The sequence below is a fragment of the Pseudomonas rustica genome (genome assembly GCF_049959085.1).
Classification (GTDB): Bacteria; Pseudomonadota; Gammaproteobacteria; order Pseudomonadales; family Pseudomonadaceae; genus Aquipseudomonas; species Aquipseudomonas rustica.
In genome coordinates, this window is sequence record NZ_CP188200.1 from 5628295 (window position 1) to 5685965 (window position 57671).

Annotated in this window: 52 protein-coding genes (2 of these 52 only partly in view); 35 read left to right on the forward strand and 17 right to left on the reverse strand. The window is 58.0% G+C overall.

From position 1 onward, the window contains the following. The 3 genes from glyS to ACP3TY_RS25540 all read left to right on the forward strand — a co-directional run. Window positions 1-243, forward strand: partial view of a glycine--tRNA ligase subunit beta gene (glyS, locus tag ACP3TY_RS25530; protein ID WP_159813435.1) — the 3' end only. The gene continues 1812 nt to the left of window position 1, outside the view; the window shows 243 of its 2055 coding nt (coding positions 1813-2055); the start codon falls outside the window, past its left edge; the stop codon is at window positions 241-243. A gap of 4 nt (window positions 244-247) precedes the next feature. Further along, on the forward strand, window positions 248-787 hold the full coding sequence (gene gmhB, locus ACP3TY_RS25535; protein WP_426618761.1) for a D-glycero-beta-D-manno-heptose 1,7-bisphosphate 7-phosphatase: 540 nt from the start codon (window positions 248-250) through the stop codon (window positions 785-787). A gap of 83 nt (window positions 788-870) precedes the next feature. Next, on the forward strand, window positions 871-1650 hold the full coding sequence (locus tag ACP3TY_RS25540) for a lysophospholipid acyltransferase family protein (RefSeq protein ID WP_212545434.1): 780 nt from the start codon (window positions 871-873) through the stop codon (window positions 1648-1650). 168 nt (window positions 1651-1818) lie between these two features. Here the strand turns inward: ACP3TY_RS25540 and ACP3TY_RS25545 are convergent, their stop codons facing one another. Beyond that, complete coding sequence (locus ACP3TY_RS25545) at window positions 1819-3351, reverse strand: ATP-binding protein (protein ID WP_426618762.1); 1533 nt, start codon at window positions 3349-3351, stop codon at window positions 1819-1821. 169 nt (window positions 3352-3520) lie between these two features. Between ACP3TY_RS25545 and ACP3TY_RS25550 the strand changes: the two genes are divergently transcribed. Next, window positions 3521-4240 carry a response regulator transcription factor gene (locus ACP3TY_RS25550; protein ID WP_127925274.1) on the forward strand — a complete coding sequence of 240 codons (720 nt, stop codon included), beginning with the start codon at window positions 3521-3523 and terminating at the stop codon, window positions 4238-4240. A gap of 14 nt (window positions 4241-4254) precedes the next feature. Here the strand turns inward: ACP3TY_RS25550 and dinD are convergent, their stop codons facing one another. The 5 genes from dinD to dnaA all read right to left on the reverse strand — a co-directional run bounded on the left by dinD (window position 4255) and on the right by dnaA (window position 11505). Next, window positions 4255-5091, reverse strand: coding sequence for a DNA damage-inducible protein D (gene dinD / locus ACP3TY_RS25555; RefSeq protein WP_426618763.1), 837 nt, complete (start codon window positions 5089-5091; stop codon window positions 4255-4257). 203 nt (window positions 5092-5294) lie between these two features. Beyond that, entirely contained in the window at window positions 5295-7712 is a 2418-nt protein-coding gene (gene gyrB, locus ACP3TY_RS25560) for a DNA topoisomerase (ATP-hydrolyzing) subunit B (protein WP_008084382.1), read from the reverse strand. A gap of 5 nt (window positions 7713-7717) precedes the next feature. Continuing rightward, on the reverse strand, window positions 7718-8821 hold the full coding sequence (recF, locus tag ACP3TY_RS25565; RefSeq protein ID WP_053125303.1) for a DNA replication/repair protein RecF: 1104 nt from the start codon (window positions 8819-8821) through the stop codon (window positions 7718-7720). 14 nt (window positions 8822-8835) lie between these two features. Further along, window positions 8836-9939, reverse strand: coding sequence for a DNA polymerase III subunit beta (gene dnaN, locus ACP3TY_RS25570; protein ID WP_053125301.1), 1104 nt, complete (start codon window positions 9937-9939; stop codon window positions 8836-8838). A gap of 39 nt (window positions 9940-9978) precedes the next feature. Then, window positions 9979-11505 (reverse strand): chromosomal replication initiator protein DnaA, encoded by a 1527-nt coding sequence (dnaA, locus tag ACP3TY_RS25575; RefSeq protein ID WP_159813307.1) that lies wholly within the window; start codon window positions 11503-11505, stop codon window positions 9979-9981. Between the two features lie 567 nt (window positions 11506-12072). Here dnaA and rpmH point away from each other — a divergent pair. From rpmH to mnmE, 5 genes are all read left to right on the forward strand, one after another. After that, window positions 12073-12207, forward strand: a complete 135-nt coding sequence (rpmH, locus tag ACP3TY_RS25580) for a 50S ribosomal protein L34 (protein WP_003213577.1) — start codon at window positions 12073-12075, stop codon at window positions 12205-12207. A 16-nt stretch (window positions 12208-12223) separates the two neighbouring features. Beyond that, window positions 12224-12625 carry a ribonuclease P protein component gene (gene rnpA / locus ACP3TY_RS25585; protein ID WP_042704971.1) on the forward strand — a complete coding sequence of 134 codons (402 nt, stop codon included), beginning with the start codon at window positions 12224-12226 and terminating at the stop codon, window positions 12623-12625. Then, a complete protein-coding gene (gene yidD / locus ACP3TY_RS25590; protein WP_010465488.1) occupies window positions 12618-12863 on the forward strand; it encodes a membrane protein insertion efficiency factor YidD in 246 nt (81 codons plus the stop codon). Before rnpA ends, yidD begins: the two co-directional genes overlap by 8 nt. Before the next feature lie 2 nt (window positions 12864-12865). Continuing rightward, the gene (gene yidC / locus ACP3TY_RS25595; RefSeq protein WP_053125297.1) at window positions 12866-14545 is read left to right on the forward strand and encodes a membrane protein insertase YidC; all 1680 of its coding nucleotides are present in this window, start codon (window positions 12866-12868) and stop codon (window positions 14543-14545) included. A gap of 79 nt (window positions 14546-14624) precedes the next feature. Next, window positions 14625-15995 (forward strand): tRNA uridine-5-carboxymethylaminomethyl(34) synthesis GTPase MnmE, encoded by a 1371-nt coding sequence (gene mnmE / locus ACP3TY_RS25600; RefSeq protein ID WP_008084392.1) that lies wholly within the window; start codon window positions 14625-14627, stop codon window positions 15993-15995. A gap of 44 nt (window positions 15996-16039) precedes the next feature. Here mnmE and ACP3TY_RS25605 read toward each other — a convergent pair whose 3' ends face one another. The 3 genes from ACP3TY_RS25605 to ACP3TY_RS25615 form a co-directional block, all read right to left on the reverse strand. Next, complete coding sequence (locus ACP3TY_RS25605) at window positions 16040-18475, reverse strand: TonB-dependent siderophore receptor (RefSeq protein ID WP_282351261.1); 2436 nt, start codon at window positions 18473-18475, stop codon at window positions 16040-16042. Between the two features lie 119 nt (window positions 18476-18594). Further along, on the reverse strand, window positions 18595-19542 hold the full coding sequence (locus ACP3TY_RS25610) for a FecR domain-containing protein (protein ID WP_426618764.1): 948 nt from the start codon (window positions 19540-19542) through the stop codon (window positions 18595-18597). Then, entirely contained in the window at window positions 19542-20048 is a 507-nt protein-coding gene (locus ACP3TY_RS25615) for a sigma-70 family RNA polymerase sigma factor (RefSeq protein WP_426618765.1), read from the reverse strand. Before ACP3TY_RS25615 ends, ACP3TY_RS25610 begins: the two co-directional genes overlap by 1 nt. A 571-nt stretch (window positions 20049-20619) precedes the next feature. Between ACP3TY_RS25615 and mnmG the strand changes: the two genes are divergently transcribed. From mnmG to ACP3TY_RS25715, 20 genes are all read left to right on the forward strand, one after another. After that, window positions 20620-22518 carry a tRNA uridine-5-carboxymethylaminomethyl(34) synthesis enzyme MnmG gene (gene mnmG / locus ACP3TY_RS25620; RefSeq protein WP_053125290.1) on the forward strand — a complete coding sequence of 633 codons (1899 nt, stop codon included), beginning with the start codon at window positions 20620-20622 and terminating at the stop codon, window positions 22516-22518. Beyond that, entirely contained in the window at window positions 22515-23159 is a 645-nt protein-coding gene (gene rsmG / locus ACP3TY_RS25625) for a 16S rRNA (guanine(527)-N(7))-methyltransferase RsmG (RefSeq protein WP_158830523.1), read from the forward strand. The genes mnmG and rsmG overlap by 4 nt, the downstream gene beginning before the upstream one ends. 18 nt (window positions 23160-23177) lie before the next feature. After that, on the forward strand, window positions 23178-23975 hold the full coding sequence (locus ACP3TY_RS25630; protein WP_007911909.1) for a ParA family protein: 798 nt from the start codon (window positions 23178-23180) through the stop codon (window positions 23973-23975). Window positions 23976-23984: 9 nt separating this feature from the next. Next, window positions 23985-24857, forward strand: a complete 873-nt coding sequence (locus ACP3TY_RS25635) for a ParB/RepB/Spo0J family partition protein (RefSeq protein ID WP_008084408.1) — start codon at window positions 23985-23987, stop codon at window positions 24855-24857. A gap of 148 nt (window positions 24858-25005) precedes the next feature. Next, window positions 25006-25413: a F0F1 ATP synthase subunit I gene (locus tag ACP3TY_RS25640; protein WP_008084411.1), complete on the forward strand. Its 408-nt coding sequence runs from the start codon at window positions 25006-25008 to the stop codon at window positions 25411-25413. A 16-nt stretch (window positions 25414-25429) separates the two neighbouring features. After that, complete coding sequence (gene atpB / locus ACP3TY_RS25645; RefSeq protein ID WP_053125288.1) at window positions 25430-26299, forward strand: F0F1 ATP synthase subunit A; 870 nt, start codon at window positions 25430-25432, stop codon at window positions 26297-26299. A 133-nt stretch (window positions 26300-26432) separates the two neighbouring features. Continuing rightward, window positions 26433-26690 (forward strand): F0F1 ATP synthase subunit C, encoded by a 258-nt coding sequence (atpE, locus tag ACP3TY_RS25650; protein WP_003097235.1) that lies wholly within the window; start codon window positions 26433-26435, stop codon window positions 26688-26690. A gap of 58 nt (window positions 26691-26748) precedes the next feature. Further along, window positions 26749-27219 (forward strand): F0F1 ATP synthase subunit B, encoded by a 471-nt coding sequence (locus ACP3TY_RS25655; protein WP_003229781.1) that lies wholly within the window; start codon window positions 26749-26751, stop codon window positions 27217-27219. Between the two features lie 12 nt (window positions 27220-27231). Continuing rightward, window positions 27232-27768: a F0F1 ATP synthase subunit delta gene (locus ACP3TY_RS25660; protein ID WP_053125286.1), complete on the forward strand. Its 537-nt coding sequence runs from the start codon at window positions 27232-27234 to the stop codon at window positions 27766-27768. Window positions 27769-27789: 21 nt separating this feature from the next. Beyond that, entirely contained in the window at window positions 27790-29334 is a 1545-nt protein-coding gene (atpA, locus tag ACP3TY_RS25665) for a F0F1 ATP synthase subunit alpha (protein ID WP_007911958.1), read from the forward strand. Between the two features lie 50 nt (window positions 29335-29384). Then, a complete protein-coding gene (gene atpG, locus ACP3TY_RS25670; protein WP_007911960.1) occupies window positions 29385-30245 on the forward strand; it encodes a F0F1 ATP synthase subunit gamma in 861 nt (286 codons plus the stop codon). Between the two features lie 27 nt (window positions 30246-30272). Continuing rightward, on the forward strand, window positions 30273-31652 hold the full coding sequence (gene atpD / locus ACP3TY_RS25675; RefSeq protein ID WP_016984062.1) for a F0F1 ATP synthase subunit beta: 1380 nt from the start codon (window positions 30273-30275) through the stop codon (window positions 31650-31652). Window positions 31653-31697: 45 nt separating this feature from the next. Next, window positions 31698-32123 (forward strand): F0F1 ATP synthase subunit epsilon, encoded by a 426-nt coding sequence (locus tag ACP3TY_RS25680; RefSeq protein ID WP_053125284.1) that lies wholly within the window; start codon window positions 31698-31700, stop codon window positions 32121-32123. Window positions 32124-32239: 116 nt separating this feature from the next. Then, window positions 32240-33607: a bifunctional UDP-N-acetylglucosamine diphosphorylase/glucosamine-1-phosphate N-acetyltransferase GlmU gene (gene glmU, locus ACP3TY_RS25685; RefSeq protein WP_212550278.1), complete on the forward strand. Its 1368-nt coding sequence runs from the start codon at window positions 32240-32242 to the stop codon at window positions 33605-33607. Window positions 33608-33770: 163 nt separating this feature from the next. Next, the gene (locus tag ACP3TY_RS25690; protein ID WP_053125280.1) at window positions 33771-34547 is read left to right on the forward strand and encodes a DeoR/GlpR family DNA-binding transcription regulator; all 777 of its coding nucleotides are present in this window, start codon (window positions 33771-33773) and stop codon (window positions 34545-34547) included. Window positions 34548-34549: 2 nt separating this feature from the next. Next, the gene (glmS, locus tag ACP3TY_RS25695; RefSeq protein ID WP_426618766.1) at window positions 34550-36382 is read left to right on the forward strand and encodes a glutamine--fructose-6-phosphate transaminase (isomerizing); all 1833 of its coding nucleotides are present in this window, start codon (window positions 34550-34552) and stop codon (window positions 36380-36382) included. Window positions 36383-36588: 206 nt separating this feature from the next. After that, complete coding sequence (locus ACP3TY_RS25700) at window positions 36589-37788, forward strand: Fic family protein (protein ID WP_426618767.1); 1200 nt, start codon at window positions 36589-36591, stop codon at window positions 37786-37788. An 11-nt stretch (window positions 37789-37799) separates the two neighbouring features. Further along, window positions 37800-38726, forward strand: a complete 927-nt coding sequence (locus tag ACP3TY_RS25705) for a LysR family transcriptional regulator (RefSeq protein ID WP_426618768.1) — start codon at window positions 37800-37802, stop codon at window positions 38724-38726. Between the two features lie 104 nt (window positions 38727-38830). After that, a complete protein-coding gene (locus ACP3TY_RS25710) occupies window positions 38831-39457 on the forward strand; it encodes a glutathione S-transferase family protein (RefSeq protein WP_212550286.1) in 627 nt (208 codons plus the stop codon). 45 nt (window positions 39458-39502) lie between these two features. After that, complete coding sequence (locus tag ACP3TY_RS25715) at window positions 39503-41533, forward strand: pyridoxamine 5'-phosphate oxidase family protein (protein ID WP_426618769.1); 2031 nt, start codon at window positions 39503-39505, stop codon at window positions 41531-41533. Window positions 41534-41658: 125 nt separating this feature from the next. On the opposite strand, the gene ACP3TY_RS25720 is transcribed toward ACP3TY_RS25715, so the two are convergent. From ACP3TY_RS25720 to ACP3TY_RS25755, 8 genes are read right to left on the reverse strand one after another with little or no spacing between them, the layout of a single operon-like run. Further along, window positions 41659-42789, reverse strand: coding sequence for a glycosyltransferase family 4 protein (locus ACP3TY_RS25720; RefSeq protein WP_426618770.1), 1131 nt, complete (start codon window positions 42787-42789; stop codon window positions 41659-41661). Between the two features lies 1 nt (window position 42790). Further along, the gene (locus ACP3TY_RS25725; protein WP_426618771.1) at window positions 42791-43921 is read right to left on the reverse strand and encodes a glycosyltransferase family 4 protein; all 1131 of its coding nucleotides are present in this window, start codon (window positions 43919-43921) and stop codon (window positions 42791-42793) included. Beyond that, the gene (locus ACP3TY_RS25730) at window positions 43905-45281 is read right to left on the reverse strand and encodes a glycosyltransferase family 4 protein (protein ID WP_426618772.1); all 1377 of its coding nucleotides are present in this window, start codon (window positions 45279-45281) and stop codon (window positions 43905-43907) included. Before ACP3TY_RS25730 ends, ACP3TY_RS25725 begins: the two co-directional genes overlap by 17 nt. Then, entirely contained in the window at window positions 45278-46543 is a 1266-nt protein-coding gene (locus tag ACP3TY_RS25735) for an ABC transporter ATP-binding protein (RefSeq protein ID WP_053125265.1), read from the reverse strand. Before ACP3TY_RS25735 ends, ACP3TY_RS25730 begins: the two co-directional genes overlap by 4 nt. Next, window positions 46543-47340 (reverse strand): ABC transporter permease, encoded by a 798-nt coding sequence (locus ACP3TY_RS25740; RefSeq protein ID WP_053125263.1) that lies wholly within the window; start codon window positions 47338-47340, stop codon window positions 46543-46545. The genes ACP3TY_RS25735 and ACP3TY_RS25740 overlap by 1 nt, the downstream gene beginning before the upstream one ends. Then, entirely contained in the window at window positions 47341-48783 is a 1443-nt protein-coding gene (locus tag ACP3TY_RS25745) for a mannose-1-phosphate guanylyltransferase/mannose-6-phosphate isomerase (RefSeq protein WP_159813279.1), read from the reverse strand. A gap of 3 nt (window positions 48784-48786) precedes the next feature. Continuing rightward, window positions 48787-49758 carry a GDP-mannose 4,6-dehydratase gene (gene gmd, locus ACP3TY_RS25750; RefSeq protein WP_011336673.1) on the reverse strand — a complete coding sequence of 324 codons (972 nt, stop codon included), beginning with the start codon at window positions 49756-49758 and terminating at the stop codon, window positions 48787-48789. Next, window positions 49755-50669, reverse strand: coding sequence for a GDP-mannose 4,6-dehydratase (locus ACP3TY_RS25755; protein WP_426618773.1), 915 nt, complete (start codon window positions 50667-50669; stop codon window positions 49755-49757). Before ACP3TY_RS25755 ends, gmd begins: the two co-directional genes overlap by 4 nt. A 427-nt stretch (window positions 50670-51096) precedes the next feature. On the opposite strand from ACP3TY_RS25755, the gene ACP3TY_RS25760 reads away from it, so the two are divergent. The 6 genes from ACP3TY_RS25760 to ACP3TY_RS25785 all read left to right on the forward strand — a co-directional run. Then, window positions 51097-52731 carry a glycosyltransferase gene (locus tag ACP3TY_RS25760; RefSeq protein WP_426618774.1) on the forward strand — a complete coding sequence of 545 codons (1635 nt, stop codon included), beginning with the start codon at window positions 51097-51099 and terminating at the stop codon, window positions 52729-52731. Next, window positions 52725-54029: a glycosyltransferase gene (locus ACP3TY_RS25765; RefSeq protein ID WP_426618775.1), complete on the forward strand. Its 1305-nt coding sequence runs from the start codon at window positions 52725-52727 to the stop codon at window positions 54027-54029. Before ACP3TY_RS25760 ends, ACP3TY_RS25765 begins: the two co-directional genes overlap by 7 nt. Then, entirely contained in the window at window positions 54026-54901 is an 876-nt protein-coding gene (locus ACP3TY_RS25770) for a class I SAM-dependent methyltransferase (RefSeq protein ID WP_400648238.1), read from the forward strand. Before ACP3TY_RS25765 ends, ACP3TY_RS25770 begins: the two co-directional genes overlap by 4 nt. 118 nt (window positions 54902-55019) lie before the next feature. Next, window positions 55020-55859, forward strand: coding sequence for a class I SAM-dependent methyltransferase (locus ACP3TY_RS25775; RefSeq protein WP_053125253.1), 840 nt, complete (start codon window positions 55020-55022; stop codon window positions 55857-55859). 137 nt (window positions 55860-55996) lie between these two features. After that, a complete protein-coding gene (locus ACP3TY_RS25780) occupies window positions 55997-57181 on the forward strand; it encodes a DUF3142 domain-containing protein (protein ID WP_426618776.1) in 1185 nt (394 codons plus the stop codon). Beyond that, window positions 57168-57671, forward strand: partial view of a hypothetical protein gene (locus tag ACP3TY_RS25785; protein WP_426618777.1) — the beginning only. 1635 nt of this gene lie beyond the right edge of the window; the window shows 504 of its 2139 coding nt (coding positions 1-504); the start codon lies at window positions 57168-57170; its stop codon lies beyond the right edge, outside the window. The genes ACP3TY_RS25780 and ACP3TY_RS25785 overlap by 14 nt, the downstream gene beginning before the upstream one ends.

The following is a 57671-nucleotide window of genomic DNA, read 5'->3' on the forward strand; positions in this document are numbered from 1 at the left end:
AACGAGTTCTCGCTGTACTCGGCGATCCAGCAAGCGGATCAAGCGGTACAGCCGATGGCTGCGGCGCGTCAGTACAACGAATCGCTGGCACGCCTGGCGGCATTGCGTGAGCCGGTGGATGCGTTCTTCGACGCGGTGATGGTCAATGCCGACGACGCCAATGTGCGGGCCAACCGTTACGCGCTGCTGGCGCGTCTGCGTGGTCTGTTCCTCGGCGTTGCCGACATTTCGCTGCTGGGTTGAGGGATTGCTGTTGAAACTGCTGATTCTCGATCGGGACGGAGTGATCAATTACGACTCCGACGCTTATATCAAGTCGGTGGAGGAGTGGATTCCGTTGCCCGGCTCGATCGAAGCAATTGCGCAGTTGAGCAAGGCCGGCTGGACGGTGGCGGTGGCCACCAACCAGTCGGGCATTGCTCGCGGCTATTACGACCTCGCCACCCTCGATGCCATGCACGCGCGCTTGCGTGAGCTGGTCGCGGAGCAGGGCGGTGAAGTCGGGCTGATCGTGTACTGCCCGCATGGGCCGGACGAAGGCTGCGATTGCCGCAAGCCGAAACCGGGGATGTTGAAAACCATCGCGGCGCACTACGACGTCGAGCTGAGCAATGTCTGGTTCGTCGGCGACAGCCTTGGTGACCTGGAGGCTGCCAAAGCCGTCGATTCACAGCCAGTTTTGGTAAAGACCGGAAAAGGCGAAAAGACTCAGGGCAAAACCCTGCCGGTTGGCACTCTGATTTTTGACGATCTGGCGGCGATTGCCGCAGAACTTATCCACAACTAGAGTACTTCTGAAGTTCCTGACCAGGGATTGATCGGGAGTGCGCTTGAACACTCGGGCATTGCCCCGTCACGGTAAACGTCACTATGTCGATACTGCGGGCCATCAGGATTTTTCTCTTTTACCTGCTGCTGGGCACCACCTCCCTGCTGTGGTGCAGCTTGAGTTTTTTCATCGCGCCGTTTCTGCCGTTCAAGGCGCGTTATCGTTTTATCAACGTGTACTGGTGCCGTTGCGCCTTGTGGTTGACCAAGGTGTTTCTCGGTATCCGTTACGAAATCAAGGGCGCGGAAAACGTGCCTGACCGGCCCTGCGTGATTCAATCGAACCACCAGAGCACCTGGGAGACGTTCTTTCTCTCCGCTTATTTCTCGCCGTTGAGCCAAGTGCTCAAACGCGAACTGCTTTACGTGCCGTTCTTCGGCTGGGCCATGGCCATGTTGCGGCCGATCGCGATTGACCGTGACAACCCGAAAGCTGCACTGAAACAAGTCGCCGCCAAAGGTGACGAGCTGCTCAAGGACAACGTTTGGGTGCTGATCTTTCCGGAAGGCACACGCGTGCCGTTTGGCACTGTCGGCAAGTTCTCCCGCAGTGGCAGCGCTTTGGCAGTGAATGCGGCGCTTCCGGTACTGCCGATTGCACACAATGCCGGCAAATTCTGGCCGAAAGTCGGCTGGGGTAAAAAGTCCGGCGTGATCACTGTGGTCATCGGCGAACCGATGTACGCCGAAGGCACAGGCCCGCGCGCCATTGCCGAGTTGAACGACCGGGTGCAAGCCTGGAACGAGAAGACTCAACGCGAAATGGGCTCTCTGCCACCGGCCCCGCAGGCACCAGTCGCCAATGATCAGATCGCTGTCTGAGATTTTGTGGATAACCTGTGTACGGTTTGTTTGAAAAGGCTTGAATATTGAGATTAAGTTATTGATTTACTTATATATTTCTCAAGCTCATAAAAGACCGTAAAAGGTGCATAAGTTTTTTTCCGATGTAAAAAAACCGGCTGATATAGCCGGTTTTTTTGTGCCTGATTATTCGTGAATCAGCGGTAACTCCAGCAGGAACGTAGTGCCTTGATCCACCACGCTGCGGCATTCGATTTTACCGCCATGGTGATCAACCACCGCTTTGACCATCGACAGGCCCAGCCCCACACCATCGATGCCTTGGGCGGAGGAAAAACGGCGGTACTGACTGAACAGATCCGGCAATTCATCGGCGGCGATGCCTTTGCCTTGATCGATCAATTCACAGTGCAACCATTCCTCACGGCAACGGACCCGCAGGGTGATCGTGGTGCCGGCCGGGCTGTACTTGATCGCGTTTTCCAGCAGGTTGAACAGCGCGCGGGTCAGCAAGCCTTGATCGGCATTGATCAGACGTTCCTGCGACTCTTCATCCATGTCATGCAGCAACTCGATGCGTTTCTGCTGGGCAATGGGCAACGCTTGATCCAGCACGTCGAGCACCAGCATCGCGAACAACGTCGGTTGAAATTGGTAAGTCTCAGACTCGGCTCGCGCCAGCAGAACAAAACCGTCGGTCAGATCCAGCGCGCGGCGCACCTGACGTTCGATCTGTTCGAACAACGGCGCATCAGCCCCGGCCTGATGGCGATGCACATCCAGCAAAGCGAGGATCGCCGAGTGCGGCGCGCGCAGGTCGTGGGACAGAAAGCGCAGCAACACGCTGCGTTGTTCTTCCGCCGCGCGTTCCGCGCTGAGGTCGGTGAGGCTCAGCAGCCAGCCGATCGGCGTGTCACCGTCCACCGGCAGCAGGGCGGCACGTTCCAGGCGCAGGCTGCGTTCCTTGTGGTCACGGAATTCCAGCAGCGGAAGGGCGGATAACGCTGGACGTGGCTCTGTGGATAATTCCGGATAGCCGAGGCGGCCGAGTTGATCGAGGACGTCGTCGCCCACCAATGAGGTATCGAACAACGCGCGGGCCTTGCGATTGCCCAGCAGGATCTGCCCCTTGGGATCGCTGATCAGTGTGGCGACCGGCAAGTATTCCAAACCGTCTGCGATGAAGCGTCGAGTATCGCGGGTGCGGCTCATGGCTTGCTCGAGGGCCATGATCTGCCCCTGCAAACGATCGGCGCCAGTGAATTGCGTACGACGGCGTTCGGGGAAAACCTTCGGCTCTCCATCCAGCCGCGTCAGCTCCCAGCCGAAATAAGTCAGCACCACACTCAGGCGCCGCCAGTTCCAGATCAGATAGCCAAACAACATACCCAACACCGCCGGCGTCGGTGACCACCAGCGACGCATCTCCGCCAGCCCGGCGCTGGTCAGCAGCACGCCGGCCATGCCAACCAACGTTATCCACAACGCCCAGCGCGGACGCCACAACAGCAAACCAAGTACGCACGCCACCAGCCCAACCGAAAGCATCGCCCCCATGACGGGAGCCGCACCGTGCAGGTTGATCTGCGCGCGATACGACAACAGCGCAGTCAGCGGCAACAGCACTAGACTTATCCACAACCACTCACGCACCAGCTGTCGGAACAGGCGCTGCACCTGGCTGGGCTCGCGGCTTTCGCGCCGGCGATTAGTGTTCATTTGGAAAAACGGCAGGGCAGGGTGAATGGTTTCATGGGCCACAGGTCTGAGACGTAGACCCGAAGAATCATAGCGGACGTCGACCAACGGCGGGCTGCTTACTTTCACTGCGAGGGCCGAGCGACTATGGTTGTCCGCCAACTGCCCAAGCAACAAGGAATAACCGCGAATGCGCGTTGCGATTCTGGACGACGAACCCGCCGAACTGCGCCGGGTCGAGCAAACCCTGCAGCAAATGGCCGATGCCGGCGAACAGCCGTGGTCACTGCACAGCTTCGAACGCGGTGAAGACCTGCTGCGCCAACTGCGCCGGGAAACCTTCGACCTGCTGATCCTCGACTGGCAACTGCCCGACCTCACCGGCCTGGCCCTGCTGCGCTGGACCCGCGAACACATGGAAGCGCCACCGGCAGCGATCATGCTCACCAGCCGTGATGGCGAGAGCGATATCGTTCAGGCGTTGAATGCGGGGGCGGATGATTATGTGAGCAAGCCGTTTCGGCCGAATGAATTGAAGGCGCGGGTCGCTGCAGTATTGCGTCGGCACAGCCAGCAACGTGCGGCGGCGACAGAAGTGCTGAGCTTTAATGATCTGACGTTTGATGACGCTGAACTCACCGTCACTCGCGAGGGAAAGCCGATTGTCATGACCGAGCGCGAGTATCGACTGGCGCGGTGTCTGTTCAGCAACCTGGGGAGGCCGTTATCGCGGGATTATCTGTATGAACGATTTTGGCCGCATGAGGAGATGGCTTCGTCGCGGCCGCTGGATACGCATATCTATCGCCTGCGGAACAAGCTCGGGCTGACGGCGGATCGAGGTTGGCAGTTGTTGACGATTTATGGGTATGGGTATCGGTTGGAGAGTGTGGTGTCGAACTCGCACTAATGGTTCTGGTTGTTTCACTCTTCTCCGGCGCGACCCTTCAATTTTTTGATCGCAGATTCCAACTGCTTGATGCTGGTAGCCGGCATTGGAAGATCCTCTGGCATGGTGCCGCCAAGTTCGGAAATGGTCTCTCTGACTTTTCGACCAACCTGCAGGTGAACGTCGTTAGCTTGTTGCTTGCCCTGAACATTGTCGCGACGCAATTTATCTTCAGCCTGAGTCGCTCGAAATAAATTAGCGGCCAGTTCAGTCGAGCCCATGTGATCAAGAATTTTTTGGCTTTTTTTGAGGCCTTTGCGCTGGTGGATCGCTTTCTGATCAAGTCCTCCGTAGAGCCCTTGATATCCATGATTCTGGAAAACGGCGAAATCCAATTCTGTCTCAACGCCTGCCTGCTGTGCCGTTTCAACCAGAAGTTTGTTGTGCTCGCGTAACTCATTGCGCAGCAGCAAACGCTTCTGATCGTCCCTTAGACTCTGAAATTCGGAATCGTCTGTCAGCTCCTGACGTCGGGTCTGAATCGCAAAGTAGGTTTGCCCTGCGGCGATGACGGGCTTGGATGGATCTCCGTTCTGGACAACCAGATAGCAGGCATAGCGGGAGAGGTGGATATCCTTCAGTTCTCGCAGAGAACCAGACCCCAAGGAGACCATTTTGCTGGCTTCAACAAAATGGTCGGATGCCGAATGATCACCGTGTTCACAAGCTTGTATAGCCTTGGCGATAACGTTCTCGAAGTTACGCCACGTTCTGTATTCCAGCAGCGGAGCAAGGTCTCGGGCAGACCAATACTCCACTCCACTGTCGGTTCGGTATTTGAGGCCTTCAAACGTCTGATGCTGTTCGCTCAACGGTAAATCCTCTGCTGAATGAATAAGTCGAAAGTAGCCAGACAGAGCGTTGCACTGACGCGAGGAGTTATCAATCCGGAAAACATGTACATACAAATCATGACGCAGACTTGTATGCATGGAGGGATGCTTGAAACGTATAAACCCCGATGAGCCAAAACTCACCGGGGTTTATTTTTTACTTCAAGTCCGAACAGAATTCGTTAGAAATCCAGGTTCGAAACCGCCAACGCATTGCTCTCGATGAAGTCACGGCGAGGTTCGACCGCATCACCCATCAGGGTGTTGAAGATCTGGTCTGCGCCGATGGCGTCTTCGATGGTGACTTTCAGCATGCGGCGCACGCTTGGGTCCATGGTGGTTTCCCACAGCTGATCCGGGTTCATTTCGCCCAGACCTTTGTATCGCTGAATGGTGTGGCGCTTGGTGCTTTCAGCCATCAGCCAGTCCAGTGCTTCCTTGAACTCGGTGACTGCTTTCTTGCGCTCGCCGCGCTGGATGTACGCGCCTTCGTCGAGCAGGGTGCTCAACTGAGCGCCGAGGGTGACGACGGTTTTGTAGTCATTGCTGCCGAAGAAGTCGCGGTTGAAGGTGACGTAGTTCGACAGGCCGTGGGAGATCAGTTCGACCTCTGGCAGCCACACGCCACGTTCACGGTCTTCACGCAGACTGGCCTTGTAGACCAGACCGGATTTTTCCACGGTACGCAGACGCGCTTCGTACTGGGCCAGCCACTCTTGCATCGCTGCGTGGTCGCCGAGCTTTTCCAGGCTCACGGCCGGCAGGTAGATGAAGTGCTCGGTCAGTTCCTGCGGGTACAGGCGCGACAGACGCTTGAGGGTCTTCATTACCATGCGGAAGTCATTTACCAGACGCTCGAGCGCTTCCCCGGAAATGCCCGGGGCTTCTTCGTTCAGGTGCAGGCTCGCATCTTCCAGGGCCGACTGCGTCATGTACTCTTCCATGGCGTCGTCGTCTTTGATGTATTGCTCTTGCTTGCCTTTCTTGACCTTGTACAACGGCGGCTGAGCGATGTAGATGTAGCCACGCTCGATCAGCTCCGGCAACTGACGGAAGAAGAAGGTCAGCAGCAGGGTACGGATGTGCGAACCGTCGACGTCAGCATCGGTCATGATGATGATGTTGTGATAACGCAGCTTGTCGATGTTGTACTCGTCGCGACCGATGCCGCAGCCCAGTGCGGTGATCAAGGTGCCCACTTCCTGGGAAGAGATCATCTTGTCGAAACGGGCTTTCTCGACGTTGAGGATCTTGCCCTTCAACGGCAGGATCGCCTGGGTCTTGCGGTTACGGCCCTGCTTGGCAGAGCCGCCCGCGGAGTCACCTTCCACGAGGTACAGTTCGGAGAGCGCCGGGTCTTTTTCCTGGCAGTCAGCGAGCTTGCCCGGCAGACCGGCGATGTCCAGCGCGCCTTTGCGGCGGGTCATCTCACGGGCTTTACGCGCGGCTTCACGGGCACGCGCGGCGTCGATCATCTTGCCGACGACCAGCTTGGCTTCGTTCGGGTTTTCCAGGAGGAAGTCGGAGAAGTACTTGCCCATTTCCTGTTCGACCGCGGTCTTCACTTCGGAAGAGACCAGCTTGTCTTTGGTCTGCGAGCTGAACTTCGGATCCGGCACCTTCACCGAAATGATCGCGGTCAGGCCTTCGCGGGCATCGTCACCGGTGGTGGCGACTTTGTGCTTCTTCGCCAGGCCTTCGGCTTCGATGTAGGTGTTCAGGTTACGCGTCAGTGCCGAACGGAAGCCCACCAGGTGGGTGCCGCCGTCGCGCTGCGGAATGTTGTTGGTGAAGCACAACAGGTTCTCGTTGAAGCTGTCGTTCCACTGCAGGGCGATTTCCACGCCGATGCCGTCTTCACGCTGGATGTTGAAGTGGAACACCTGGTTGACCGCAGTCTTGTTGGTGTTCAGGTATTCAACGAACGCACGCAGGCCGCCTTCGTATTTGAACAGCTCTTCCTTGCCGCTGCGCTCGTCCTTGAGGACGATGCCGACACCGGAGTTGAGGAAGGACAGCTCACGAATACGCTTCGCCAGGATGTCCCAGCTGAAGTGGATATTCTTGAAGGTGTCAGCCGACGGCTTGAAGTGAATCTGGGTGCCGGTGGTTTCGCTGTCACCAACAATGGCCATCGGTGCCTGAGGCACGCCGTGGACGTAGGTCTGTTCCCAGATCTTGCCGCTGCGGCGAACGGTCAGAACCAGTTCTTCGGACAGCGCGTTCACTACCGAAACACCTACACCGTGCAGACCGCCGGATACTTTGTAGGAGTTGTCGTCGAACTTACCGCCAGCGTGGAGGACGGTCATGATGACCTCGGCGGCGGAAACGCCTTCCTCTTTGTGCACGTCTACCGGGATGCCACGGCCGTTGTCTTTAACGGTGATGGACTCATCCGGGTGGATGATGATGCTGATGTCGTCGCAGTGGCCGGCGAGGGCTTCGTCGATCGAGTTGTCGACCACCTCGAACACCATGTGGTGCAGACCGCTGCCATCGTCGGTGTCACCAATGTACATACCGGGACGTTTGCGTACGGCATCCAGGCCTTTCAGCACTTTAATGCTCGTTGAGTCGTACGTATTTTCTTCGCTCAATGCCTTCACTCCCGATGGTCGTGGGTCTGGGTGATACGGCCCTGTTCCACGTGGAACAAAGCGACTGGCGTTTCCGTCTGCCAGCCTTCCCTCAATAATTCGTGATCTACACAGGTGATAAACACCTGGCAGCGTAAGTCTTCCAGCAAACGGCACAGCGCGCGGCGGTGGTTCTCGTCCAGTTCGGACGGCAGGTCATCCACCAGATAAATACACTGACCGCGTCGGGCCTGGCTGACCAAGTGCCCTTGGGCAATCCGCAGTGCACAGACCACCAACTTCTGCTGACCCCGGGACAAAATGTCCGCGGCGTTGTGTGCGCCCAATCTAAGACGCAAATCAGCGCGTTGCGGTCCGGCCTGGGTATGACCCATTTGCTGATCCCGTTGCAGGGACCCAGCCAGTACGGCGCTCAATTCCCGGTCTTTGTCCCAGCCTCGGTAATAGCTGAGCGTCAAACCTTCGAGCTCAACCAGTTCGCTCAAGGTTTGTTCAAAGACTGGTTTCAAGGCTTTGATGTAAGCGCGGCGGTATTCATCGATTTCAGCGCTGGCCTGGCACAGTTCCCTGTCCCAAACCGCTTGCGAAACGGCGTCAAGTGTACCATGCCGCAGCCAGGAGTTTCTCTGGCGCAAGGCCTTCTGCAAACGCTGCCAGGTAGCCATGAAACGCGGCTCAACGTGGAACACGCCCCAGTCGAGAAACTGCCGGCGAATCTTCGGCGCGCCTTCAAGCAGGCGGAAGCTGTCGGGGTTGATCAACTGCAGCGGCAGGATCTCCGCCAGTTGCGCAGCGCTGCGGGCGTTCTGCCCGTCGATGCGAATCTGGAACTCGCCCTGACGATCGCGCGAGATGCCCAAAGCGCTATGGCCACCCTCGGCCAATTCGACCTGACCGAACACGGTACAGGCGAGTTGTTCGTACTGGATTACCGGCAACAGACGCGTGCTACGAAACGAACGGGCAAGCCCCAGCAGATGAATGGCTTCCAGAACACTGGTTTTGCCGCTGCCGTTGGCGCCGTAAAGAATGTTGATGCGGGGGGAGGGGGAGAAGGTCACCGGGTGCAGATTGCGCACCGCGGTGACCGAAACACGACTTAAGGACATCCAGGGTCAGCTGATTACAGACGCATCGGCATGACAACGTAAGCCGAGTCGTCGTTGTCGGACTCTTGCACCAGCGCACTGCTGTTGGAGTCGGACAAAATCAGGCGAACCTGCTCGGTGGTCATCACGCCCAGCACGTCGAGCAGATAGCTCACGTTGAAGCCGATTTCCAAGGAGCCGCCGTTGTATTCAACGCCCACTTCTTCTTCCGCTTCTTCCTGCTCCGGGTTGTTGGCCTGGATCTTCAACTGACCGTTGGCCAGTTGCAGACGGATACCGCGGTATTTCTCGTTGGACAGAATCGCGGTACGGCTGAACGCTTCACGCAGCGCTTGGCGATCGCCCAATACCAGCTTGTCGCCGCCCTTCGGCAGAACGCGCTCGTAGTCCGGGAATTTACCGTCGACCAGTTTCGAGGTGAAGGTGAATTCGCCGGTGGTGGCGCGGATGTGATGCTGACCCAAAACGATGCTGACATTGCCGTCCGGCTCGGTGAGCAGACGTGCCAGTTCGAGAATACCTTTGCGCGGCACGATCACCTGATGGCGATCCGGCTGACCGATATCGGCTTTCATCGAGCACATGGCCAGACGGTGACCGTCGGTGGCCACGGCGCGGATGATGCCTTCGGACACTTCCAGCAGCATGCCGTTGAGGTAATAACGCACGTCCTGCTGAGCCATGGCGAAACTGGTGCGTTCGATCAAACGACGCAGTTTGCTTTGCTCAAGGCTGCAGGTCAGCGAACCCGGGCCTTCTTCAACGGTCGGGAAGTCGTTGGCAGGTAGAGTCGACAGGGTGAAACGGCTACGGCCGGCCTTGACCACCAGCTTCTGCTCGTCGACTTTGATGTCGATCAGCGCATCGTTGGGCAGGCTTTTGCAGATGTCCATCAGCTTGCGCGCAGGCACGGTGATGGAACCTGTTTCCGCAGGCTCTTCAAGTTGCACACGACCGACCAGCTCGACCTCAAGGTCGGTACCGGTCAGCGACAGTTGCTGGCCTTCGACTACCAACAGCACGTTGGACAGTACCGGCAAGGTCTGTCGACGCTCGACGACGCCTGCGACCAGTTGCAGGGGTTTCAACAGGGCTTCGCGTTGAATGGTGAAATGCATGGTCTAGTCCCTTGCCTTAATAAGCTGCGCTGGTGTTCATCAAGTGGTCAGTGTACGCAGCAGGTTCTTGTAGTCCTCGCGGATGTCCGCGTCGGATTCCTTAAGTTCGTTGATCTTGCGGCAGGCGTGCAACACGGTGGTGTGGTCGCGGCCGCCAAACACATCGCCGATTTCCGGCAGGCTGTGGTTGGTCAATTCCTTGGACAACGCCATCGCCACCTGACGCGGACGTGCGACCGAGCGCGAACGGCGCTTGGACAACAAGTCAGAGATCTTGATCTTGTAGTACTCGGCGACGGTGCGCTGAATGTTATCCACAGAGACCAGTTTGTCCTGCAACGCCAACAGGTCTTTCAGGGATTCGCGAATCAGCTCGATGGTGATGTCGCGGCCCATGAAGTGCGAGTGGGCGATCACGCGTTTCAGCGCGCCTTCCAGCTCACGGACGTTGGAACGAATACGCTGGGCGATGAAGAACGCGGCGTCGTGCGGCAAGTCGACTTTGGCCTGATCAGCCTTTTTCATCAAGATCGCTACGCGGGTTTCCAGTTCCGGCGGCTCGACGGCAACCGTCAGGCCCCAGCCAAACCGGGATTTAAGGCGCTCTTCAAGGCCTTCGATTTCTTTCGGATAGCGGTCACTGGTGAGAATGACCTGCTGGCCACCTTCAAGCAGCGCGTTGAAGGTGTGGAAAAACTCTTCCTGCGAACGCTCTTTACGGGCGAAGAACTGAATGTCATCGATGAGCAGCGCATCCACCGAACGGTAGAAACGCTTGAACTCGTTGATCGCGTTCAGCTGCAGCGCCTTGACCATGTCGGCCACGAAACGCTCGGAATGCAGGTACACGACCTTGGCATTCGGGTTCTTCTTTAATAGATGGTTACCCACCGCGTGCATCAAGTGAGTTTTACCCAGGCCAACGCCACCATAAAGGAAGAGTGGGTTGTAGCCGTGCTTCGGGTTATCCGCCACTTGCCAGGCCGCCGCGCGGGCGAGCTGGTTGGATTTACCTTCGACGAAATTCTCGAAGGTGAACGTACGGTTCAGGTAGCTGGTGTGCTTGAGCGCACCTTCGACTTGCACAGTGCGTTGCTCGGCGCGAACCGGGGCCTGCTGCGAAGCGGCGCCGGACATCGGATCGAAGCTGTCGCGAGACGGTTCATCGCTGACTTCCGGGCTTTTCTGCGTCGAGCGCTTGGCGCTCGGTGCTGGCGTCTGAGTCGGTGCTGGCGTGTTCACCGGGGCAGCATTCGCTTGCGCCTGGGAAGCTTGCGCTGCCGCCAGTGGCGCATTCGGTGCGGCACGCGGTGCCGAGCTGCGTTTGCTGCCTATTAATAAGGAAAGCGCAGGCGCCATGCCGTTGCCGTGCTCATCCAGCAGTTCAAGGACGCGCCCCAGGTACTTTTCGTTGACCCAGTCCAGAACAAAACGGTTCGGTGCGTAGACGCGCAACTCGTCGCCTTCGGCTTCGACCTGTAGTGGACGGATCCAGGTGTTGAATTGTTGGGCAGGCAGCTCCTCGCGCAAAAGCTCCACGCACTGCTGCCAAAGTTCCACTGACACGGATATCCCCTAAGTTGAAAGCCGGTGAGGCAAAAACAAGCGGCCATTGTAGCGGCGAGCCGCCCACTTATCCACATGCAGGTTGCCCGGTGAACATGATTTATCAATGCGTTAAACCAAAAAAAGGTGACCAACGGTGTGTGAATAAGCTCTGTGGATAACCGCCCCTGAGGGCACTGGACAACTGGGGGTTGAACTCGGTGGATAACCTGCCTGTGGATAACAGGCCATTCCACGCACAGGTTATCCGACAGTGCAGCACAGGCTGAACACGGTTTTCCACTGTAGTTGTCATTCTCTGTACATCACGTTAAATATGGGCTCATGGCACTTATCCACAGAAGATGACGGCCCTAGCTTCTATAAGCTTTACAAAAAAGCTTTAAATAAGTCCCTTCTTTATTTTTATGTTTGGCAGACAGGCTTTCAGCCACAAAGGCCCCCCAGATCTATTTATAAGGAAACGCTGGTTGGAAATTGACCTGAGGGCTTGCTTTCTCTAGAATCCCCGGTCTCTTAAAACGGGGGCCATTCCGGCCCGTTGTGGACGAACCAGGTAACACGACAATGAAACGTACTTTCCAACCAAGCACTATCAAACGCGCCCGTACTCACGGCTTCCGTGCTCGCATGGCTACCAAGAACGGCCGTGCTGTCCTGTCGCGTCGCCGCGCCAAAGGTCGTGCGCGTCTGGCAGTTTGATAATCCGGTACTGGAGGTGAGTCAGGACTTCAGTCGGGAAAAGCGTCTGCTTACCCCCCGGCATTTCAAGGCAGTCTTTGACTCCCCTACCGGCAAGGTTCCGGGGAAAAATCTCCTGCTCCTTGCACGCAACAACGATCTTGATCACCCCCGTCTCGGGCTGGTTATCGGGAAAAAGAGCGTAAAGCTCTCCGTTGAGCGCAATCGCCTCAAACGTTTGATGCGCGAATCGTTTCGTCTGCACCAGGATTCACTGGTCGGCTGGGACATCGTTATCGTCGCGCGCAAAGGTCTTGGCGATGTAGAAAACCCCGAATTGATTCAGCATTTCGGCAAGCTCTGGAAGCGTCTGGCACGCAGCAAGCCAGTTCCAGAAGTCAAAACCGAAACTGTAGGGGTAGACAGTCCTGATGCGTAAACTGGCCCTCGTTCCGATCCAGTTTTATCGCTATGCCATTAGTCCTTTGATGGCCAGCCACTGTCGTTTCTACCCCAGTTGTTCCTGCTACGCGTATGAAGCCATTGAAAATCATGGCCTTCTGCGCGGTGGCTGGCTGACCTTTCGTCGTTTAGGTCGCTGTCATCCGTGGAATCCCGGTGGTTATGACCCGGTTCCACCTATCCCTACCTCCCGTTCTTCTTCGATGGCCGAGTAATCATGGATATCAAACGCACGATCCTGATCGTCGCCCTGGCAATCGTGGCCTACGTTATGGTTCTTAAATGGAACCAGGACTATGGTCAGGCTGCTTTGCCGACTCAGAATGTTGCTTCCAGTACGACTACATCCGGTTTGCCGGACACCGCCACTGGCAATAATGCTGCCGCCAGTGACGATATTCCGCGCGCCGCTAGCGATACCAGCGCACCTGCCGAAACACCGGTAGCCGCCAGCAAGGATCTGATCCAGATCAAAACCGACGTGCTCGATCTCGCGATCGATCCACAAGGTGGTGATGTTGCTCAACTGACCTTGCCTCTGTATCCACGTCGTCAGGATCGTCCTGATGTTCCGTTCCAGCTGTTCGATAACGGCGGCGAACGTGTTTATCTGGCCCAAAGCGGTCTGATCGGCACCAACGGCCCGGACGCAAACCCGGCCGGTCGTCCGGTCTACTCCTCGGAGAAGAAGACTTATCAACTGGCTGACGGTCAGGACCAATTGGTCGTAGACCTGAAGTTCAGCAAGGACGGCGTCAATTACATCAAGCGTTTCACCCTGAAACGCGGCCTGTACGACGTAGCCGTTTCCTACATTGTGGATAACCAGAGCGCTCAGCCCTGGAACGGCGCAATGTTTGCTCAGTTGAAGCGTGATAACAGCGCTGACCCTTCGTCCACCACTGCTACTGGCACCGCGACTTACCTGGGCGCTGCCCTGTGGACAAGTTCGGAGCCGTACAAGAAAGTGTCCATGAAGGACATGGACAAGGCGCAGCTGAAAGAAACCGTCACCGGTGGTTGGGTAGCCTGGCTGCAACACTACTTCGTGACCGCGTGGATTCCGGCGAAGGGCGAAAACAACGTCGTTCAGACCCGTAAAGACAGCAAAGGCAACTACATCATCGGTTACACCGGTCCAACACTGACCGCTGCACCAGGTGCCAAAGTTGAAACCAGCGCTGTGCTGTACGCCGGTCCGAAAAGCCAGGCTGTGCTGAAGCAGTTGTCCCCAGGTCTGGAACTGACCGTCGACTACGGCATTCTGTGGTTCATTGCTCAACCGATCTTCTGGTTGCTGCAACACATCCACGCGATCGTTGGTAACTGGGGCTGGTCGATCATCTTCCTGACCATGCTGATCAAGGGTCTTTTCTTCCCTCTGTCGGCTGCCAGCTACAAATCGATGGCGCGTATGCGTGCCGTTGCACCGAAACTGGCTGCACTGAAAGAACAACATGGCGATGACCGGCAGAAAATGTCGCAAGCCATGATGGAGCTGTACAAGAAAGAGAAGATCAATCCGCTGGGTGGTTGCTTGCCAATCCTCGTGCAGATGCCGGTTTTCCTTTCGCTGTACTGGGTTCTGCTGGAAAGCGTTGAAATGCGCCAGGCGCCGTTCATGCTGTGGATCACTGACCTGTCGATCAAGGATCCGTTCTTCATTCTGCCGATCATCATGGGCGCAACCATGTTTATCCAGCAGCAGTTGAACCCGACTCCTCCGGATCCGATGCAGGCGAAGGTCATGAAAATGATGCCAATCATCTTCACGTTCTTCTTCCTGTGGTTCCCGGCGGGTCTGGTGCTGTACTGGGTTGTGAACAACTGCCTGTCCATCACCCAACAGTGGTACATCACACGTAAGATCGAACGGGCTACCAAAGCAGCCGCTTGATTTACACTGTGGATAACCACTCAAAACGCCCCCTAGTGGGGCGTTTTGCTATCTGTCATTTTTGTCTGGATTCCGGTTTATGAGCGTACCTCGTGAAACCATCGCCGCCGTCGCCACCGCCCAAGGTCGTGGTGGTGTGGGCATCGTCCGTATTTCCGGGCCGTTGGCCAGTGTTGCGGCGAAAGCCATCAGCGGCCGCGAACTGAAACCGCGTTACGCCCATTACGGCCCGTTTTTCACTGACGACAAACAGGTGCTGGACGAAGGTCTGGCGCTGTATTTCCCGGGGCCGAACTCGTTCACCGGTGAAGACGTTCTGGAATTGCAGGGCCACGGCGGCCCCATCGTTCTGGATATGTTGCTCAAACGCTGCCTGGAACTGGGCTGCCGTCTGGCGCGCCCGGGCGAATTCAGCGAACGCGCATTCCTCAATGACAAACTCGACCTGGCCCAGGCCGAGGCGATTGCCGATTTGATCGAAGCCAGTTCTGCACAGGCTGCACGTAATGCCCTGCGTTCATTGCAGGGGGCGTTTTCCCAGCGTGTGCATAACTTGACCGAACAGTTGATCGGTCTGCGCATCTACGTCGAAGCCGCCATCGACTTCCCGGAAGAAGAAATCGACTTCCTCGCCGATGGCCATGTGCTGAGCATGCTCGACAAAGTCCGTGATGAATTATCCACAGTGCTGCGCGAAGCCGGGCAGGGCGCATTGCTGCGCGATGGCATGACCGTAGTGATCGCCGGCCGTCCGAACGCCGGAAAGTCCAGCCTGTTGAATGCGTTGGCCGGTCGCGAAGCGGCAATCGTGACAGAGATCGCCGGCACCACTCGCGACATCCTCCGTGAACATATCCACATCGACGGCATGCCGTTGCACGTTGTCGATACCGCTGGCCTGCGTGATACCGATGATCATGTGGAAAAGATCGGCGTCGAGCGCGCATTGAAAGCCATTGGCGAAGCTGATCGGGTGTTGCTGGTAGTCGACGCCACTGCGCCGGAAGCACTGGATCCGTTTGCCCTCTGGCCAGAATTCCTCGAAACCCGGCCGGATCCGGCGAAAGTCACCTTGATCCGCAATAAAGCCGACCTGACCGGCGAAGCCATTGTTCTGGAAACCAGCGAAGACGGGCACGTGACGATCAGTCTCAGCGCCAAATCCGCCGGTGAAGGTCTGGATCTGTTGCGCGATCATCTCAAAGCCTGCATGGGTTACGAGCAGACGTCGGAAAGCAGTTTCAGTGCACGTCGCCGGCATCTGGAGGCCTTGCGCCACGCCAGTGCGGCACTGGAACACGGCCGCGCCCAGCTGACCTTGGCTGGCGCTGGCGAGTTACTGGCCGAGGATTTACGCCAGGCCCAACATTCTCTCGGCGAAATAACCGGGGCTTTCAGCTCTGATGATCTGTTGGGTCGAATCTTTTCCAGTTTCTGTATCGGCAAATGACAAATAGGGGCTGTGGACAATTTATCCACAGCCCCTTTTTCGTTTTACCAGTTGTAGGAAACCGTACCGAGCAGAGTGCGATCCTCACCCCAATAGCAACGACCCGCGTCGTTGCAACCCGACACATATTCCTTGTCGAACAGGTTCTTCGCATTCAGGTCGACGCTCCAGTGCGTATCGATCTGATAACCGATGGCCGCATCCACCAAAGTGACGTCGCCGGCATCCAGCTTTCCGTAGAGAGAAGGCGAGGTGTAAGCGAAGGCACTGTCGAAGTAACGCACACCGCCGCCTAAGTACAAACCTTTCAAGTCGCCATCGAGGAAACGGTATTTCGCCCAGACCGAGGCCTGATTACGTGGCACGCCGGTCATTTGATGGCCTTTGACCAATGACGTCGCGGCATCCTTGGTGATTCGCGCGTCGGTGTAGGTATAGGCCGCAGTGACGTTGAGGTTCTGGGTCAGGTTGCTGTTGAGTTCCAGTTCCACACCCTTGGAACGGCTTTCGCCCACCTGGCGGTAGCTCGATGTAGTGGCGTCGAAGTAGGTGTCGTCCTTTTTGCGCAGGTCATACACCGATGCTGTGAAGGCAGTGTCCCAGCCGATCGGTTCGTACTTCAGGCCCACTTCATATTGGCTGCTGGTGATCGGATCGAGCGGCGCGCCGGCATTGGAAATCTGCTGCACCGGCACGAACGAGGTCGAGTAGCTGACATACGGCGTCATGCCGTTGTCGAACTGGTACATCACGCCGCCCTGATAGGTGAACTTCTTGTCCTCGGAGCTGATGTCGCTCGACTGAGCGACCTTGTCGCGAAAATCACTGTCGACCCAATCCTGACGGCCACCGAGTAGGAACAGCCAGTGGTCGTACTTGCTCTGGATCTGTGCATAAACCCCTTTCATCTGCTGTTCCAGCAAGGTGTTTTGCACCGCAATCGGTGTGGTCGGATCGCGCAGGTACACCGGGTTATACACATCGATCGGCCCGACGATGCCGGCGTTCCAGTCCTGATTAAAGGAGGTGCGATCGTAGCTGGCGCCGAACAACACGGTGTTCTCCAGACCGCCGACCTGGAATTTGCCTTCCAGCTGGTTATCCAGCGAGTACACCATCGATTTGTTGAAGCGATCGTAGGCAGTCATGTTCAGACGCGTACCGAACCCGGCGTTATTGAGGTTGCCCGGCCAGGTTTCGTGGCGGGTAATGCGCGACTGCATGTAGCGCGAGTTCTGGCGGAACTGCCAGTCGTCGTTGAACGAGTGGCTGAATTCGTAGCCGGTGCTCCAGGTTTCCCGTTCGAACGTGTTCCAGTCCGGGTCGCCGAGCATGGTGCCTTTGGATAACTTGCCGTTGGGGTTGGTCAGCAAAGTCCCGGCGGCCGGTAGGCCAAGTTCCATGTTGGTGTGATCCTTCTGGTAGTTGGCCAGCAGGGTCAGCGTGTTGTAATCGTCGAAATTCAGGGTCAGCGATGGCGCGATGTAGATACGGTCGTCCGGAACGTGATCGGTCTGGGTGTCGGACTTGCGGCCAAGCATCACCACGCGTCCGAGTACGTTGCCGCTGTCATTGAGCGGGCCGGAGACATCGACGCCGATCTGCCGGCGATTGTTCGAGCCATAACCCAATTGCACTTCACCTTGCGGTGCTGCAGTCGGGCGTTTGCTGACCAGATTGACCAGACCACCGGGTGCGTTTTCCCCATACAGCAGAGAAGATGGGCCGCGGAAAATCTCTACTCGCTCAAGTCCGTACGGCTCGGTGCTGGTGTCATAGCGGTTGCCCTGTACGCGTAGTCCATCGCGCAACAGACCGTAGCCATAATCGGTGGCGTTGAAACCGCGAATATAGAAAAGGTCTCCAGCCAGACTGTCGCCGGCGGCGAACGGTGGGGCAAAGATCCCCGGCACGTAGCCGAGCACCTCGGTGAGTGTCTGAGATTTCTGATCTTTCATGCGTTGTGCGGTAACGACTGACACCGAGCGCGGCGTTTCCGACAACGGCGTACTGGTTTTCGTACCGATTCGACTGTTCTGCGCCTTGTATCCGACGTCCGCCGCGTAATCCAGATTCATCGGGTTGGCCAACTGACCATTGATGTTGGTCGGGGCCAGCTCCAGCGAATCACCGTTTGGCAGCGCCTGCAGAATGTAACTGCCCGGCGCCTGCGGTACGGCTTGCAAACCTGAGCCTTGCAGCAGTTGGGCAAAACCTTGGTCGACGGTGAAGTTGCCGTTCAACCCGACACTGCGCAAACGGCTGGTCTGTTGCGGCGAGAACGACAGAATCACGTTGGCGGCCGAGGCGAACTGGCTCAGTGCATTGTCCAGAGGGCCCGCTGCAATCGCATAACGCTGAGTGGCCGATGCAGCGACGGCGTTATGGCTAATCACCAGGCAGGACGCGGCGCTGGTCATCAGTAGGCTGTAAGCAATGCAGTGGTAGGAAAAACGCTGACGAAACGTGGGAAGACGCATGGGTGGATAAGCCCTGAAGGTGGCAAAGAGCCGCGTTTATCGCGATTACCTGTAGGGCCGGGTCAGGGCAAAAAAAGATAACCCTGTTGTCGATTTATTTTGCCCAAGTGACATTTCGATCAAGCGTTGTGGCTGATCGAGACCCAGTAACGGGTGAAATAGCGCACGTTGATCGGCAGTGACGCCTGAAGATTGGCCAGGACAGCGTCGGTTGAATTGAGGCGGAATGTCCCGGAAACCCGCAGCTCCCGGGCACGCGCGTCGCAATGCAAAACCCCGCTGCGATAACGGCCCAATTCTTCAATCACATCGCCCAAGCGTGCATCGAGGACGATCAATTGACCGTTGATCCACGCCACTTCGGAGTATTTGAACGGATGAATGAGTCCTATGTGCTGACGATCAAAATCAGCGCCTTCGCCTGCCTGTAAGATTTTAGCGGCCGTTGAACTATCGCCGGGCTGAACACTGACCCGGTCTTCCAGCACTCCAACTCGGGTAGAACTCGATAGCTGGTGAACGGAGAAACGAGTGCCCAATGCTTGAATCCGGCCATCCCGGGTTTCGACAAAAAAGGGCCGTTGATCACCCAGCTTTCCGGTTTGAATAAGGATCTCGCCGGAGCGCAGGCGAATCAGCCGCTGTGTCGGGTCGAAAGAAACATCAATCGCAGTGTCGGTGTTGAGTTGAATCTGGCTGCCATCCGCCAATGTGATATTGCGACGCTGGCCAACGCCGGTTTTATAGTCGGCCCAGACATTTCCCAAGGAAGTGTGTTGCTGAACATTCCAGCCAACGAACCCCGTGCCCGCCGCGAGCAGCAACAGTTTCAGCACTTGGCGGCGTTGCTGACCGGTATTTAATGCGCGACGTTTCAAATCCTGTGGCAGCGTGCCGAGGTGGCGCTGCAATTGTTCCATCTGGTTCCACGCCGCCAGATGCGCCGGGTCGCTATCTATCCACAACTGCCAGGCCTTATGTTCGGCGAGCGTTGGCGGATCAGCCTGAAACTGCACATACCAACTGGCGGCCGCTTCGAAGATCTGGCGATTGGGGGCGATGGCCATCAACGTTGCGCCATGATCAGGGCACATTCCGTCAGGGCGCGGATCATGTGCTTCTTCACCGTGGTCAGCGAAACCTTCAGCTGCAAAGCGATCTGTTGATAAGTCAGGCCATCGATTTGCGAGAGCATGAAGATTTGTTGGCTTCTGGCGCCGAGCCCGGCCAAGGCTTTATCCACAGCGACCAGAGTTTCGATGATCAGCGCCTTGTCTTCCTCGCTGATGGCGGTGGCTTCCGGTCGAGCCGCGAGGGTCTGCAAATACGCGACTTCGATGGCCTGCCTTCTATAACGATCAATGACCAGACCGCGTGCAATGGTCGCCAGATAATCCCGTGGCTCACGAATCTGTGCGGCATTGCGCGCCGCCAGAATCCGCACGAACGTGTCATGCGCGACATCGGCGGCATCGCAGGCGTCATGCAATTTTCCCTTGAGCCACCCGTATAGCCACGAATGGTGTTGCTCGTAGATTTGCTCGATCGCAGCAGTGTGGGCGGTTAGGGACATAGGAAAAGTGGGCGAGTTAATGATAATGCCTATTATTAGCCTCTGTTACGTTCTCTCACAATAGCCCTCGCACTTCCCTCCATCGGCTTCGTTGTCGCCAGCGAACCCTCGTTGGCGATTTTTTTTGCGCCTCGAAAACGCCGTTTTATCGCTTTTCTGTGGATTAAGCCCTGTGAATAACTGCCACTAAGGGCAGTTGATAACAGGGCTTCAAAACTGGATATAAACCCCTCTGTGGATAACCACCCCTTTCATCCACAGGCTTAAACCGGTTATCCAAGGCCCTCATTGGCACATCAACACAGGGTTTTGAATCTCTGTACATATTGAATATAAAGGCCTGTAGCGATCTATCCACAGAAAGTAGGCTCAGTAGAAATAAACATAAAAACAAAGGTTTTATAAATTTCTCTCTTTTTTATTCTTTTAACCTTGAGTTCTCCACAGCTGGTTAAATTTTGTGCAAAGGGTTCTTTAGGAAGGGCGAAGTCCCTATACTTGTCGACCAGGTTCAAAAACCTGATCTCAAACTATTCCTGAATTACCTACTTAAGCAGGCACGAGGTGCGTGGTGGATTTCCCTTCCCGTTTTGAAGTGATCGTCATCGGCGGCGGTCATGCCGGTACCGAGGCAGCACTGGCCTCAGCACGTATGGGGGCAAAAACCCTGTTGCTGACGCATAACGTGGAAACTCTCGGTGCCATGAGTTGCAACCCGGCCATCGGTGGCATTGGCAAAAGTCATCTGGTCAAGGAAATCGACGCCCTCGGCGGCGCGATGGCCATGGCTACCGATAAGGGCGGCATACAGTTTCGCGTGTTGAACAGCCGCAAAGGCCCAGCCGTACGGGCGACCCGTGCGCAAGCCGACCGTATTTTGTATAAAGCCGCTGTCCGCGAAATTCTGGAAAACCAGCCGAACCTGTGGATATTTCAACAAGCCGCTGACGACCTGATCGTTGAGCAGGAACAAGTCCGTGGTGTTGTCACGCAAATGGGTCTGCGGTTCTTCGCCGATTCCGTGGTGTTGACCACCGGTACGTTTCTCGGCGGACTTATCCACATCGGTTTGCAGAATTTTTCCGGCGGCCGTGCCGGTGATCCGCCGTCGATCGCCCTGGCACACCGTCTGCGTGAAATGCCACTGCGTGTCGGTCGCCTGAAAACCGGCACACCGCCACGTATCGACGGCAAGTCTGTGGATTTCTCGGTAATGACCGAGCAACCCGGTGATACGCCGATCCCGGTGATGTCGTTCATGGGCAACAAAGAACAGCATCCACGCCAGGTCAGCTGCTGGATTACACACACCAACGCCCGCACCCACGAAATCATTGCCGCGAACCTCGATCGTTCGCCGATGTATTCCGCTGCCGGTGAAATCGAAGGCATCGGCCCGCGCTATTGCCCGTCGATCGAAGACAAGATCCACCGCTTTGCCGACAAGGAAAGCCATCAGGTGTTTATCGAACCGGAAGGTTTGACCACCCATGAGCTCTATCCGAACGGGATATCCACAAGCTTGCCGTTCGACGTGCAATTGCAGATCGTGCAATCGATTCGCGGCATGGAAAACGCGCACATCGTGCGTCCGGGTTATGCGATCGAGTACGACTACTTCGATCCGCGCGACTTGAAGTACAGCCTCGAGACCAAAGTGATTGGCGGTCTGTTCTTCGCCGGGCAAATCAACGGCACCACCGGTTACGAAGAAGCCGGCGCCCAAGGTTTGCTGGCTGGCGCCAACGCCGCACTGCGCGCCAAAGGCAAAGAAGCCTGGTGCCCGCGTCGCGATGAAGCGTACATCGGTGTTTTGGTCGACGACCTGATCACCCTCGGTACCCAAGAGCCGTACCGCATGTTCACTTCCCGTGCCGAGTACCGCTTGATCCTGCGCGAGGACAACGCCGACCTGCGTCTGACCGAAAAAGGTCGCGAGCTCGGTCTGGTCGATGACGCGCGTTGGGCGGCCTTCTGCAAGAAACGCGAAAGCATTGAGCTGGAAGAGCAGCGCCTGAAAAGCACCTGGGTTCGCCCGAATACGCAGCAGGGCGATGCGATTGCCGAGAAATTCGGCACGCCGCTGACCCACGAATACAACTTGCTCAACCTCTTGAGCCGTCCGGAAATCGACTACGCTGGTCTGGTCGAAGTGACCGGCAACGGCGCCGAAGATCCACAGGTCGCCGAGCAGGTTGAAATCAAGACCAAATACGCCGGTTACATCGACCGTCAACAGGACGAAATCGCCCGTCTGCGCGCCAGCGAAGACACGAAATTGCCTGTGGATATCGATTACACCAACATTTCCGGTCTCTCCAAGGAGATCCAGAGCAAGCTCGGCGCTACTCGACCAGAGACGCTGGGCCAGGCTTCGCGGATCCCGGGCGTGACCCCGGCAGCGATTTCGCTGTTGATGATTCATTTGAAAAAACGCGGCGCGGGCCGTCAGTTGGAGCAAAGCGCTTGAGTTCTAAGGTCACTTCGCAACACGCCGAAGAGTTATCCACAGGAGCCCGCGAGCTCGGTGTCAACCTCACTGAAACCCAGCACGAATTGCTGCTGGGTTATCTGGCCCTGTTGATCAAATGGAACCAGGCCTACAACCTGACCGCTGTGCGCGATCCGGACGAAATGGTTTCGCGGCACTTGCTCGATAGTCTCAGCGTGATGTCGTTCATCGAAAACGGTCGCTGGCTCGACGTCGGCAGCGGCGGCGGCATGCCGGGGATCCCGTTGGCGATCCTGTACCCGGACTCGCAAGTGACCTGTCTGGACAGCAACGGCAAGAAAACCCGCTTCCTGACTCAGGTCAAACTCGAACTCAAACTGGATAACCTGCAAGTTATCCACAGTCGTGTCGAAGCTTTCCAGCCTGCAGAGCCGTTCAACGGGATCATTTCCCGGGCATTCAGCAGCATGGAGAACTTCACCAACTGGACTCGCCATTTGGGCGACGCCGATACACGCTGGCTGGCAATGAAGGGCGTTCATCCGGCTGATGAGCTGGTAGCATTGCCGGCAGACTTCAAACTCGATAGCGAACACGCCCTGGCCGTACCCGGTTGCCAAGGCCAACGCCATCTGCTGATACTGCGCCGCACGGCATGATTGGGAACACAAGCAAGAATGGCTAAGGTATTCGCGATAGCGAACCAAAAGGGTGGTGTGGGCAAGACCACCACCTGCATCAACCTCGCAGCATCCCTGGTCGCGACCAAGCGCCGGGTGCTGTTGATCGATCTCGATCCACAGGGCAACGCCACCATGGGTAGCGGTGTGGATAAACACGGCCTGGAAAACTCGGTTTATGACCTGCTGATCGGCGAATGCGATCTGGCCCAGGCCATGCACTATTCCGAGCACGGTGGTTATCAACTGCTGCCGGCCAATCGCGATTTGACCGCGGCCGAAGTGGTGCTGCTGGAAATGCAGATGAAGGAAAGCCGTCTGCGCAGCGCGCTGGCGCCGATCCGTGAAAACTACGATTACATTTTGATCGACTGCCCGCCGTCGCTGTCGATGCTCACGCTGAACGCACTGGTCGCCGCTGACGGGGTGATTATCCCCATGCAGTGCGAGTACTTTGCGCTCGAAGGTCTCAGCGACCTTGTGGATAACATCAAGCGCATCGCCGAATTGCTCAATCCGAACCTGAAAGTCGAAGGTTTGCTGCGCACCATGTACGACCCGCGCCTGAGCCTGATGAACGATGTTTCGGCGCAGCTCAAGGAACACTTTGGCGAGCAGCTTTACGACACGGTGATCCCGCGCAACATCCGTCTGGCCGAAGCGCCAAGCTACGGCATGCCGGCGCTGGCCTACGACAAGCAATCGCGTGGCGCCCTGGCTTATCTGGCCCTGGCCGGCGAGATGGTTCGCCGTCAGCGCAAAAATTCACGCATCGCCGCCGCTCAGGCAACTTAAGGAATCCCCATGGCCGTCAAGAAACGAGGTCTCGGACGTGGACTGGATGCACTGCTGAGTGGTCCGACTGTCAGCGCGCTGGAAGAACAAGCCGCGCAAGCTGACACCCGTGAGCTGCAGCATCTGCCGCTGGATCTGCTCCAGCGCGGCAAATACCAGCCACGTCGGGACATGGATCCGCAGGCGCTGGAAGAACTGGCGCTGTCGATCAAGGCACAAGGCGTGATGCAGCCGATCGTGGTGCGCCCGATTGGCGGTGGCCGCTTTGAAATCATCGCCGGTGAACGTCGCTGGCGCGCGAGTCAGCAAGCCGGGCAAGAAACCATTCCGGCGATGGTGCGCGACGTACCCGATGAAACCGCGATCGCCATTGCGCTGATCGAGAACATCCAGCGCGAAGACCTCAATCCGATCGAAGAAGCGGTGGCCTTGCAGCGTTTGCAGCAGGAATTCCAGTTGACTCAGCAGCAGGTTGCCGAGGCTGTGGGTAAATCCCGCGTCACTGTGGCTAACCTGTTGCGGCTTATTGCGCTGCCGGAAGTCATCAAGACCATGCTGTCCCACGGCGACCTGGAAATGGGTCATGCCCGTGCTTTGCTCGGTTTGCCCGAGAATCAGCAGGTTGAAGGGGCGCGACATGTTGTCGCACGCGGCCTGACCGTGCGCCAAACTGAAGCACTGGTTCGCCAGTGGTTGAGTGGCAAACCGGAGCCTGTGGAAGCCAGCAAACCCGACCCGGATATCGCCCGCCTCGAACAGCGTCTGGCCGAGCGCCTAGGCTCTGCGGTGCAGATTCGCCACGGGAAGAAGGGAAAGGGTCAGTTGGTGATCGGTTATAACTCGCTCGATGAGCTTCAAGGTGTGCTCGCACACATCCGCTGAAACATTTCCTCATGTAGCGCGCAGTCGGAAATCACTACCTGACAGTTGAATAGGGGCAGAACCGCCCCTATACTCTGCGCGCATTTTGTCGGCACAAATTATGCCAAGTTATTGAATTCTGGCAGCCGACCATTGGAGAGCAATAGTGATGGAAACCCGCAAGCCAAACCGCCTGCCGTTCCATCGCCTGGCGGTATTTCCGGTGTTAATGGCTCAATTTGTCATTTTGCTCATTGCCGCTTTGGCGCTCTGGCAATGGCACGGAGTCGTTGCCGGATACTCGGGACTTTGCGGAGGCCTGATAGCCTTGCTGCCCAATGTTTATTTCGCTCATAAGGCATTTCGGTTTTCCGGCGCCCGAGCAGCCCAGTCCATCGTCCGGTCTTTTTATGCCGGCGAGGCAGGCAAACTGATTTTGACAGCAGTGCTTTTTGCGCTGGTGTTTGCAGGTGTGAAGCCGCTGGCGCCGATAGCTGTATTCGGCGTGTTCGTGCTGACTCAGTCGGTCAGCTGGTTCGCTCCCCTGCTGATGAGAACAAGACTTTCGAGACCTTAGGGCGTTTGAGGCAACCATGGCAGAAACAACCGCTTCGGGCTATATCCAGCACCACTTGCAGAACCTGACCTTCGGTCAGCTACCTAACGGCGGCTGGGGCTTTGCCCACACCGCAGCAGAAGCCAAAGAAATGGGCTTCTGGGCTTTCCACGTCGATACTCTCGGCTGGTCGGTCGCGTTGGGTCTGATCTTCGTTTTTCTTTTCCGCATGGCGGCCAAGAAAGCGACTTCGGGTCAGCCGGGTGCTTTGCAGAACTTCGTTGAAGTATTGGTCGAATTCGTCGATGGCAGCGTGAAAGACAGCTTCCATGGCCGTAGCCCGGTGATCGCACCGCTGGCACTGACCATCTTCGTCTGGGTGTTCCTGATGAACGCCGTCGACCTGATCCCGGTCGACTGGATTCCTCAGTTGGCCATCCTGATCTCCGGTGACCACCACATCCCGTTCCGCGCCGTGTCGACTACCGACCCGAACGCAACTCTGGGCATGGCGTTGTCGGTTTTCGCACTGATCATTTTCTACAGCATCAAGGTCAAGGGCATCGGCGGCTTTATCGGCGAACTGACCCTGCACCCGTTCGGCAGCAAGAACATCTTCGTTCAAGCCCTGCTGATCCCGGTGAACTTCCTGCTGGAATTCGTGACCCTGATCGCTAAACCGATCTCTCTGGCTCTGCGTCTGTTCGGCAACATGTATGCCGGTGAGCTGGTGTTCATTCTGATCGCTGTGATGTTCGGCAGCGGTCTGCTCTGGCTGAGCGGCCTGGGCGTTGTTCTGCAGTGGGCTTGGGCTGTGTTCCACATCCTGATCATCACCCTGCAGGCGTTCATCTTCATGATGCTGACCATCGTCTACCTGTCGATGGCGCACGAAGAAAACCATTAAGACCAGTCTCGACTAGTCTGATGTCCTTCCCGGTCAAACGGGAAGGGGCTCTTCACAGGGCACCTGAAACGATTTGTTTTACCGCTTTAATCTAAAAAACCTAAACCATACGACGTAAAAGTCGGGAGGAAAGATGGAAACTGTAGTTGGTCTAACCGCTATCGCTGTTGCACTGTTGATCGGCCTGGGCGCACTGGGTACCGCAATTGGTTTCGGCCTGCTGGGCGGCAAGTTCCTGGAAGGCGCAGCGCGTCAGCCAGAAATGGTTCCAATGCTGCAAGTTAAAATGTTCATCGTTGCCGGTCTGCTCGACGCCGTAACCATGATCGGTGTTGGTATCGCGCTGTTCTTCACCTTCGCGAACCCGTTCGTTGGTCAGATCGCTGGCTAATTACTCGGATATTCCGGGTAATTTGGTGTGATGGACAACGTAACTGCGAGGTGTTGGCGTGAACATTAATGCGACCCTGATTGGCCAGTCCGTTGCGTTCCTGATTTTTGTACTGTTCTGCATGAAGTATGTATGGCCTCCGGTCATCGCTGCTCTGCACGAACGTCAAAAGAAGATCGCTGATGGTCTGGACGCTGCCAGCCGTGCAGCTCGCGACCTGGAGTTGGCCCAAGAAAAAGCGGGTCAGCAACTGCGCGAAGCGAAAGCTCAGGCAGCTGAAATCATCGAGCAAGCCAAGAAACGCGGTAACCAGATTGTCGAAGAGGCCGTTGAAAAGGCCCGTGTCGACGCTGACCGTGTGAAGGTTCAGGCTCAAGCCGAGATCGAACAGGAACTGAACAGTGTCAAAGACAAGCTGCGCGCCCAAGTGGGTTTGCTGGCTGTCGGCGGCGCCGAGAAGATCCTGGGTGCCACAATCGATCAAAACGCGCACGCAGAGCTGGTTAACCAACTGGCTGCTGAAATCTAAGCGAGGGCGATCATGGCAGAACTGACCACGTTGGCCCGACCTTACGCTAAGGCGGCCTTCGAGCACGCTCAGGCCCACCAGCAACTGGCCAATTGGTCAGCCATGCTCGGCCTGGCTGCAGCGGTGTCACAAGATGACACCATGCAGCGCGTGCTCAAGGCCCCGCGACTGACGAGCGCAGAAAAGGCCGCCACGTTTATTGACGTGTGCGGCGACAAGTTTGATGCCAAGGCACAGAACTTCATCAACGTCGTTGCCGAAAACGACCGTCTCCCGCTTCTGCCGGAGATTGCCGCTCTTTTCGACCTGTACAAGGCCGAACAAGAGAAGTCGGTAGACGTTGAAGTGACCAGTGCTTTCGCATTGAACCAAGAACAGCAAGACAAACTCGCCAAGGTTCTCAGTGCACGACTCAACCGGGAAGTGCGCCTGCAAGTCGAGGAAGATAAAGCCCTTATTGGGGGTGTTGTCATCCGCGCCGGCGACCTGGTTATCGATGGCTCGATTCGCGGCAAAATCGCGAAACTTGCCGAAGCATTGAAATCTTGAGTTTGAAGGGGCAGCAGAGCAATGCAGCAACTCAATCCTTCCGAAATAAGTGAAATTATCAAGGGCCGCATCGACAAGCTCGATGTGACCTCCCAAGCCCGTAACGAAGGCACTGTCGTCAGCGTATCTGACGGCATCGTGCGGATTCACGGTCTGGCCGACGTAATGTACGGCGAGATGATCGAGTTTCCGGGCGGCGTCTACGGTATGGCCCTCAACCTGGAGCAAGACTCCGTAGGTGCCGTTGTATTGGGCGCTTACCAGTCTCTGGCTGAAGGCATGAGCGCCAAGTGCACCGGCCGCATCCTCGAAGTTCCTGTTGGTAAGGAACTGCTGGGTCGCGTAGTCGACGCGCTGGGTAACCCTGTTGACGGCAAAGGTCCACTGGGCAACACCTTGACCGACGCGGTCGAGAAAGTTGCACCGGGCGTGATCTGGCGTAAGTCGGTAGACCAGCCTGTACAGACTGGCTACAAGGCTGTCGATGCCATGATTCCTGTCGGCCGTGGCCAGCGTGAGCTGATCATCGGTGACCGTCAGATCGGTAAAACCGCTCTGGCGATCGACGCGATCATCAACCAGAAAGACAGCGGCATTTTCTGCGTCTACGTAGCTATTGGTCAGAAGCAATCGACCATCGCCAACGTGGTTCGCAAGCTGGAAGAAAACGGCGCCCTGGCCAACACGATCATCGTGGCTGCCAGTGCTTCGGAATCTCCTGCGCTGCAATTCCTGGCACCGTACTCCGGTTGCACCATGGGTGAATTCTTCCGCGACCGCGGTGAAGACGCGCTGATCGTTTATGACGATCTGTCCAAGCAAGCAGTGGCTTACCGCCAGATTTCCCTGCTGCTGCGCCGTCCACCAGGCCGTGAAGCTTACCCAGGCGACGTGTTCTATCTCCACTCCCGTCTGCTGGAGCGCGCATCCCGCGTTTCGGAAGAATACGTAGAGAAGTTCACCAACGGCGCAGTGACCGGCAAAACCGGTTCCCTGACCGCACTGCCGATCATCGAAACCCAGGCTGGCGACGTTTCCGCGTTCGTTCCGACCAACGTGATTTCCATCACCGACGGTCAGATCTTCCTGGAATCGGCCATGTTCAACTCGGGCATCCGCCCTGCAGTGAACGCCGGTGTTTCGGTATCCCGTGTGGGTGGTGCCGCTCAGACCAAGATCATCAAGAAGCTCTCCGGTGGTATCCGTACCGCTCTGGCTCAGTACCGTGAACTGGCGGCATTCGCCCAGTTCGCTTCTGACCTGGACGAAGCGACCCGTAAGCAACTTGAGCATGGTCAGCGCGTTACCGAGCTGATGAAGCAGAAGCAATACGCACCAATGTCGATCGCTGACATGGCGCTGTCGCTGTATGCCGCTGAGCGTGGGTTCCTGACTGACATTGAAATCGCCAAGATCGGCAGCTTCGAACAAGCGCTGATCGCTTTCTTCAACCGCGATCACGCCGATTTGATGGCCAAGATCAACGTTAAAGGTGACTTCAATGACGAAATCGACGCTGGCATGAAAGCCGGTATCGAGAAGTTCAAGGCCACCCAAACCTGGTAAGCCGCAGCGGGAGCCGCGAGGCTCCCGCTTGCTAACCTGATAGGTGTTACATGGCAGGCGCAAAAGAGATTCGCAGTAAGATTGCGAGCATCAAAAGCACGCAAAAGATTACCAGCGCCATGGAAAAAGTGGCGGTCAGCAAAATGCGCAAGGCACAAATGCGCATGGCTGCTAGCCGTCCTTATGCGGAGCGTATCCGCCAGGTTATTGGGCATCTGGCCAACGCCAACCCGGAATACCGCCACCCGTTCATGATCGACCGCGAAATCAAGCGCGTTGGTTATGTCGTAGTGAGCAGTGACCGTGGTCTGTGCGGCGGCTTGAATACCAACCTGTTCAAGGCCCTGGTCAAGGACATGGCGGTAAACCGCGAAAACGGCGTCGAGATTGATCTGTGTGTCGTTGGTAGCAAGGGTGCGGCCTTTTTCCGTAACTTCGGCGGTAACGTCGTTGCAGCTATCAGCCACCTGGGTGAAGAGCCGTCGATCAATGACTTGATCGGCAGCGTCAAGGTGATGCTGGATGCCTACCTGGACGGCCGTATTGACCGCCTGTCCGTGGTGTCCAACAAGTTCATCAACACCATGACGCAACAGCCTACCGTGGAGCAGTTGATTCCACTGGTGGCCACCCCGGATCAGGATCTCAAGCACCACTGGGACTATCTCTACGAACCGGATGCCAAAGAGCTGCTTGACGGCTTGATGGTCCGCTACGTTGAGTCGCAGGTCTACCAGGCGGTGGTCGAGAACAACGCGGCTGAACAAGCTGCGCGGATGATCGCGATGAAGAACGCTACCGACAACGCCGGTGATTTGATCAGCGATTTGCAGCTGATCTACAACAAGGCGCGTCAGGCTGCGATCACCCAAGAGATCTCGGAAATCGTCGGCGGCGCTGCCGCGGTTTAACGGTTCAAATATTCAGAGGATCCAGCTATGAGTAGCGGACGTATCGTTCAAATCATCGGCGCCGTTATCGACGTGGAATTTCCACGCGACAGCGTACCGAGCATCTACAACGCTTTGAAAGTCAAAAGCGATGCCGGCACCACTCTGGAAGTTCAGCAGCAGCTGGGCGACGGCGTGGTTCGTACCATTGCGATGGGTTCCACCGAGGGCTTGAAGCGCGGTCTGGAAGTTACCGATTCTGGCGCAGCCATCTCCGTACCGGTCGGTAAAGCGACCCTGGGCCGGATCATGGACGTCCTCGGTAACCCGATCGACGAAGCTGGCCCGATCGACACCGAAGAGCGTTGGGGCATTCACCGTCCAGCGCCTTCGTTCGCTGAACAGGCAGGCGGCAACGACCTGCTGGAAACCGGCATCAAGGTTATCGACCTGGTTTGCCCGTTTGCCAAAGGCGGTAAAGTCGGTCTGTTCGGTGGTGCCGGTGTAGGCAAAACCGTAAACATGATGGAACTGATCCGTAACATCGCCATCGAGCACAGCGGTTATTCCGTGTTCGCCGGTGTGGGTGAGCGTACTCGTGAGGGTAACGACTTCTACCACGAGATGAAGGACTCCAACGTTCTGGACAAAGTGGCACTGGTTTACGGTCAGATGAACGAGCCGCCGGGTAACCGTCTGCGCGTAGCACTGACCGGCCTGACCATGGCCGAGAAGTTCCGTGACGAAGGTAACGACGTTCTGCTGTTCGTCGACAACATCTATCGTTACACCCTGGCCGGTACTGAGGTATCCGCACTGCTGGGCCGTATGCCTTCGGCAGTAGGTTACCAGCCGACCCTGGCTGAAGAGATGGGCGTTCTGCAAGAACGTATCACTTCGACCAAGGAAGGTTCGATCACTTCGATCCAAGCGGTATACGTACCTGCGGATGACTTGACCGACCCGTCGCCAGCGACCACCTTCGCCCACTTGGACGCCACCGTCGTTCTGTCCCGTGACATCGCTTCCCTGGGTATCTACCCAGCGGTAGATCCACTGGATTCGACTTCGCGCCAGCTGGATCCGAACGTAATCGGCCAGGACCACTACGACACCGCTCGCGGCGTTCAGTACGTTCTGCAACGTTACAAAGAGCTGAAGGACATCATCGCGATCCTGGGTATGGACGAGCTGTCGGAAGCCGACAAGCAGTTGGTAAACCGTGCTCGTAAGATCCAGCGCTTCTTGTCGCAGCCGTTCTTCGTGGCTGAAGTCTTCACCGGTGCTTCGGGTAAATACGTTTCCCTGAAAGACACCATTGCTGGCTTCAAAGGCATCCTCAACGGTGACTACGACCACCTGCCAGAACAAGCGTTCTACATGGTTGGCGGCATCGAAGAAGCGATCGAGAAAGCCAAGAAACTGTAATCCCGGCGCCCGGCAACGGGCGCTAATTTAGGTTGAGGCAATCAGATGGCTATGACAGTCCATTGCGATATCGTCAGCGCGGAAGGGGAAATCTTTTCCGGCCTGGTCGAGATGGTGATTGCGCACGGTGCACTGGGTGATCTTGGTATCGCTCTGGGTCACGCGCCGCTGATCACTAATCTGAAGCCAGGTCCGATCCGCCTGATCAAGCAAGGCGGGGAAGCCGAGGTGTTCTACATCTCCGGTGGTTTCCTCGAGGTTCAGCCGAACATGGTCAAAGTGCTTGCCGATACCGTGCAACGTGCTGCCGACCTGGATGAAGCTCAGGCTCAAGCAGCTCTCAAGGCTGCCGAGCATGCTCTGCATGAAAAGGGCGCTGATTTCGACTACAGCGCTGCGTCAGCTCGTCTGGCCGAGGCTGCAGCTCAGCTGCGCACCGTCCAGCAGATCCGCAAGAAGTTTGGCGGTTAATCCGTCAGCCGCTTGTTGTGCGATTGATAAAAAAGGGTAGCCTCGGCTACCCTTTTTTCTTTTTCCGAATTCAAACCCGGTCGCAGTAGCTGACCACCCAGGATTGGTAGCCAGTCATGTCTCTTGAAATCGTTATCCTCGCGGCCGGTCAAGGCACTCGTATGCGTTCGGCCCTGCCGAAGGTTTTGCACCCGATTGCCGGCAACTCCATGCTGGGCCATGTTATCCACAGCGCCCGCCAACTCGATCCACAACGCATCCATGTAGTGATTGGCCATGGCGCCGATGTGGTGCGTGAACGTCTGGCGGCTGATGATCTGAATTTCGTCCTGCAGGACAAACAGCTCGGCACCGGCCACGCCACCGCCCAGGCTGTGCCATTCATTACCGCTGACACCGTGCTGATCCTTTACGGTGACGTTCCGCTGATCGAAGTCGAAACCCTGCAACGTCTGCTTAAGCACGTCGTGCCGGGGCAGATGGGTTTGCTCACCGTCGAACTCGACGACCCGACCGGTTACGGCCGTATCGTGCGCGATGCCGAGGGTAAGGTCGCGGCTATCGTTGAGCACAAAGACGCCAGCGAAGCGCAGCGCGCAATCACCGAAGGCAACACCGGCATTCTCGCCGTCCCGGCCGATCGTCTGGCCGACTGGATGAGCCGGCTGTCGAACAATAACGCTCAGGGCGAGTACTACCTAACCGACGTGATCGAAATGGCGGTCAACGATGGTCTGGTAGTGGCCACCGAACAACCGCACGACCCAATGGAAGTGCAGGGCGCCAACGATCGCAAACAACTGGCCGAGCTGGAGCGTCATTACCAGTTGCGCGCCGGCCGCCGTTTGATGGCGCAAGGCGTGACCCTGCGTGACCCGGCGCGTTTTGATGTGCGCGGTGAAGTGACCGTTGGTCGCGATGTGCTGATCGACATCAACGTGATCCTCGAAGGCAACGTTGTTATCGAAGACGACGTGGTGATCGGCCCGAACTGTGTGATCAAGGACAGCACCCTGCGCAAAGGCGTGGTGATCAAGGCCAACAGTCATATCGAAGGTGCCGTAATGGGCGAGGGCAGCGATGCCGGTCCGTTCGCGCGTCTGCGTCCGGGCACCGTGCTTGAAGCGCGCGCGCATGTGGGTAACTTTGTTGAGCTGAAGAATGCGCACATGGGCGAGGGCGCGAAGGCCGGTCACTTGACCTATTTGGGCGATGCCGAAATCGGTGCGCGCACCAACGTGGGTGCTGGCACCATCACCTGCAACTATGACGGCGCCAACAAGTGGAAAACCGTGTTAGGTGCAGATGTGTTCATCGGCTCCAATAACTCGTTGGTCGCGCCTGTGGATATCTCCGACGGTGCAACCACGGCGGCCGGCTCTACGATTACGCAGAATGTGGATAACGCGCAGTTGGCGGTTGGTCGCGCGCGGCAGAAGAACATTGATGGCTGGAAGCGGCCGGTGAAGATCAAAAAGGACTGAGTTATCCACAGCGGCTTTTTGAAGATCAAAAGATCGCAGCCTTCGGCAGCTCCTACGGGGACTGTCGGAGGGCTGCGATTTTTTTATAAGCAATGGGTTGACGATTTATGGCCAATAGGTTTTGATTGCTTCCGTTATCTTTCGAATCGAAACTTAAGCCGCCATGTCGAAACGCAACACGCCCCAACGCCGCCACAACATTCTCGCCTTGCTCAACGAGCAGGGCGAAGTCAGTGTGGATGAGCTAGCCAAGCGCTTCGAAACCTCTGAAGTTACGATTCGCAAGGATCTCGCCGCACTGGAAAGCCATGGCTTGTTGCTGCGCCGTTACGGCGGGGCGATCACCATGCCGCAGGAGCTGGTCGCGGAAACCGCGCAGAGCGTTTCCAAATACAAACAGGCGATTGCCCGCGCGGCGGTGAAACGCATCCGCGAGCACGCGCGCATCATCATCGACAGCGGCAGCACCACCGCCGCGATGATCCCCGAACTTGGCCAGCAGCCAGGTCTGGTGGTGATGACCAATTCCCTGCACGTCGCCAATGCCTTGAGCGAACTCGAACACGAACCGGTGTTGTTGATGACCGGTGGTACCTGGGATCCGCATTCGGAATCCTTTCAGGGCCAGGTCGCCGAGCAGGTACTACGCTCTTACGACTTCGACCAGTTGTTCATCGGCGCCGATGGTATCGATCTGGTGCGCGGTACCACGACCTTCAATGAACTGCTCGGTTTGAGCCGGGTCATGGCGGACGTGGCGCGGGAAGTCATCGTCATGGTCGAGGCCGACAAGATCGGCCGCAAGATTCCCAATCTGGAGCTGCCATGGAGCAGCGTCCATACCCTAATTACCGATGATCGCCTGCCCATCGATGCACGCGATCAGATCCAGGCCCGCGGTATCAACGTGATTTGCGCGGCTGTCAGTCAGGAGAAATAAGCATGTGTGGAATTGTCGGCGCAGTCGCTGAACGTAACATCACCGCCATCCTGCTCGAAGGCCTCAAACGCCTCGAATACCGTGGTTACGACAGCGCCGGTGTGGCGGTGTACACCAACGACGAAACCCTCGAGCGCATGCGTCGCCCGGGCAAAGTCAGCGAACTCGAAACTGCACTGGCCGAGCACCCGCTGGTGGGTCGTCTGGGTATCGCCCACACCCGTTGGGCCACCCACGGCGCGCCGTGCGAACGTAACGCCCACCCGCATTTCTCCGGCGAAATCGCCGTGGTGCATAACGGCATCATCGAGAACCACGAAGCCCTGCGCGAGCAACTGAAAGCGCTGGGCTACGTGTTCACCTCGGACACCGACACCGAAGTCATCGCCCACCTGCTCAACCATAAACTCAAGGATCAGCCTGATCTCACCGTGGCACTCAAAGCCACCGTCAAAGAACTGCATGGCGCTTATGGTCTGGCGGTGATCAACGCCAAGCAGCCGGATCGTCTGGTGGCCGCGCGCAGTGGCAGCCCGTTGGTGATTGGTCTGGGACTGGGCGAGAACTTCCTCGCTTCCGATCAATTGGCGCTGCGTCAGGTGACTGACCGCTTCATGTACCTGGAAGAAGGCGATATCGCCGAAATTCGCCGCGATAACGTGCAGATCTGGGACGTGAGCGGCAACGCTGTCGAGCGCCAGACCGTGCAGTACACCGACGGCGCCGAAGCTGCCGACAAAGGCGAATTCCGCCACTACATGCTCAAGGAAATCCACGAGCAACCGGCCGTTGTCCAGCGCACCCTCGAAGGTCGACTGAGCAATGATCAAGTGCTGGTGCAAGCTTTCGGTACGCAAGCCGCCGAGCTGTTCGCCAAAGTGCGCAACGTGCAGATCGTCGCCTGCGGCACCAGCTACCACGCCGGTATGGTCGCGCGTTATTGGCTGGAAGAACTGGCCGGCATCCCGTGCCAGGTCGAAGTCGCCAGCGAATTCCGCTACCGCAAAGTTGTGGTGCAGCCGGACACCTTGTTCGTGACCATCTCGCAATCCGGCGAAACCGCCGACACCCTGGCCGCCCTGCGCAATGCCAAAGAGCTGGGTTTCCTCGCCAGCCTGGCAATCTGCAACGTCGGCATCAGCTCGCTGGTGCGTGAATCCGACCTGACCCTGCTGACCCAGGCCGGCCGCGAAATCGGCGTCGCTTCGACCAAAGCCTTCACCACGCAACTGGTCGGCCTGTTGTTGTTGACCCTGTCGCTGGGCCAAGTGCGCGGCAGCCTCGCCAAAGGCGTTGAAGCCACTTTGGTCGAAGAATTGCGCCGCCTGCCAACCCGCCTCGGCGAAGCGCTGGCCATGGACAGCACCGTGGAAAAAATCGCCGAACTGTTCGCCGAAAAGAACCACACCTTGTTCCTCGGTCGTGGCGCGCAATTTCCGGTCGCGATGGAAGGTGCCTTGAAGCTCAAGGAAATCTCCTACATCCACGCCGAAGCCTACCCGGCCGGCGAACTGAAACACGGCCCGCTGGCGCTGGTGGATAACGACATGCCAGTGGTCACCGTTGCGCCCAACAACGAACTGCTGGAAAAGCTCAAATCCAACCTGCAGGAAGTCCGCGCCCGTGGCGGCGAACTGATCGTGTTCGCCGACGAAAAAGCCGGGATGACCAACGGCGAAGGCACCCACGTGGTGCAAATGCCGCACATCCACGACATCCTCTCGCCGATCCTCTATACGATCCCGCTGCAGTTGCTGTCGTACTACGTTGCGGTGCTCAAGGGCACGGACGTGGATCAGCCGCGTAATCTGGCGAAGTCGGTGACGGTGGAGTAATTGGTCTTACGCGGGGGCGAGAATTTCTTGCTCCTGCGTTGCTTTTTAGGCTCCAACACTCTCGCTATTTATCTTCAAAAAATCCGCAAATAAATCCGCGTATTACTCGAACTTCCGACTATTCCTACATTACCTATGGCTAGGTAAACCGGTGGTTGTGGCGTACTCTGAAATCCGCGAAAAAATCCGCGAATCTTGGAGGTCGAATGAGCGCTGAAGCTATCTTGGGGAATCATTGGCTGGAGCCGCTGGTTCCGACATTTCCCAGTGAAATTCTGCAATTGGCAGAGCAAGTGCCATTTCAGGCAGGAAAACTCAGCGCCATCGTTGCTCCGCAAATGGTTCGGCGAGTGGGTGGATTGCTGCGGGTCACCAGCAGCTTTTACAGCAATCTGATTGAGGGCCAATTTACTGAGCCGGTAACGCTTGCGCCGACAGCCCCGAGACGTAATCCCAAAGAGCTGACTGAGCTGGCGGTGACGCATATCGGTACACAGCAAGCTTTTGAACGAGCGCTGACACTGCACAACAAACTGCCTTGGGAGGCAATGTTCAGCAGCGCATTTGTTTCCCGGGTACATAAGCGCCTGTTTCAGGGGGCCAGCGGTGACCAATTGCATTTGCGCGACGCAAGTCGATTGGTGCCTGGCCAGCTTCGAGATGTAGCGGCCCAGGAAGTTCTCGTCGGCAATCATGCCGCGCCGTCCAGTCAATCCGTAACACCGATGCTCAATCGTATGCAGCAGGTCTACGGCCGCTTGCCCGATGCGCGGAGCCGCTTGCTCGCGGTCATGGCTTATCACCATCGATTAGCCTGGGTGCATCCTTTCGTTGATGGAAACGGTCGCACCGGCAGGCTGATCACCCACCTGCAACTGCAGAAACTGGGACTTGTATCGCCCTTGTGGTCGTTATCGCGAGGACTTGCTCGGCAGCAGGATACTTATTACGCGCGTTTGGCCAATGCGGACAAATCGCGTCGCGGTGATCTGGATGGGCTTGGTCAACTCACCCAAGCCGGGCTGTTCGAATTTGTCGGTTTCATGCTGGAGACCTGTCTGGATCAGATGCGCTATACCGAGCAGGCTCTGAACGTCTCCAACATGCGTGAAAGACTTCACACCATTTTTGCGTGGGACGAGCGTATTAAAAGGGCCGGTCTCAAGCCCGAGGCAGCACGTGCTTTGCACATTCTGCTGACTCAGGGCGTGCTGAGTCGGGCGGATTTCAAGATATTCACCGGACTGTCTGACCGGGTCGCGACTGATCAACTTAGAAGTCTTGTGCAGCTGGGACTTGTGGAAAGTGCTACGCCTAAAGCCCGAGATCTTTATCCGGGATTGCCCGTGTGGTTTGCACAGCTTCTATTTCCGGACTTGCATCAACGAATGATGGCTGCAAGCTAAGGAGTTGTTGAATGGATCGCTTCCAGGAAATGCACATCTTCACCACCGTAGCCCAAGAGCAAGGCTTCTCTGCGGCCGCGCGGCGTTTGGGCCTTTCCGCAGCAAGCGTGACGCGGGCGGTGGCGGCGCTGGAGTTGCGCATTGGTACGCAGTTGTTGATTCGTACCACGCGCAGTGTGCATTTGAGCGAGGCGGGGCAGCGTTATCTGGAGGATTGTCGGAGAATTCTCGCGGAGGTGCAGGAAGCCGAGGATTCGGCGGCGGGCAGTCATGCGCAGCCGCGTGGGCAATTGACGGTGACGGCGCCGGTGTTGTTCGGCGATCTGTTTGTAACGCCGGTGATGGCGGGTTATCTCGCGCAGTATCCGGAAGTCACGATCAACGCGGTGCTGGTCGACCGGATCGTCAACATGGTCGAAGAGGGTATCGATGTGGCGGTGCGCATCGGTGATCTGCCCGACAGCAGCCAGCATGCGATCCGGGTCGGTGAGGTGCGTCGGGTGATTTGTGGTTCGCCGGACTATTTCGCCAGGCACGGTCGGCCGATTCATCCTCATGCGCTGGCAGGCGTGCCCGTTGTGGCGACTTCAGCAATTGGCCAGCAACGCACCTGGCCGTTTCTCGATGGCGGCGAACCGTTCAGCGTGCGACCTGAACCGCGTCTGATCGTCACGGCCAATCAGGCTGCAATTACGGCGGCTGCCATGGGCTTGGGGATGACGCGAGTCTTGTCTTATCAGGTGGCGAGCAAGGTGGCTGCCGGTGAATTGGAAATCGTCCTCGCCGAATTCGAACTGCCCGCATTACCGATCCATGTGGTCTATCAGGGCGGGCGCAAGGCGCCGGCGCGGATCCGCAGTTTTGTCGATTTCGCGGTACAGGCTTTGCGCGAACATCCCGCGTTGAAAAATGCAGCGTTATTGCACGAGCTGAAATAATCGTTTGCAGTTACTGGTGATTCTGTTGTTTTCGCGATCAGGGGAAGATGGCCCCCTCGGCGCGCTCATCCCCGCAGCGGCGCCCCTGTTCAGCGGAGTCGACCATGCAAGCGATCAAACTCTACAACTTCCCGCGTTCTGGCCACGCTCATCGCGTCGAGTTGATGCTGTCCCTGCTGCAATTGCCGACCGAGCTGATTTTCGTCGATCTGGCCAAGGGTGAGCACAAGCAGCCCGCGTATCTGGCCATCAACAGCTTCGGCCAAGTCCCGGCGATTGATGACGGCGGCGTGGTGCTCGCCGATTCCAACGCTATTCTGGTGTATCTGGCGCAGAAGTATGGCAACGGACGTTGGCTGCCTGCGGATCCGGTCGGTGCCGCGCATGTGCAGCGTTGGTTGTCGGCAGCCGCCGGGCCGATTGCTTTCGGCCCTGCTGCTGCACGCTTGGTCACAGTATTCGGCGCGCAACTGAACGCTGATGAAGCCATCACCCGTGCGCACAACCTGCTGAAAGTGATGGACGTCGAACTGGGCAAAACTCCGTATCTGGCCGGCGAAGAACCGACCATCGCCGACGTCTCGGCCTACAGTTACATCGCTCATGCGCCGGAAGGCAATGTGTCGCTGGATGAGTACGGCAACGTTCGCGCCTGGCTGGCCCGGGTCGAAGCCTTGCCCGGTTTTGTCGGCATGCCGCGCACCGTCGCCGGCCTGCAAACCGCAGTCTGATTCCCGCAATCCACACTGTGCCGACGGTGCAGGGGAGAGGTCGTGATGGAACGTTCACCGTGGCACGCTGGCGAGCAACAGTTGCAGGCGAAAGTCGGGGTTGCCGAACGCATGGAGGCATTCGGGCGTAAGGTGATTCGCACGTGGATGCCGGATCAGCACCGTGAGTTCTATCAACAATTGCCCTTTATGCTGTACGGCGCCGTCGATGCGCAGGGTCGGCCGTGGGCCAGTGTGCTTGAAGGTGCGCCGGGGTTTGCTCATTCGCCGGATCCCGAGCACCTGCATTTCGCCAGCCAAACCTCGGCCGATGACCCGGCGCAACTGCGCAATGGCGAGCCGATCGGTTTGCTCGGCATCGAGCTGCACACCCGCCGGCGCAATCGCCTCAACGGCCATGTCGATAATCTGACCGCGCAGGGATTCGACGTCAGCGTCGATCAGGCTTTCGGCAACTGCCCGCAATACATTCAGTTGCGCCAGTTTCAGCGCGTGCCACTGACGGATCCGCAAACCCGCCCGGCTCAGCATCTGGACGCTCTCGATGAGACGGCCACGGCGTTGATCGAAGGCGCCGACACGTTCTTCGTCGCCAGTTATGTCGATGTTGATGGTCAGCGCGCGGTGGATGTTTCCCACCGCGGTGGGCAGCCAGGTTTCGTCCGGGTGGAAGGGAATCGTCTGACCATCCCCGACTTTGCCGGCAATCTGCATTTCAATACCCTCGGCAATTTATTGCTCAACCCCAAGGCCGGCCTGCTGTTCATCGACTTTTCCACAGGCGATGTACTGCAACTCAGCGGGCGCACCGAGATCATTCTCGAAGGCCCGCAAATCGAGGCGTTTCAAGGCGCGGAACGCCTGTGGACATTTGACGTGGAAAAACTGGTGCGACGTCCGGCAGCATTGGCGTTGCGCTGGCGCTTCGACGGCATGTCGCCGACCAGTCTGTTGACCGGTAACTGGGCCGAGGCGGACGCACGTTTGCAGGCGCAGGCGCTGGGCAATCAATGGCGGCCTCTGCGGGTGACGAAGATTGAAGCGGAGAGTCAGCACATTCGCTCGATCTATCTGGAGCCCGCCGATGGCGCCGGTTTGCCGGTGTTTCTTGCCGGTCAGCATTTGCCGCTGCGTTTCACCGTGGAGGGCGAGGTACACATTCGTACTTACAGCCTTTCGAGTGCGCCATCGGATGGTTTCTACCGGATCAGCGTCAAGCGTGAGGGCCTGATTTCGTCGCATCTGCATGAGCAGATTAATGTTGGCGATGTACTCGAAGCGCGTGCGCCGCAGGGGCATTTCACCGTCGTACCGCTGGAGCAGCGACCGTTGGTGTTGTTGGCGGCCGGTGTGGGAATTACGCCGTTGCTGTCGATGCTGCGCGAGGTGGTGTACCAGGGCTTACGGACGAGGAGGATTCGTCCGACGCTGTTGTTGCAGAGTTCACGCAGCCTGGCCGATCAACCGTTTCGCAAGGAGCTGGATCGCTTGCTGGAAACGTCTGGCGATGCGGTGCGGGTGTTGCGTTTGCTCAGCCAGCCGGAAGCCGATGTGCAGGAAGGTGCGGACTTCGATTTGCCGGGGCGGATTGACGGCGAGGTGTTGAGGAATGTGCTGGAGGTCGATGATTTCGACCAGATCGATTTTGTCCTCTGTGGCCCCAGTGGTTTTACCCAAGGGCTGTACGACACCCTGCGCGAACTGGATGTACGCGACGCGCAGATTTATGCGGAAACCTTTGGCCCGTCGACACTGAAACGTCAGGCCGATCCGGATGCAATCGTGATTGAGCAACCGCCCGTAGCGACCACTTCGGTTCCGGTGGTGTTCGAGCGTTCGGCGAAAGAGGCGCGTTGGCAGCCGGATGGCGGCAGTTTGCTGGAACTGGCGGAGAGCCGTGGATTGCGTCCGGAGTTCAGTTGCCGAGGTGGTTCATGTGGAACCTGCAAGACGCGGCTGGTCAGCGGCGCGGTGAATTATCCACAGGTGCCGGCGGATATGCCGGAGGCGGGGCATGTGCTGATTTGTTGTGCGGTGCCGGCGCAGAGCGGCCAACCCTTGGTCTTGGATTTATAAACCGATCCCTGTAGGAGCTGCCGAAGGCTCGGGCCGCGATCGGACGATCTTTTGATCTTGAAAACAAAAGTCAAAAGATCGCAGCCTTCGGCAGCTCCTACAGTGGAATGTGTTTCAGGCCGAAATCATGCGTAGGACAGGGATTTTTCTTCGAGCAATTCCTGATACAGCTCCGTCCATTTGCGGCCCATTTCATCGGCTGTGAATAACTGCCGATACCGCGCCTCCGCTTTCACCCCCATCGCCGCCGCACGCACCGGATCATCCCAGAGCGTACGCATCGCCTCGCGAAATGCCTGTGGATGACTCGGCGGCACCACCAATCCGGTCTCGTTGTGAATATTGATGTAACTGGTGCCGGTGCCGATCTCGCTGGAGATCATCGGTTTGCCGTACATCGCGCCTTCCAGCAGCGAAATACCGAACGCTTCCGAACGCAGGTGCGACGGGAAGACGATCGCGTAGCTCAATTGCAGCAACGCGACTTTGTCTTCATCGCCCAAGCGGCCGAGGAAATGAATGTTGCGCAGCCCCAACGCTGCAGCTTGCGCATGCAACTCTTGCTCAAGCGGGCCGGCGCCGACGATCACCACCGGGTAATCCACGTCTTTCAGCGCATTGAGCAGGATGTGCAGGCCTTTGTAATAACGCATGACCCCGACGAACAGGAAAAACTTATCCCCAAGCTGCTGGCGCCAGCGGTTCATGCGCTCGCTATCGGCCTGTGGATAACCGGCCTTGTTCAAACCGTAGGGGATGACTCGAGTCTTGTCCTGAAACTGCTGCAGCACATCGCTGGTGTGCAGGTAGTTTGGCGACGCCGCGACAATACGATCGGCGCTGGCGAGGAAGCGGTTCATCAGTGGCCGGTAAAGTTTCAGCAGGTGCTTCTGGCGAATGATGTCCGAGTGGTAGGTCACGACGCTGGGTTTTTGCATGCCGCTGGCGAAATGCACCAGATCCATAAACGGCCACGGGAAGTGATAGTTGACCACGTCAGCCTCGGCGGCCATTTCGCGAAACTGTTTGAACACGCTCCAGGAAAAACCGGTGGAGGCGAACTGAATGTCGAGTTTGGCGCGGTGCACTTCGTGGTGACCGAGTTTGACCACGGGCGGTGTCGGGTCGCTGCTGAGTGTCAGCACCTGACCGTCGATACCGTGCTGGGCGCCGCTTTCGCAGAGCTGGAAGATCACTTGTTCGATGCCGCCGACCGAGTCCGGCAGGTAAGTTTTGAAAAAGTGAAGTACGCGCATATCAACCTCCCATGGCCTGGCGGTAGGCACCGGCCGTGGCCTGTGCACAACGCTCCCAGGAAAAAAGCCGTGCCTGCTGCAATCCGGCTTCTCGGCATGCCTGCCAATGTGCTTGATCGTCGATCAAAAGGCTCATCGCATCGCGCAAGCCTTGTGCATCGTCAGCTTCAATATAGTTGCCGGCCGGGCCCGCTACTTCCGGCATCGCCGAAGAACCGGTGACCACCACCGGCGTGCCACTGGCCATTGCCTCCAGCACCGGCAGACCGAAACCTTCGTACAGCGAAGGAAAAATCAGTGCCCGCGCGCCGGCGAGCAATTGCGCCACGTGTTCATCGGGCAAGTAACCGAGCAGGCACACATGACCGCTGGCCAGGGCCTGACGCAATTCGTCACTGAATTGATCGCGCTGCCAGCCGGCCATGCCGACGATCAGCAGCGGAAAGCGCTCGCGCACGGCTTCTGGCAACAAGGCGTGGGCGCGCAGGGCCAGCGTCAGGTTTTTGCGCGGTTCCAGCGTGCCGACGCAGAGGAAATACTCACGCGCCGTTACCGCGTGCGTTTTGAGCACCGCGTCGATCGCCAATGGCTCACGCGGATGAAAGCGTGCCGCGACGCCCAACGGGGCGACCACAAAGCGCTCGGCCGGCAAGCCGAAATAATCCTGAGCCTCATCGGCGATGGCTTGCGAGTCGGTGAGAATCAACTGCGCCTGCGCAACGCCGATCGCCAGTCGCCGCTCGATTTCCTTGAGCCGCGCGGCGGGCTGCGTGTCGGGGAAGTGCAGGTGCGTGAGGTCGTGCAAAGTAATCACCGTCGGGCCGTCGAAGGCCAGCGGCCACAGGCTCGGCTCGTGGTACAGATCGATGCCTTGCGCGCGACCCTGATCGAAACGCTTCTGCTCCAGCCAGCGCCGCGCCTGATAGGCCCCGGGGATTTGCCGCAGCAGTGGCGTCAATCGTGAGTAACCGGGCATGGCCGCTTCCGGCAGCGCCGAACTCCAGCCCCAGCCGTGGAACAGCGTGACTTCGACGTCGGGTTCATTGCGCAAGGCGTTGACCAGTTCGGCGACGTAGTGGCCGATGCCGGTGCGCGGCGCCTGCAGAATTCTGGCGTTAAGCGCTATGCGCATGCTGCTTCTCTTCGGTAGGCAGCGATGTGTTCAGGTTGCGCTCGATACGCTGAACCAATTGCGCGCTCGCTTCGCGCCAACTGAGCCAACGCCATTGTTCAAGGCTCAGGGCGGCCGGAAACTTGCCGGAGTGCTCCATACCGGTCACCAGATCGGTCAGGCTTTGCGGGTCTGCCAGATCGAAATAGGCCATGTAGTCGCCGCCGATTTCGCGGAACACCGGAATATCGCTGGCCATTGCCGGTAATCCACGTTGCATGGCTTCCACCAGTGGCAAGCCGAAACCTTCGACGTAAGACGGGAACACCAGCGCGGTGGCGTGGGAATAGGCATGTTCCAGACTTCTGTCCGACAGAGAGTTGTACATGAACAAACGGCGGTTCAGTTCTGGATGCTTGCGAATGCGCTCGACCAAGGCATCACACTTCCAGCCAATTTTCCCGACAATGCACAAGCGTGCCGTGGATCCCGTGGCCCAGGCGCGTTCGAAGGCATCCAGCAGATAAGCATGGTTTTTGCGCGGCTCGATGGTGCTGACCATGAGGAACACCGGCTCGGCCGTTTTGAACATCTGCAGCAAGGCTCGATCAACCTCGGCACCGGCATCGCTCAGATCCAGTTCCGAGCCCAGGTGGAAGTAATCAAACCAGCGTTGTTCGACTTGTTGCGCGCCAATCCGGCGCAGCATCTCCTCGCGAACCTGATCACGGATGGTGGTCGAAATCGCCACGTAGCCATCGGCCGTGCGGGCGATCCAGTCGAACCAGTCGTTGAAAACCTTGACCAGGCCGGCATCGCAGAACTGCGGATGGGTCAGGGGGATCAGGTCGTAAATCACCGAGATGATACCGACGCCGTCACGCTTGAGTTGCTCGGCCAAGGGGAAAAAATTGGCGTGCCATGACGAGTCGAGCAACACCAATTGATCGCCCGCCCGGTGGGCTAACGGGACGCAACGTTCGGGAATGGTTTTACCTTTCAGGACTCGTTCGAGCACGCGCATAGGCAAACTGAAACAGGCAAATGCGCTGAGCCGGCAGCCGACGTAGAGCACTCGGCGGGCAAAATGCGACTGGCTGAACGGACGACGTCGCTCCAATGCACGGTGGCGCAGCCAGAAGGTGTTGGCCCATTGCTCCAGCTTCACGCGCAGGCTCACCAGGTCGAGCTTGGGTGATTTCAGCGGGGCCAGACTTTTCACTTCATAGAGACCGCCATCAATCATCACCACCGGGATGCACTCGACAGTTTCATCGGCCGCCGGCAGTTGCTGGATGACGTTGCGCACCACGCGTTGAATGCCGGAGTTGGCGGTCGGGTGTTCGAAAACGTAAGTGCACTCCACCAACAGTCGCGTCATCGCAAGATCTCCATATCAGGCGTTTGTACAAGGGGTTCACTGGAGCGGGTGATGTCGGTTTGCGCTTGCAGCCACGAGCAGCCGACAAAGTCTTCCTGGCGATTGTTGATGACGTGGAAGACCAGGCCGTAATCGCGCCATTCGAAGTTGCGATCCAGGTGTGAGTCGAGACGTGACAGGCTCAAAGCGACCGAATAACTGCCCTTGCCCAGACGCATGTCGAAGGCGAAGCGGAAGGTCACGCGCTCGCCGGCGCTCAGGTCGGTGACGGCTTTGTCGAGGCGATGGGTGTTGATCCCGTAGATGGCCTGACCCAGCCGATCCTTGATCATGAAACCGAGAATCAGCCGTTCGATGTCTTTACGAACTTCGGTCTGCACCTCCAGCACCACAGGCTGACCGACTTCTGCGACTTCGAGGCTGCGCCCGCGTGCATCGAGCAGGCGCACGCTGATAATCCCCGCTTCGCCGGTGCCGGAAATGGTTTGCACCTGACCGTTGGCAAGCATTTCCTGGCGTACCGTCTGCCCCTCGCGCTGAGCGAGCATGGCGTTGTAATAGTCCATGACTTCTTCGGGTTTGCCGCGCATGGCCAGACGCCCGTTTTCGAGAAGAATGGCGCTGTCGCAGATCGACTGAATGGCCGAGCGGTCATGGGAGACGATCAGCAGAGTGGTACCGGCCGCGCGGAAGCTGCGTATGCGTTCGAAGCTTTTGTGCTGGAAGTAGGCATCACCGACCGACAAGGCTTCGTCGACGATCAGAATGTCCGGGCGTCGCGCGGTGGCGACACTGAACGCCAGACGCATCTGCATCCCGCTGGAATAGGTGCGTACGGGTTGATCGATGGCTTCGCCGATTTCGGCAAAGCTTTCGATTTGCGGCATCAGTTGTTCAATCTCTTCGACTTGCATGCCCAATAACTGACCCGACATGAAGGCGTTCTGTCGGCCGGTGAAGTCCGGGTGAAAACCCATGCCCAGTTCCAGCAGCGCGGCAACCCGACCCTCCAGTTGAATGTGGCCACAGGTCGGCTGGGTGGTGCCGGTGATCATTTTCAGCAGGGTGCTTTTACCGGCGCCGTTGACGCCGACGATGCCGACGGCCTCCCCGGGTTTGATCTCGAAGTCGACGTCTTGCAGGATCCAGTGCTGGTGGTGGCGGGTTCCGGAAAACGGCACCAGCCATTCAAACAGGCGGCTCCAGCGATTCGGGTACTGTTTGTAGGCCTTGCCCAGGCCGGTAACGCGTATATGTCCCATCAGAGCTCGTCCACCATTTCACCGACGCGATGACGAAACAGCCGCAACGCCATGGCGCAGAGCAACAGACCGATGATTAACAACGGAATCAGCGAGGACCAGTCCGGCCATTGGTTATAGAGAAACACATTCTGGTAACTGGTCATCAGGGGGGTCATCGGGTTCAGTCCGATAACGTGTTGAATGCCCGGCGGCAGAATCGACAGCGGGTAAACGATCGGTGTCAGCCAGAACCAGAATTGCAGGCAAATTCCGAACATCTGACCGACGTCGCGAAAGAACACGTTAAGAATGCCAAGCAACATCCCCAGCCCGGCGGCGAAGATCACTTGCAGGATCAGCAGCGGGATCAACGCCAGCAAAGCCATGCCAGGCAAGCGTCCGCTGATCAGCAGGAAGCCGAAGAACAATCCCAGAATGATCGCGAAGTTGATGCCGGCATTGAGGAGCGCAATCACCGGCAGACAGATACGCGGGAAGCTGATTTTTTTCAGCAGGTTGGCGTTTTCGAGGAACATGCCCTGGCTGCGCGAGGTAATTTCGGCGAACAGTCCCCAGGTCAGCAGGCCTGCACACAGGTAGACGCTGTAAGCCAGGCCGTCATCAACACCCGGCAGGCGCGCGCGCATGATCTGGGAAAAAATCACTGTGTAGACCACGATCATCGACAGCGGGTTGAGCACAGTCCACAGCGCACCGAACAGCGAGTTGCGATACCGCGATTGAAACTCCCGCTTGACGCTACCGAGGATGAATCCCCGATAGCTGTACAACGAGCGGTACAGGGAAAGCAGCATTTAAACCGTCCTGCCGTATTGGTCTTCGAAGCGGACGATGTCGTCCTCTCCCAGGTATTCGCCGCTTTGCACTTCGATGATCACCAGATCGATCACCCCGGGGTTTTCCAGGCGATGTTTGTGGCCGGCGGCAATAAAGGTCGATTCATTTTTCGCCACCAGCGTGGTGCCGGTGCCGTTGTTGGTGACCTTGGCCATGCCTTCGACGACCACCCAGTGTTCGTTGCGGTGATGGTGCATTTGCAGGGACAGCTTGCCACCGGGTTTGACCACGATGCGCTTGATCTTGAAGCGTGGGCCTTCTTCGAGAACCGTGTAAGTCCCCCACGGGCGGCTGACGGTACGGTGCAGCCGATAGGCTTCGTGGGATTTGTCCTTGAGTTGCTTGGCCACCCGACGCACGTCCTGCGCACGGTCGGCGTGGGCCACCAGCACCGCGTCGGCGGTGTCGACGATGATCAGGTTATCCACACCCACCGTTGCCACCAGCCGGTCTTCGCTCTGCACGAAGTTATTGTGGCTATCAATGAAGATCGCGTCGCCGCTGGCGCGGTTGTTGTCGGCATCGGCGGGCACCAGAGCCGCGACGGCGCCCCACGAACCGATGTCGCTCCAGTCAAAACCGGCCGGCACCACCACGACTTTTTCCGAGCGTTCCATCAGCGCGTAGTCGATGGAGATGTCGGTGATTTCCGCGAACAGCGCCGGTGACAGCTCTTGTTGCAGGCAACCGACGGTTTCGATCGGTGCGCTGGCGGCCATGCAGGCGCGGGTCTGTTCCAGCAGTTCAGGCGCGTGCAATTGCAGTTCGGCAATCACCGCCGCCGTGGTGAAGCAGAACATCCCCGAGTTCCACAGGAAGTTGCCGCTTTCCAGGTAATGCGTGGCGGTTTGCAGATCGGGTTTCTCGACGAAACGCTGCACTTTCGCCGCGCCTTTGGCGTCCAGCGGCGCGCCGGTTTCGATGTAGCCGAAGCCGGTTTCCGGCGCGGTCGGGATCACACCGAAAGTCACCAGATAACCGTCCTTGGCCAGATTCACTGCGTGTTCCACGGCGGTTTTCAGTGCGTCCTGATTGACGATCAAATGGTCAGCGGGCATCACCACCATGATCGCGTCATCACCGTGCAGCGCTTGCAGCGACAAGGCTGCGGCAGCGATGGCCGGGGCGGTGTTGCGCCCGGTCGGCTCCAGCAGGAAGTGCCCGCGATGGCGCGAGACGTGGGCGGCGCAATAGTGGTCCTTGCTCTGGAAGTAGTACTCGCGATTGGTCACCGTGACGATGTCGCCCCAGCCGTCGAGCAAAGCTGCCGCGCGCTGGTAGGTCTTGCCGAGCAGCGACTGGCCGTCGGGCAAATTCATGAACGGTTTCGGATGGCCCTCGCGGGACACCGGCCACAAACGAGTGCCGGCACCGCCGGACAAAATCACGGGGATCAGCATGGCCTACTCCTTGGCGACGCGTTTCATGTCCGCATCCATCATCATGCGGATCAAGGTATCCAGGTCGGTTTTCGGCTTCCAGCCCAGCACGCGCTGAGCCTTGGCCGGATTGCCGAGCAGCACTTCAACTTCGGCCGGGCGGAAAAACGCCGGGTCGATCTTCACGTAATCGCGGTAGTTGAGGCCGACGTGATCGAAGGCGATGCGGCACATCTCGCGCACCGTGGTGGTGACGCCGGTAGCGACCACGAAATCGTCAGGCTTGTCCTGTTGCAGCATCAGCCACATGGCTTCGACGTAATCGCCGGCAAAACCCCAGTCGCGTTTCGCATCAATGTTGCCCAAGGCCAGCTCCTGCTGTTTGCCTTGCTTGATGCGAGCGGCAGCGTCGGTGACCTTGCGGGTGACGAACTCAATGCCGCGCAGTGGCGATTCATGGTTGAAGAGGATGCCGCTGCTGGCGTGCAGGTTGAAGCTTTCGCGATAGTTGACGGTGATCCAGTGGCCGTAGAGCTTGGCCACGCCGTACGGGCTGCGCGGATAGAACGGCGTGTTCTCGTCCTGCTGCTCAGCCTGGATAAGGCCGAACATTTCGCTGGTCGAGGCCTGATAGAAGCGCGTGTGCGGGCTGAACTGACGAATCGCTTCAAGCAAGTGCGTGACGCCCAGACCATCAACGATGCCGGTGGTCACCGGTTGATCCCAGGAGGCGGCGACAAAACTTTGCGCAGCGAGGTTATAGACTTCGTCCGGCGCTGACTTGATGACCGCGCGCTGTACCGAGCAGGCATCGGCCATGTCGCCGTCGAGATAAACGATGTCGGCTTCGACACCCATCTCGCGCAGGCGCCAGCGCGAATCGCTACTGCGTCGTGCCACCAGGCCATGAACCTTGTAGCCCTTGTCGAGCAACAGTTTCGCCAGATAAGCGCCGTCCTGGCCGGTGATCCCTGTGATCAGTGCACTTTTAGTCATTCTTGTTTTACTCGCTTCTCCCAGTCGGACAGGATCGCCCGCAGGGATTGTTGTGTGGTGATGTCAGGCGTCCATCCTGTGGTTTTGGTCAGCCGTTCATGGCTGCCGCAAACGCGACGCTGATCGGCGCGTCGCATACGTGCCGGATCCTGAACCAGTTGCATGGTTACTTCGGCCAGATCGGCCAGTTGTTCAATCAGACTGCGGATGCTCTGCTCCCGCCCCGAGCAGATGTTGTAAACCTGTCCTGCCTGGCCCTTTTCCAGCAACGCGAAATACGCCGAGACCACGTCGCCAACATCGAGAAAATCGCGGCTGACGTCAATATCGCCGACTTCCAGTTGTGGTGCTTGCAGACCTTGCTTGATGCGAATGATCTGTCGCGCCGCGCTGGCGATGACAAAACTGTCTTTCTGCCCGCTGCCGATGTGGTTGAACGGCCGCGCGACCAGTACCGGCCAGCCCTCACTCAAACCCCATTGCAGGCTGAGAAACTCGGCCGAGATTTTGCTCACCGCGTACGGGTTGCGCGGGCAGGGCGCTTGTTGTTCGGTGATTGGCAGATCGTTCTCGCTGACCTGACCGTAAACGTCGCCAGAGCTGACGTACAGAAAGGTGCCCTGAAAACCACGGGCCTTGAGGGCCTGTAACAGGTTGAGGGTGCCGAGCAGATTGATGTCGAAGGTGCGGGCCGGGTCGCGGAAGGCTTCGGGGACGAATGTCTGGCCAGCCAGATGAATGACCGCGTCAGGCATGTGCGGCCACAGGTCGATGAGGCTGTCGGGATCCGTCAGGTCGAAACGTGAAGCCGCAGGCAGCAGTTCCCACGCAGAATCAGGCGAGGCCAAACGTGACTGAATATGTTGTCCAACGAATCCACTGAGACCCGTGACGAACAGACGCTTTTTCAAACAGCGACCCCTTGGTCTTGGTTTTCGCAGCACTTCCTACAGGCTTTAGAGAAGGGTCTGTCAGATCGGTGGAAAAACCCGCTAAGACGACAGGCGAAAACGTTGTTGTAGTTATTTGCTGTCAATCTGTGCCAATTGCCGAGCAATTTCAACTGGCCAAACCGTGACCGGTCAGTTCTCGTCAGCGTAGCCAAATTTATTCTCGCCGGGCGGTTCACGAATCCTTGATGGATGTGTTTAGAATGCCCCTCGCCGCCATTCTTCAAAGTTTGTCGCAAGGGTCGCGAGCCAGAGTGAAACCAACCACTAAAACAAGAACGAAGACGTTTCCCATGACGAAGGACGAAAGCCGGTAAAGCCGATTCGATCCGACGCTTGGCCGTCATAGCATGAGACTGCCGGGATGGTGGTTTCATCGTGGAATGCCATGAATTTCATTCTTTACTCGGATGTCAACGACCGCTCCATCAGCCAGAGTCTTGGGCGTCCCGAATACAGCTATTACTTCGTGCTCAAGGCCTATCGCCCTGTGCTGGAAAGCCTTGGGCGGGTGCATGTCGTGGCATCGGCGGCTGAAGTCGATCCGCTGTATCGACACCTGCAAGAGGCCGGTGAAGAGTGTCTGTTTCTTTCGTTCTCGCCACCGCATAAAACCCCGACTGACCTGCAATGCCCGACGGTGTGCGTGATCGCGTGGGAGTATGACTCGATCCCTTCCGAGTGCCACCCCGATGATCCCCGCCAGGACTGGAGCCAGACGCTGGCGCGGCATGGCCGGGTAATCACGTTGTCCAGTCACACGGCCGAAGCGATCCGCCGCACCTTGGGTGAAGACTTTCCTGTACTGGTTCTGCCCACGCCATTGTGGGAAGGTTTTGCCGCTGTGCGTGAGCAATTTCCGCCCGCAGCGGTGAACGCCGGAGCGACGTTGCAGATCAAGGGTTGCATCATCGACAGCCGCGCTCTGGGGTTGTCTGCCGACGGTCTGATCGCCCCCATTCACAACGAGCAGGAACTGGAAACCCGTGGTCTGGCCGAGCCGGTCGAGGAGACGCCGGCAGAACTTCTGCCACCTCCCGAGCTGACCCCGCGCCGTCGGGCATTCATCACCAGGCATTATCTGCGTGAAGGCGTTCGAGCCTTCACCCGTCCTTCCGAGCATCGGCCGCTGTTTCTGCTCAAGCACAACCTGCTGATGTGGTATCGCGAAGCCGTCAGCGATTTATTGCCCGATGCGCTGCGCCAAAAGCTTTCCGGTCTGCGTACGCCGGCCCCCGAGCCCTTGCCTCTGGCGACGACGGTCGCGCAAGCCATGGAGCAAGTCGAACATCCTCAAGCGGTGTTGCCCGATACCAGCGAGTACGCACAGATCGACGTCAGTGGCGTGGTCTACGTGAGCGTGTTCAACCCTGATGACGGGCGCAAGAACTGGCATCACTTGATCACGGCATTCTGCTGGGCCATGCGCGATGTCGAAGACGCGACGCTGGTGCTGAAAATCACCCAGAACGACCTGTCGAGTTACTACGTTCATCTGATCACGTTGCTGTCGCAACTCTCGCCCTTTGCCTGTCGCGTGGTGGTCATGCATGGCTATCTGGAAGACAAGGAATTCGCCCGGTTGTATGGCGCGGCGAGTTTCTATGTCAACGCGTCGCGCTGCGAAGGGTTGTGCCTGCCGTTGATGGAATTCATGTCGTGCGCCCGTCCGGTGATCGCGCCAAACCACACAGCCATGCGCGATTACATCGACGAGGAAGTCGGCTTCATCGTCAAGTCCAGCCGCGAGCCGACCATCTGGCCGGAGGACGTGCGGATTCTGTATCGCACGCTGCGCCATCGCCCGGACTGGGGCTCGTTGAAAACCGCTTACGAGGACAGCTACGCGATGGCTAAAAATCATCCGCAGGCTTACCAGACCATGGCCGCCGCCGCTGATCAGCGTATGCACGATTACTGCGGATTCGCGCCTGTGCAGCAGCGCCTGGCAGCGTTTCTCGGGCTGACACCTGTCCGTGACGTCGCTTCGCAGCCAATCGAAGCGGGGGCTGCCTCATGCTGATCATCATTCATTCGGAAACCAACAAGAGCAATATCCAGCAAAACCTCGGCCGGCCCGAGTACAGCTATTACTTCGTGCTCAAGGAATTCCGCCCGGTGCTGGAACGCATCGGTCAGGTCATCGAGGTGAGTAATCCCGACGAATTGGTCGATCGCCTGTATTTCGATTGCCTGAGCCGTGGCGAAGCCTGTGTCTACCTGTCGTTCTCGCCGCCGCATCGCACGCCGATTCATTATGCGTGCCCGACCATTCCGGTATTTGCCTGGGAATTCAGCACCATTCCGACCGAGAGCTGGCAGGGTGAACCGCGCCATGACTGGCGTGTGGTGCTGGAGGCCTGCGGCAGGGCGATCACCCATTCGACGTTCACGGTCAATACCGTGCGCGATGTGATGGGGGCCGATTATCCGGTGTGTGCGATCCCGGCGCCGGTGTGGGATCGCTTCGCTGCGCGTGGTCAGTCATTGAGCAAAAGCTCAGTGGTGGAAAACGTGCAGTTGAATTTGCGAGGTCTGTTGATCGACAGCCGCACCGTCGACTTGCGGCCGTATGGCCCAAGCGAGCTGCAAGAGGGGACGCCGATGTCGTTCAGCGGTCCACCGCAGGATTGCACGGTGCAACTTGAGGGCGTGGTCTACACCTCGGTGTTCAATCCCTATGACGGGCGCAAGAATTGGCATGACATGATCAGTGCATTCTGCAGCACTTTTCGTGACGTGCCCGATGCAACGCTGGTGCTGAAACTCACCCACCATGACATCGCCAATGCGCTGTACGACATGGTGCATCATCTCTACAAGAATCAGACGTACCAATGCCGGATCGTGCTGATCCACGGCTATCTGGCTGATGCTGATTATGAAGCGCTGGTGCAGGCCACCAGTTACGTGGTCAACAGCTCCTACGGTGAAGGGCAGTGCCTGCCGTTGATGGAATTCATGTCGTGCGGCAAACCGGCGATTGCACCGCTGAACACGGCAATGGCCGATTACATCGACAGCGATTGTGCGTTCATCGTCGATTTCACTGAAGAGCTCACGGCCTGGCCGCACGATCCCCGCGCGGCGTATCGGACGATGCGCTACATGACCGACTGGGATTCGCTGTGTACGGCCTATCGCGCCAGCTATGACGTGGCGAAAACCGATGGTCAGCGCTACGCCAGAATGTCGGCCCACGCCGTCAGCAATCTGCAGCGTTTTTGCAGTCAGGACAACACCGAACAGCGTTTGCGGACATTTTTTGAACAACGTCTGCAATCGGCTCAGACGCCTCCTGCACAAGTCTCGCGCGCATGATTCGGCGACTGCTCGCACGATGGTTACCCGCGCCCCCACCGATGCCCGAGCCTGCGCCGCTCCCCAGCGTTTCGCCTGCTGATGTCGGTTTGCATGACGCCGTGCTCGACGGCTGGTTTTTAGGCGCCTCGGGCGAATTGCTCAAAGGTTTTGCAATCACGGCGGATGACACGCTGCTCGACGTTGGTTGCGGCGAAGGCGTGGCAACGTTATTCGCCGTACGCCAGGGCGCCTCGGTGATTTTCACTGACAGTGAACACCACAAGGTGCGCGATCTTGCCCGGCAGGTCGACGCGCAAAGCCATCAACTGAACCTGGGCCTGGTCAGCAACAGCCTGCCGCTGCCATTAGCCGATGGCTGCGCCAGCAAAGTGGTGTGCATGGAAGTGCTGGAGCACATCGACCACCCGGAACCATTCATGGCCGAACTGGTGCGCATGGGGCGCCCCGGTGCGCAATACCTGCTCAGCGTACCGGCACCGGTGGGCGAGCATTTGCAGAAGGGCATCGCCCCGGCCAGCTATTACCAATCGCCCAATCATGTGCAGATTTTTACCGCGGAGCGTTTCGCCGCATTGGTAGAGGACGCGGGTCTGGTAATCGAGCATCGCCAGGCCAATGGATTTTTCTGGGTGATGGGGATGATTTTTTTCTGGGCGAGCGAGCGCGCGGCCGGCAGAGATCCCGGCGGCGCGGTGCGTGATCGTATTCAGGCGCCGTATCCACCGTTGATGGAAAGCTGGGCCCGCACCTGGCAAGACCTGCTGGCCCAGCCCGATGGCCATGCGATCAAACAGACCCTCGATCAATTGATGCCGAAAAGTCAGGTCATCATCGCCCGCAAACCTCTGGACGCAGGGCGCACGTCATGACCGGCAAACGGATCATAGCCATCGAAAAATTGCGCGCCATCGCTGTGCCGGGCGTTTTGTTCCATCACTTGCCAGGCAACCGGTTCGCCGATGCCAGCCGATCCTCTGGAGCGTACTCATGCTGCAACTTTTGAAAAAATTATTGCCGACAGCACCGGCTCCAGTTGCCGAGCCGCCTGCCGCTGTTATCCCCGAGAAAAAAGATTCTTACATGGTCGGCCTGCACGATGCGGTGCTCAGCGGCTGGTACACAGAGGCGACCGGCGAGCTGTTCAAAGGTTTTGTGGTGAGCCCTGACGACGTATTGCTCGACGTCGGCTGCGGTGATGGCGGCAATGTGCATTTCTGCGGCATGCGCGGGGCGAAAATCATCATCGCCGACATCGACGCGGCCAAGGTCGAAGCGACCCGTCAGCGCCTGAGCGACACGCCGGCGCGCGACATCGAATGCCATGTCACGGACTGCAATCCGTTACCGATTGCCGACGCCACGGCAACGCGGGTGGTTTCCACCGAAGTCATCGAACACGTCGACGATCCGGCGCAATTTCTTTCTGAACTGGTACGGGTCGGCAAGCCGGGTGCCATGTACCTGCTGAGCGTGCCGCATTCAAGTTCCGAAAACCTGCAAATAGGCATCGCCGCCGATGAGTATTTCCAGAAGCCCAACCACATTCGGATCATCAGCGAAGAGCAGTTCAAGACGATGGTCAGCGATGCCGGGCTGGAGATCATCAGCCACAGCCAGCACGGTTTTTACTGGTCGGTGTGGATGCTGTTGTTCTGGGAAGCCAAGGTTGATTTGAACAACCCGGATCATCCGTTGCTCAATCACTGGGCGGATACCTGGCAGGCGTTGCTCAGCTCGCCACGTGGCGCGCAGATCAAACAGGCGCTGGACTCGGTGATTGCCAAAAGCCAGATCATCATTGCCCGTAAACCCGGAGTACCTCTGTAGGAGCTGCGGCACGCTGCGATCTTTTGATCTTGATTTTAAAAAACAGGATCAAAAGATCGCAGTCTCGTTTCACTCGACAGCTCCTACAGGGTTTTTGTGTAACCTTGCAGCCTTGTGGTGTTCGGGGGTTGGAAGGTATGCGGTTCATTGTCGGTCTGTTCTTGGGCATCTTGCTTGTGGGTTGCAAGCAGCAAGACGCGCCACCCCTCGACCAACAACTCTACATCTGGCAACGCCAATGGACGCCGGCCCATGAGTCGGCGTTGCGCGACAGCCACAATGATTTCTCAACGCTGCGCGTCCTCGCCCTGCAAGCCTTCCCGAATGCCGGATGGAGCCGCGCGCGAATCGATGCGCGGTTATTGAAAGCTGATGGCCGACCGTTGATCGCGGTGATTCGTCTCGACGGCCAACTCAAGTCGCTGGATCAGGATCAGGTCACTGCACAGATTCTCCAAGTGCTCGCCGATTGGCAGGCGCAAGGCTTGACGCTGAGCGGCGTCGAGATCGATCACGACGCCGGTAACGCAAGCTTGCCAGCCTACGCAGAATTCCTTAAACAGCTGCGCTCGGCACTGCCGACGAACATCCCGCTGAGCATCACCGCACTGCCAGCCTGGCTCGACAGCGCGCAATTGCCGACACTCCTGCAAACCGTCGACAGCAGCGTGCTGCAAGTCCATGCGGTCAGCGATCCGCGTCGAGGGCTGTTCGATTCTGATCAGGCATTGAAGTGGGCGAAGGCCTGGGCGCGGATCACCGACAAACCTTTTTATCTCGCGCTGCCGGCCTACGGTGTCGCGCTGTTGCCGGACGACGGTGGGGCGCCGCTGGTGGAAAGTGAGGTGCAGCTTGAGCGCGGTGGCGAGCGTCAGGAACTGCTCGCCGATCCGCTGTCATTGAGCCAACTCGGCAAGACCCTGCGCGAAGACCCGCCGGCGCACCTGGCCGGGTTGATCTGGTTTCGTTTGCCGCTGGCCAACGATCGCCGCGCCTGGAGCCTGACCACGTTGCGCGCGGTTGCCCGTGGCGATCAACTCGTCAGCCAGCTCGGCGTGACGTTCAGCGAAAACGATGGTCTTTACGACATCAAACTCGACAACCCCGGCAACCTCGACAGTGCCTGGCCCGCGCAAATCACCTTGAAGGCGCAAAGCTGCGAAGGTGCCGATGCGCTCGCCGGTTATGCATTGCAACAAGGCCCGGATCTGCTTACCTTCACCCGCCTGCGCGACGGCCGATTGCCGGCGGGCGGACAACGCGCCATCGGTTGGGCGCGTTGCGCACATATTGATCAAGGAGGTTCGCATGTTGACCCGTAACTGGCCCCGCCATCTGCTCTGCCTGAGCCTCTGCTTGCCATTGGGCTCGGCGCTGGCCTGCGGCCCGGACTTCCCGATGCGCCTGCTCGACAATCGCGGGCAAACCCTGGCGGATCTGCCGGAGGGCAATTTCAACTTCGAACTCAGCCGCCTCGGCAAAGCCATCGCCGGGCTGAACAACGTCACGGCGGCGACGCACAATCCCGACGACCTGTACGGCGAAGAAAACGCAGCCGCCGAGGCGCGCGATAAGGCTGAACAGCTGGGTTTGAGCGCCGATCAGCAAACGCTGGTCAAGCAACTGCGCGGCCTGACCGATGCGCATCAGGTCGAGGTGCAGGGCGCGAGCCTGCCGGCGGAGATCCGTTTGTACGTGGCCGGCGCAGTCGCGTTTGCCACGGGCGATCATCAACTCGCCGTCGAATATTTCAACAAGCTCCTGGCGCTGCCGGCGGATCAGCGTCCCTTGCGCAGCACCTGGGCTGCGTAT

What these genes read in the sequence shown, in the direction of transcription:
- ACP3TY_RS25540 (WP_212545434.1), top strand. Translation starts at nt 871, where the DNA reads ATGTCGATACTGCGGGCCATCAGGATTTTTCTCTTTTACCTGCTGCTG.
- ACP3TY_RS25545 (WP_426618762.1), bottom strand. Translation starts at nt 3,351, where the DNA reads ATGAACACTAATCGCCGGCGCGAAAGCCGCGAGCCCAGCCAGGTGCAG.
- ACP3TY_RS25550 (WP_127925274.1), top strand. Translation starts at nt 3,521, where the DNA reads ATGCGCGTTGCGATTCTGGACGACGAACCCGCCGAACTGCGCCGGGTC.
- recF (WP_053125303.1), bottom strand. Translation starts at nt 8,821, where the DNA reads ATGTCCTTAAGTCGTGTTTCGGTCACCGCGGTGCGCAATCTGCACCCG.
- dnaN (WP_053125301.1), bottom strand. Translation starts at nt 9,939, where the DNA reads ATGCATTTCACCATTCAACGCGAAGCCCTGTTGAAACCCCTGCAACTG.
- rpmH (WP_003213577.1), top strand. Translation starts at nt 12,073, where the DNA reads ATGAAACGTACTTTCCAACCAAGCACTATCAAACGCGCCCGTACTCAC.
- yidD (WP_010465488.1), top strand. Translation starts at nt 12,618, where the DNA reads ATGCGTAAACTGGCCCTCGTTCCGATCCAGTTTTATCGCTATGCCATT.
- yidC (WP_053125297.1), top strand. Translation starts at nt 12,866, where the DNA reads ATGGATATCAAACGCACGATCCTGATCGTCGCCCTGGCAATCGTGGCC.
- mnmE (WP_008084392.1), top strand. Translation starts at nt 14,625, where the DNA reads ATGAGCGTACCTCGTGAAACCATCGCCGCCGTCGCCACCGCCCAAGGT.
- ACP3TY_RS25605 (WP_282351261.1), bottom strand. Translation starts at nt 18,475, where the DNA reads ATGCGTCTTCCCACGTTTCGTCAGCGTTTTTCCTACCACTGCATTGCT.
- ACP3TY_RS25610 (WP_426618764.1), bottom strand. Translation starts at nt 19,542, where the DNA reads ATGGCCATCGCCCCCAATCGCCAGATCTTCGAAGCGGCCGCCAGTTGG.
- ACP3TY_RS25615 (WP_426618765.1), bottom strand. Translation starts at nt 20,048, where the DNA reads ATGTCCCTAACCGCCCACACTGCTGCGATCGAGCAAATCTACGAGCAA.
- ACP3TY_RS25630 (WP_007911909.1), top strand. Translation starts at nt 23,178, where the DNA reads ATGGCTAAGGTATTCGCGATAGCGAACCAAAAGGGTGGTGTGGGCAAG.
- ACP3TY_RS25635 (WP_008084408.1), top strand. Translation starts at nt 23,985, where the DNA reads ATGGCCGTCAAGAAACGAGGTCTCGGACGTGGACTGGATGCACTGCTG.
- ACP3TY_RS25640 (WP_008084411.1), top strand. Translation starts at nt 25,006, where the DNA reads ATGGAAACCCGCAAGCCAAACCGCCTGCCGTTCCATCGCCTGGCGGTA.
- atpB (WP_053125288.1), top strand. Translation starts at nt 25,430, where the DNA reads ATGGCAGAAACAACCGCTTCGGGCTATATCCAGCACCACTTGCAGAAC.
- atpE (WP_003097235.1), top strand. Translation starts at nt 26,433, where the DNA reads ATGGAAACTGTAGTTGGTCTAACCGCTATCGCTGTTGCACTGTTGATC.
- ACP3TY_RS25660 (WP_053125286.1), top strand. Translation starts at nt 27,232, where the DNA reads ATGGCAGAACTGACCACGTTGGCCCGACCTTACGCTAAGGCGGCCTTC.
- atpA (WP_007911958.1), top strand. Translation starts at nt 27,790, where the DNA reads ATGCAGCAACTCAATCCTTCCGAAATAAGTGAAATTATCAAGGGCCGC.
- atpG (WP_007911960.1), top strand. Translation starts at nt 29,385, where the DNA reads ATGGCAGGCGCAAAAGAGATTCGCAGTAAGATTGCGAGCATCAAAAGC.
- atpD (WP_016984062.1), top strand. Translation starts at nt 30,273, where the DNA reads ATGAGTAGCGGACGTATCGTTCAAATCATCGGCGCCGTTATCGACGTG.
- ACP3TY_RS25680 (WP_053125284.1), top strand. Translation starts at nt 31,698, where the DNA reads ATGGCTATGACAGTCCATTGCGATATCGTCAGCGCGGAAGGGGAAATC.
- glmU (WP_212550278.1), top strand. Translation starts at nt 32,240, where the DNA reads ATGTCTCTTGAAATCGTTATCCTCGCGGCCGGTCAAGGCACTCGTATG.
- ACP3TY_RS25690 (WP_053125280.1), top strand. Translation starts at nt 33,771, where the DNA reads ATGTCGAAACGCAACACGCCCCAACGCCGCCACAACATTCTCGCCTTG.
- glmS (WP_426618766.1), top strand. Translation starts at nt 34,550, where the DNA reads ATGTGTGGAATTGTCGGCGCAGTCGCTGAACGTAACATCACCGCCATC.
- ACP3TY_RS25700 (WP_426618767.1), top strand. Translation starts at nt 36,589, where the DNA reads ATGAGCGCTGAAGCTATCTTGGGGAATCATTGGCTGGAGCCGCTGGTT.
- ACP3TY_RS25705 (WP_426618768.1), top strand. Translation starts at nt 37,800, where the DNA reads ATGGATCGCTTCCAGGAAATGCACATCTTCACCACCGTAGCCCAAGAG.
- ACP3TY_RS25710 (WP_212550286.1), top strand. Translation starts at nt 38,831, where the DNA reads ATGCAAGCGATCAAACTCTACAACTTCCCGCGTTCTGGCCACGCTCAT.
- ACP3TY_RS25715 (WP_426618769.1), top strand. Translation starts at nt 39,503, where the DNA reads ATGGAACGTTCACCGTGGCACGCTGGCGAGCAACAGTTGCAGGCGAAA.
- ACP3TY_RS25720 (WP_426618770.1), bottom strand. Translation starts at nt 42,789, where the DNA reads ATGCGCGTACTTCACTTTTTCAAAACTTACCTGCCGGACTCGGTCGGC.
- ACP3TY_RS25725 (WP_426618771.1), bottom strand. Translation starts at nt 43,921, where the DNA reads ATGCGCATAGCGCTTAACGCCAGAATTCTGCAGGCGCCGCGCACCGGC.
- ACP3TY_RS25730 (WP_426618772.1), bottom strand. Translation starts at nt 45,281, where the DNA reads ATGACGCGACTGTTGGTGGAGTGCACTTACGTTTTCGAACACCCGACC.
- ACP3TY_RS25735 (WP_053125265.1), bottom strand. Translation starts at nt 46,543, where the DNA reads ATGGGACATATACGCGTTACCGGCCTGGGCAAGGCCTACAAACAGTAC.
- ACP3TY_RS25740 (WP_053125263.1), bottom strand. Translation starts at nt 47,340, where the DNA reads ATGCTGCTTTCCCTGTACCGCTCGTTGTACAGCTATCGGGGATTCATC.
- ACP3TY_RS25745 (WP_159813279.1), bottom strand. Translation starts at nt 48,783, where the DNA reads ATGCTGATCCCCGTGATTTTGTCCGGCGGTGCCGGCACTCGTTTGTGG.
- gmd (WP_011336673.1), bottom strand. Translation starts at nt 49,758, where the DNA reads ATGACTAAAAGTGCACTGATCACAGGGATCACCGGCCAGGACGGCGCT.
- ACP3TY_RS25760 (WP_426618774.1), top strand. Translation starts at nt 51,097, where the DNA reads ATGAATTTCATTCTTTACTCGGATGTCAACGACCGCTCCATCAGCCAG.
- ACP3TY_RS25765 (WP_426618775.1), top strand. Translation starts at nt 52,725, where the DNA reads ATGCTGATCATCATTCATTCGGAAACCAACAAGAGCAATATCCAGCAA.
- ACP3TY_RS25770 (WP_400648238.1), top strand. Translation starts at nt 54,026, where the DNA reads ATGATTCGGCGACTGCTCGCACGATGGTTACCCGCGCCCCCACCGATG.
- ACP3TY_RS25775 (WP_053125253.1), top strand. Translation starts at nt 55,020, where the DNA reads ATGCTGCAACTTTTGAAAAAATTATTGCCGACAGCACCGGCTCCAGTT.
- ACP3TY_RS25780 (WP_426618776.1), top strand. Translation starts at nt 55,997, where the DNA reads ATGCGGTTCATTGTCGGTCTGTTCTTGGGCATCTTGCTTGTGGGTTGC.